General features: G+C 59.2%; 43 protein-coding genes and 1 tRNA gene (1 of these 44 running past the window's edge). 26 read left to right on the top strand and 18 right to left on the bottom strand.

The features are described from left to right. From BGIM_RS0118720 to BGIM_RS0118710, 3 genes are all read right to left on the bottom strand, one after another. On the bottom strand, window positions 1-2,871 hold the 5' portion of the coding sequence (locus tag BGIM_RS0118720) for an Ig-like domain repeat protein (protein WP_020471264.1). It extends 4,626 nt beyond the left edge of the window; only the first 2,871 of its 7,497 coding nucleotides appear in the window; the start codon lies at window positions 2,869-2,871; the stop codon falls past the left edge of the window. Window positions 2,872-3,323: 452 nt separating this feature from the next. Then, a complete protein-coding gene (locus BGIM_RS0118715) occupies window positions 3,324-4,229 on the bottom strand; it encodes a sugar phosphate isomerase/epimerase family protein (protein ID WP_029630171.1) in 906 nt (301 codons plus the stop codon). A gap of 21 nt (window positions 4,230-4,250) precedes the next feature. Beyond that, window positions 4,251-5,024: a hypothetical protein gene (locus tag BGIM_RS0118710; protein ID WP_020471262.1), complete on the bottom strand. Its 774-nt coding sequence runs from the start codon at window positions 5,022-5,024 to the stop codon at window positions 4,251-4,253. Between the two features lie 97 nt (window positions 5,025-5,121). On the opposite strand from BGIM_RS0118710, the gene trpS reads away from it, so the two are divergent. Continuing rightward, on the top strand, window positions 5,122-6,162 hold the full coding sequence (gene trpS, locus BGIM_RS0118705; protein WP_020471261.1) for a tryptophan--tRNA ligase: 1,041 nt from the start codon (window positions 5,122-5,124) through the stop codon (window positions 6,160-6,162). 7 nt (window positions 6,163-6,169) lie between these two features. On the opposite strand, the gene BGIM_RS0118700 is transcribed toward trpS, so the two are convergent. The 4 genes from BGIM_RS0118700 to BGIM_RS0118685 all read right to left on the bottom strand — a co-directional run bounded on the left by BGIM_RS0118700 (window position 6,170) and on the right by BGIM_RS0118685 (window position 10,982). Beyond that, the gene (locus tag BGIM_RS0118700) at window positions 6,170-7,639 is read right to left on the bottom strand and encodes a M81 family metallopeptidase (protein WP_020471260.1); all 1,470 of its coding nucleotides are present in this window, start codon (window positions 7,637-7,639) and stop codon (window positions 6,170-6,172) included. Window positions 7,640-7,783: 144 nt separating this feature from the next. Beyond that, a complete protein-coding gene (locus tag BGIM_RS0118695) occupies window positions 7,784-8,410 on the bottom strand; it encodes a hypothetical protein (protein ID WP_020471259.1) in 627 nt (208 codons plus the stop codon). A 41-nt stretch (window positions 8,411-8,451) separates the two neighbouring features. Beyond that, a complete protein-coding gene (locus tag BGIM_RS0118690) occupies window positions 8,452-10,110 on the bottom strand; it encodes a hypothetical protein (protein ID WP_020471258.1) in 1,659 nt (552 codons plus the stop codon). Next, the gene (locus BGIM_RS0118685) at window positions 10,107-10,982 is read right to left on the bottom strand and encodes a DUF1559 family PulG-like putative transporter (RefSeq protein ID WP_157369206.1); all 876 of its coding nucleotides are present in this window, start codon (window positions 10,980-10,982) and stop codon (window positions 10,107-10,109) included. Before BGIM_RS0118685 ends, BGIM_RS0118690 begins: the two co-directional genes overlap by 4 nt. A 103-nt stretch (window positions 10,983-11,085) precedes the next feature. Here BGIM_RS0118685 and BGIM_RS0118680 point away from each other — a divergent pair, with 103 nt between their 5' ends. Next, entirely contained in the window at window positions 11,086-12,063 is a 978-nt protein-coding gene (locus BGIM_RS0118680; protein ID WP_162136266.1) for a M28 family peptidase, read from the top strand. A gap of 187 nt (window positions 12,064-12,250) precedes the next feature. Further along, window positions 12,251-12,757: a hypothetical protein gene (locus BGIM_RS0118675; RefSeq protein WP_020471255.1), complete on the top strand. Its 507-nt coding sequence runs from the start codon at window positions 12,251-12,253 to the stop codon at window positions 12,755-12,757. On the opposite strand, the gene BGIM_RS0118670 is transcribed toward BGIM_RS0118675, so the two are convergent. The 3 genes from BGIM_RS0118670 to BGIM_RS0118660 all read right to left on the bottom strand — a co-directional run bounded on the left by BGIM_RS0118670 (window position 12,720) and on the right by BGIM_RS0118660 (window position 15,802). Next, window positions 12,720-13,478, bottom strand: a complete 759-nt coding sequence (locus tag BGIM_RS0118670) for a CDP-alcohol phosphatidyltransferase family protein (protein ID WP_020471254.1) — start codon at window positions 13,476-13,478, stop codon at window positions 12,720-12,722. The two genes, BGIM_RS0118675 and BGIM_RS0118670, sit on opposite strands and share 38 nt — an antisense overlap. Further along, on the bottom strand, window positions 13,475-14,917 hold the full coding sequence (locus BGIM_RS51170) for an APC family permease (protein ID WP_020471253.1): 1,443 nt from the start codon (window positions 14,915-14,917) through the stop codon (window positions 13,475-13,477). The genes BGIM_RS0118670 and BGIM_RS51170 overlap by 4 nt, the downstream gene beginning before the upstream one ends. A 105-nt stretch (window positions 14,918-15,022) precedes the next feature. Beyond that, entirely contained in the window at window positions 15,023-15,802 is a 780-nt protein-coding gene (locus BGIM_RS0118660) for a dienelactone hydrolase family protein (protein WP_020471252.1), read from the bottom strand. A gap of 353 nt (window positions 15,803-16,155) precedes the next feature. On the opposite strand from BGIM_RS0118660, the gene BGIM_RS0118655 reads away from it, so the two are divergent. The 7 genes from BGIM_RS0118655 to BGIM_RS0118620 all read left to right on the top strand — a co-directional run bounded on the left by BGIM_RS0118655 (window position 16,156) and on the right by BGIM_RS0118620 (window position 25,765). Then, window positions 16,156-17,364 carry a PQQ-binding-like beta-propeller repeat protein gene (locus BGIM_RS0118655; RefSeq protein ID WP_020471251.1) on the top strand — a complete coding sequence of 403 codons (1,209 nt, stop codon included), beginning with the start codon at window positions 16,156-16,158 and terminating at the stop codon, window positions 17,362-17,364. 91 nt (window positions 17,365-17,455) lie between these two features. Next, window positions 17,456-18,394, top strand: coding sequence for a UDP-glucuronic acid decarboxylase family protein (locus BGIM_RS0118650; RefSeq protein WP_020471250.1), 939 nt, complete (start codon window positions 17,456-17,458; stop codon window positions 18,392-18,394). A 63-nt stretch (window positions 18,395-18,457) separates the two neighbouring features. Next, entirely contained in the window at window positions 18,458-19,702 is a 1,245-nt protein-coding gene (gene glgC, locus BGIM_RS0118645; protein ID WP_020471249.1) for a glucose-1-phosphate adenylyltransferase, read from the top strand. Window positions 19,703-19,741: 39 nt separating this feature from the next. Beyond that, complete coding sequence (locus BGIM_RS0118640; RefSeq protein WP_020471248.1) at window positions 19,742-20,794, top strand: hypothetical protein; 1,053 nt, start codon at window positions 19,742-19,744, stop codon at window positions 20,792-20,794. A 295-nt stretch (window positions 20,795-21,089) separates the two neighbouring features. Further along, window positions 21,090-22,031 carry a TIM44-like domain-containing protein gene (locus tag BGIM_RS0118635; RefSeq protein WP_020471247.1) on the top strand — a complete coding sequence of 314 codons (942 nt, stop codon included), beginning with the start codon at window positions 21,090-21,092 and terminating at the stop codon, window positions 22,029-22,031. A gap of 10 nt (window positions 22,032-22,041) precedes the next feature. Further along, a complete protein-coding gene (locus tag BGIM_RS51165) occupies window positions 22,042-23,238 on the top strand; it encodes an acyltransferase family protein (protein ID WP_157369204.1) in 1,197 nt (398 codons plus the stop codon). A 169-nt stretch (window positions 23,239-23,407) separates the two neighbouring features. Continuing rightward, the gene (locus tag BGIM_RS0118620) at window positions 23,408-25,765 is read left to right on the top strand and encodes a beta strand repeat-containing protein (RefSeq protein WP_020471244.1); all 2,358 of its coding nucleotides are present in this window, start codon (window positions 23,408-23,410) and stop codon (window positions 25,763-25,765) included. 40 nt (window positions 25,766-25,805) lie between these two features. Here the strand turns inward: BGIM_RS0118620 and BGIM_RS51160 are convergent, their stop codons facing one another. Then, a complete protein-coding gene (locus tag BGIM_RS51160; protein ID WP_020471243.1) occupies window positions 25,806-26,033 on the bottom strand; it encodes a BON domain-containing protein in 228 nt (75 codons plus the stop codon). Window positions 26,034-26,223: 190 nt separating this feature from the next. Here BGIM_RS51160 and BGIM_RS0118610 point away from each other — a divergent pair. From BGIM_RS0118610 to BGIM_RS57800, 4 genes are all read left to right on the top strand, one after another. Then, a tRNA-Phe gene (locus tag BGIM_RS0118610) sits at window positions 26,224-26,296 on the top strand. 176 nt (window positions 26,297-26,472) lie between these two features. After that, the gene (locus tag BGIM_RS0118605) at window positions 26,473-31,299 is read left to right on the top strand and encodes a hypothetical protein (RefSeq protein WP_020471242.1); all 4,827 of its coding nucleotides are present in this window, start codon (window positions 26,473-26,475) and stop codon (window positions 31,297-31,299) included. Window positions 31,300-31,507: 208 nt separating this feature from the next. Next, window positions 31,508-32,290 carry a phytanoyl-CoA dioxygenase family protein gene (locus tag BGIM_RS57805; RefSeq protein ID WP_020471241.1) on the top strand — a complete coding sequence of 261 codons (783 nt, stop codon included), beginning with the start codon at window positions 31,508-31,510 and terminating at the stop codon, window positions 32,288-32,290. A 26-nt stretch (window positions 32,291-32,316) separates the two neighbouring features. After that, window positions 32,317-33,357, top strand: coding sequence for an ArsI/CadI family heavy metal resistance metalloenzyme (locus BGIM_RS57800; protein ID WP_020471240.1), 1,041 nt, complete (start codon window positions 32,317-32,319; stop codon window positions 33,355-33,357). Between the two features lie 12 nt (window positions 33,358-33,369). On the opposite strand, the gene BGIM_RS0118590 is transcribed toward BGIM_RS57800, so the two are convergent. The 4 genes from BGIM_RS0118590 to fae all read right to left on the bottom strand — a co-directional run bounded on the left by BGIM_RS0118590 (window position 33,370) and on the right by fae (window position 36,134). Further along, window positions 33,370-33,792 carry a protein-tyrosine phosphatase family protein gene (locus BGIM_RS0118590; RefSeq protein ID WP_020471239.1) on the bottom strand — a complete coding sequence of 141 codons (423 nt, stop codon included), beginning with the start codon at window positions 33,790-33,792 and terminating at the stop codon, window positions 33,370-33,372. 27 nt (window positions 33,793-33,819) lie between these two features. Then, window positions 33,820-34,578: a hypothetical protein gene (locus BGIM_RS67170; RefSeq protein WP_020471238.1), complete on the bottom strand. Its 759-nt coding sequence runs from the start codon at window positions 34,576-34,578 to the stop codon at window positions 33,820-33,822. Between the two features lie 89 nt (window positions 34,579-34,667). Continuing rightward, entirely contained in the window at window positions 34,668-35,540 is an 873-nt protein-coding gene (locus tag BGIM_RS0118580; protein ID WP_020471237.1) for a bifunctional NADP-dependent methylenetetrahydromethanopterin dehydrogenase/methylenetetrahydrofolate dehydrogenase, read from the bottom strand. A gap of 96 nt (window positions 35,541-35,636) precedes the next feature. Then, on the bottom strand, window positions 35,637-36,134 hold the full coding sequence (gene fae / locus BGIM_RS0118570; RefSeq protein ID WP_029630167.1) for a formaldehyde-activating enzyme: 498 nt from the start codon (window positions 36,132-36,134) through the stop codon (window positions 35,637-35,639). A 216-nt stretch (window positions 36,135-36,350) separates the two neighbouring features. On the opposite strand from fae, the gene BGIM_RS51145 reads away from it, so the two are divergent. The 6 genes from BGIM_RS51145 to BGIM_RS0118530 all read left to right on the top strand — a co-directional run bounded on the left by BGIM_RS51145 (window position 36,351) and on the right by BGIM_RS0118530 (window position 46,077). Beyond that, window positions 36,351-37,193 carry a prephenate dehydrogenase gene (locus BGIM_RS51145; protein ID WP_020471234.1) on the top strand — a complete coding sequence of 281 codons (843 nt, stop codon included), beginning with the start codon at window positions 36,351-36,353 and terminating at the stop codon, window positions 37,191-37,193. After that, window positions 37,177-40,068 carry a phosphoribosylformylglycinamidine synthase subunit PurL gene (purL, locus tag BGIM_RS0118560; RefSeq protein ID WP_020471233.1) on the top strand — a complete coding sequence of 964 codons (2,892 nt, stop codon included), beginning with the start codon at window positions 37,177-37,179 and terminating at the stop codon, window positions 40,066-40,068. The genes BGIM_RS51145 and purL overlap by 17 nt, the downstream gene beginning before the upstream one ends. A gap of 572 nt (window positions 40,069-40,640) precedes the next feature. Beyond that, the gene (locus tag BGIM_RS0118545) at window positions 40,641-42,872 is read left to right on the top strand and encodes an HlyD family secretion protein (protein ID WP_020471231.1); all 2,232 of its coding nucleotides are present in this window, start codon (window positions 40,641-40,643) and stop codon (window positions 42,870-42,872) included. 17 nt (window positions 42,873-42,889) lie between these two features. Further along, complete coding sequence (locus BGIM_RS0118540) at window positions 42,890-44,014, top strand: radical SAM protein (RefSeq protein ID WP_020471230.1); 1,125 nt, start codon at window positions 42,890-42,892, stop codon at window positions 44,012-44,014. A gap of 115 nt (window positions 44,015-44,129) precedes the next feature. After that, complete coding sequence (purM, locus tag BGIM_RS0118535) at window positions 44,130-45,200, top strand: phosphoribosylformylglycinamidine cyclo-ligase (protein WP_020471229.1); 1,071 nt, start codon at window positions 44,130-44,132, stop codon at window positions 45,198-45,200. Between the two features lie 10 nt (window positions 45,201-45,210). Then, the gene (locus BGIM_RS0118530; RefSeq protein ID WP_020471228.1) at window positions 45,211-46,077 is read left to right on the top strand and encodes an RpnC/YadD family protein; all 867 of its coding nucleotides are present in this window, start codon (window positions 45,211-45,213) and stop codon (window positions 46,075-46,077) included. A gap of 6 nt (window positions 46,078-46,083) precedes the next feature. On the opposite strand, the gene BGIM_RS51140 is transcribed toward BGIM_RS0118530, so the two are convergent. Continuing rightward, a complete protein-coding gene (locus BGIM_RS51140) occupies window positions 46,084-47,142 on the bottom strand; it encodes a type I phosphomannose isomerase catalytic subunit (protein WP_020471227.1) in 1,059 nt (352 codons plus the stop codon). A 135-nt stretch (window positions 47,143-47,277) separates the two neighbouring features. Between BGIM_RS51140 and BGIM_RS0118520 the strand changes: the two genes are divergently transcribed. Then, complete coding sequence (locus BGIM_RS0118520) at window positions 47,278-47,583, top strand: hypothetical protein (protein WP_020471226.1); 306 nt, start codon at window positions 47,278-47,280, stop codon at window positions 47,581-47,583. 1 nt (window position 47,584) lies between these two features. On the opposite strand, the gene BGIM_RS51135 is transcribed toward BGIM_RS0118520, so the two are convergent. Beyond that, on the bottom strand, window positions 47,585-48,160 hold the full coding sequence (locus BGIM_RS51135) for a DUF2760 domain-containing protein (RefSeq protein WP_020471225.1): 576 nt from the start codon (window positions 48,158-48,160) through the stop codon (window positions 47,585-47,587). A gap of 211 nt (window positions 48,161-48,371) precedes the next feature. On the opposite strand from BGIM_RS51135, the gene BGIM_RS0118510 reads away from it, so the two are divergent. The 5 genes from BGIM_RS0118510 to BGIM_RS0118485 all read left to right on the top strand — a co-directional run bounded on the left by BGIM_RS0118510 (window position 48,372) and on the right by BGIM_RS0118485 (window position 57,207). Further along, window positions 48,372-49,679, top strand: coding sequence for a PQQ-binding-like beta-propeller repeat protein (locus tag BGIM_RS0118510; protein ID WP_020471224.1), 1,308 nt, complete (start codon window positions 48,372-48,374; stop codon window positions 49,677-49,679). A 106-nt stretch (window positions 49,680-49,785) separates the two neighbouring features. Then, window positions 49,786-51,006, top strand: a complete 1,221-nt coding sequence (locus tag BGIM_RS0118505) for a phenylacetate--CoA ligase family protein (protein ID WP_020471223.1) — start codon at window positions 49,786-49,788, stop codon at window positions 51,004-51,006. Between the two features lie 50 nt (window positions 51,007-51,056). Next, window positions 51,057-53,501: a PQQ-binding-like beta-propeller repeat protein gene (locus BGIM_RS0118500; RefSeq protein WP_020471222.1), complete on the top strand. Its 2,445-nt coding sequence runs from the start codon at window positions 51,057-51,059 to the stop codon at window positions 53,499-53,501. Between the two features lie 94 nt (window positions 53,502-53,595). Beyond that, window positions 53,596-55,419, top strand: coding sequence for an outer membrane protein assembly factor BamB family protein (locus BGIM_RS0118495; RefSeq protein WP_020471221.1), 1,824 nt, complete (start codon window positions 53,596-53,598; stop codon window positions 55,417-55,419). Between the two features lie 366 nt (window positions 55,420-55,785). Beyond that, the gene (locus BGIM_RS0118485) at window positions 55,786-57,207 is read left to right on the top strand and encodes a hypothetical protein (RefSeq protein ID WP_020471219.1); all 1,422 of its coding nucleotides are present in this window, start codon (window positions 55,786-55,788) and stop codon (window positions 57,205-57,207) included. Between the two features lie 106 nt (window positions 57,208-57,313). Here the strand turns inward: BGIM_RS0118485 and BGIM_RS0118480 are convergent. Then, window positions 57,314-57,671 (bottom strand): hypothetical protein (locus tag BGIM_RS0118480; protein ID WP_020471218.1); only part of this gene is annotated, 358 nt, incomplete at its 5' end.

Raw genomic sequence — 57,671 nt, 5'->3', positions numbered from 1 at the left:
GGCGCCGCTCTGGATGGTGACGGTTGACGACGAGGCGGTATCGCCGAGCGAACCGGCATTCGTGGCCCGGAGAAAGCCCGAGTGGACGGTCACATTCCCGTCAAACAAATTGTTGCCGCCGAGGATCGTCAGGCCGTTGACGCCGTTGACCACGTCAATGCCGAAAGGATCACCGTCGTTGTCAATCTCGCTGTTGATGATCAGGGTCGATGCATCGGCGGCGCCGATGCTGATCGAGCCGGTCATGTTGATGCCGCCCGTCAGGGTGGCGTCGCCCGAGATGACTTGGAAGAGGCTGCCGCCGCCGTCGCCGACACCGGCGCCGGTCACGTTGGTGAAGTTCTCGGCGACGTTCAGGCCCAGGCCGCTGAAGTAAACCCCCGCCCCGTTGGCGATGGTGGTGGGGCCGGCCGTCGTGCCCAAGGCCCCGCTGTTCTCAACCAAGATGGCCCCGGCGTTGACGGCCGTGGTCCCCGCATAGTCATTCGTGTTCGAGAGGGCCAGCGTGCCCGCGCCGGTCTTGGTGATCCCGCCGTTCGTGACCTTCGAACTGATGGCGAGGTCTTCGGGGACCAAGGAGTTGTCCGCGACATTGATGGGGAAGTTCGCGGAGCCGTTGAGGTTGAGCGTGCCGCCCGAAATGGAGGAGGAGACGTTGTTTGACGGCGAGTTCGAGGTCAGGCTGTTGACAACGGTGAGCGCCGCCGCCGTGCCGATGTTCACGCTGCCTCCCTGAAGAGTCAGAGAGTTGACCGATTCGTTGGAAGCGCCGAGGTCGAACAAGCCGCCTTCATTGACGGTCACGTCCGAGCTGTCGGGGATTTGGTTCGGGGCCAAAAGCTTGACAGAGTCCGCCGTGCCCGAATGATCGCCAATGACAAGATCGCCCGCGAAGGCGTTGAGACCATCAGGCTTGTCAAGTTCGAGAACGCCGTCGTTGACCGTGGTGAGGCCGGTGTATGTGTTGGCGCCGGGCCCGCTGTAACGCAGGGTGCCGCCACCGGTCTTGGTCACACCGAATCCGGCGCCGGCGATGCTGGAGGTCATGTCGAGAGTGCCGCCTTCGGCAATGTCGAATGTTTGATTCGCCGTCAGCGTCGTCGTGTCCACTCCAAACGACGCAGTGCCACTCGTGTAGGTAGTCGTTATTCCGTTCTGAAGTTTCAGCGATTGAGCATAGATGTCGTAACCGGGACTGTCGATGGTCACCGAGTAGAAGCTGGTACCGGGGGCGAAATCGTTGAGGCTCTCATTCCGAACAGCACCGGCCGGGAAGTCCAATGCCGAACCGGGAGTCGGCGCGACGCCGCCGACCCAGTTGTCTGGATCGCTCCATCCGCGGCTGTTGTCATCGGCTCCGGACCAAGTGTATGTCGGGATGTTGACGGCGGTGACGGTCAGAATAATTCCCGAATTGAAGTAGCCGACCGAAAACGTCACCGGGCCGGACGTGAAGCTGGCGAACTGGCTGATGCCGTTGAATCGCCCGGTAATCGGGCTGCCATATGCCTGGGAGACGATCTGGAAACTGGTGTTCACCTGCGGTATGTATCCGAGGCTGACGTCCAGGGTCGCGCCGTTCGGGTTGAAAAGGGCGGATGCGTTGGTGAGCCTCAGTTGATCGTAGCCTGTGCCGACGGTTGACCCGTTGAGGTCAACATGGAAGGTCGAGCTAGAGGGGAGGGTCAGTCCCGTCCCGTTCGCATAGGTCAAGATTCCGGTTCCGGCTTGGCCCACCGTCCCCGGATCAATGGTCGAGGCGGCGGTCGAAACGATCCCCTCTCCGTTGATCGTGCCCGACCCGCTTAAGGTGCCGCCCGCGAGAACCACCGCGCTCGTGATCGAGCCATCCACTTGCAGCACACCCGCATTGATCGTGGTGGCGCCGGCGTAAGAACTCTCGCCGGAGAAAACCGCGGTTCCCTGGCCGCTCTTGGTGACACTTCCATCCACGATGCCCGCGTTCACGCGGAAATCGACGGCCAGATCGGTATCGTCGGCGATGTCGAAGGTCACGTTGTCAGAGGCGAGGTCGAGCGAGCCGGGGCCGTTGATCGTCGAGGTGATGTTGTTATTCGTCGCATTGACGGTGATGCTTGTGAGAACGCTGATCGTGCCGCCGGCGCCTGTTTGAACTGTCGCCCCTTGCATCACCAAGTTGCTGAACTGGTCACTAGCCCCGTTAAAATCGAGGGTGGCTCCCTCGTTCAGGGTCACCGTGGCCGTGTCGGCGATTTCGTTGCTCGCGTAATACTGCACGAGCTTGCCGGCGCCGACGACCAAATCTCCGGGAACGACAATGTGCGCGCTGGCGAACAGGAGCGCGCCGTCATTGACCGTGGTGGCGCCGGTGTAGGTGTTGTCGAGGTAATTGTTCAGCAGCGCGAGCCTTCCCCCGCCGGTCTTGGTGAGGCCGAAACTGCCAGAGATGGCCCCGTAGTAGTCCAGTTCTCCCCCCGTGGCGACATCAAAGTTCTGTGTCCCCGTCAGGTTGACATTGATGTTCATGTTCACGTTGTTGCCGGCCGTGACCACGAAGCCATTCGAGAGGTCGATGTCGTTGCCGTTCAGGTCATATCCGGCCCCGCTGACAGTGATGGAGTCAAAGCTCGTCGAGGGCAGCAGGTTGTTGTTGTTGGTCAACCGGGCGGCCCCGGCGGGAAACACCAAGTCATCATTCGGGACGGGCGCTGTCCCGCCGTCCCAATTCGCCCCGGTGGTCCAATTGTTGTCGCCGCCGAGGCCGCTCCACGTCAAGGTTGCTGGAACCTCGCGGGCTTCCAGTTGTGAAACCTGAAGTTGAGTCAATTTGACACGGCGAGAAACGGAAGGCTTCGGAGAGGTGCGGAGCAGGGCGTTGAACCAGTTCATGGTAACTTTCGTTTGGGCGTGTCGGGCCACGCCTAGGGGGGAGCAACGAGGTAAATAATCGTGTCGCAATGGCACGCTCACGGCGCTCATCACGAGTTCAGTGGGACAAACCTAGCTTGTGTGCGTTTTTCAAACGGGCATGAAATCAGGCAAGATTGGGTAATCTGGGAGAGTTTCTACCGTCAGACATGAAATTTTCTGAGACTTGATGCGGTGATGTTTCCAGCAGATGCGCGAGAAAGGCGTATTTTTTGAGGATCGGCGTTGACGGGCCATCAATACGTCACCCTTGAATCAATTTTTGCCGATAAAATCGCTTATTAAAATGAATATCAAACAAATGAGACTGGCGGTTGTCTGAATGGTAGAACCATTGCCTCCGGTTTGTCGAAGTCGGCGGGCGGTCACGGTTTCACCGGGAGTCGCCAGCCTGACAAGCGATTAAGAGATGCTCACATGAACTGTTCCAAATATCTCTTGCTCTGGGTCAATGCCCGTTTGCGGTTGCTGATGTCCCCTTCGTAAGCCCGGTCTTCCACTTCGATGCAGACGGCGCCGGTGTAGCCGGTATCACTGAGAGCGCTGAAAAACTGGCCCCAGTGAACATCGCCGAGGCCGGGGAGTTTCGGCGTGTGCCAGCCGAGTCCGAGGTTGCCGGTTTCGTACAAGCGGTCCATGTCCACGCGGGTGTCCTTGGCGTGGACATGGACGAAGTGCTTGCCGAATTCGCGGATGGCCTTCACGTAGTCGATCTGTTGGAAGATCAGGTGTGAGGGATCGAAGTTCAGGCCGAGCGTGCCATCGGGGAATTCGTTGAAGAGTTTTCGCCACACCGCCGGGCTGACAGCCAGGTTTTTGCCCCCCGGCCATTCGTCCTTGCTGAAGAGCATCGGGCAGTTTTCGATGCCGATCTTTACCCCGGCCTTTTTGGCTTCCGCGATGATCTCCGGCCACACTTCTTGAACCAGCGGCCAGTTCTCGTCAATCGACTTGCGCCAGTCCCGGCCGATGAAGGTGTTGACGGCATGGACACCCAACAGTGGTGCCGCCCGGATGACGGCTTTCAGGTGATCGACCACCACCCGGCGGCCCTCCAAATCCGGGTCAAGCGGGTTCGGATAATAGCCCAGCCCGGAGATGGCGACGCCCTTTTTGGCCGCCAGTTCCTTGATGCCGTCAGCCTTGGCGGCATCCAGCGTGGTCACATCGACATGGGTGATCCCCGCATATCGGCGGCTCGACTGGCCGGGGGGCCAGCACATCAACTCGACACAGCCAAACCCCTCGTCGGCGGCGAAACTCAACACCTCTTCCAGCGTGAGGTCCGGCAAAATGGCGCTGACAAAACCCAGTTGCATCTTCATTTCCCCGTTTGGAAGTCATCGCGTGGCGGTGTACCACAATTTCCCCGCCTGCATCATCGCGTATTCCGGTTGCGGGATAGCCCCGCCTCCGGCGTATTCGGCGAGGCGAATCGCCTGATTGTCTGCCAGGCGTTTCAGGCCGTCGTGAAAGTCCCGGATAGTCAGCGTCGGGAACTTGTTTCGCAACGCGGCAAACAATTCCGGCAGGGGACAAGCCGCCGTCGCGCCCCCGGCTTTGCGGCGATCCAGATAGGCCAGCGCTTCCAAGCCCCACGGGATGACCGTTTGCAAGCTGGCCGCCAACTCCGGGGACACATCGGCCCGCCGCAGGGCCTCTTCGACCCGCATCGCCAGCGAATCGAGTTTCGCCATGTAAGCGGTCATTTCGGTGGTGATGTGGCTCGCCAGTTTTTCCAGCGATTTCAGCATCCCATCCTGCCACACCGGCACGCCGGAGGCTGCTTGACGCAACATGTCCCGCATTTCGCCCAGCACGGCCCGAGGCGAATCGTGATTGTAAAGGTATTCCGTTCCGGCCGGGGTGATGCGCACCCATTCGATGTCCGCGCCCCGTTCGGTTTCCGTGCGGGTATGTTCCAGCAAATTTTCCCGGAGGGCCAGCTCGGCCGCCTCGCCGGGAAGGCCGCCGCGACCGGCAAACAGGCCGTCGCGCTTGCCGACACGGAACAGCCGGTGTTCCTCGCCGTTCAGGGCGGCGCGCAGGCCGTCCAGCAGCAGGGCATCCCGTTTTTCCAGTTCCTTGTCGTCCGAGCCGGTTCGGCGATCCATGCCCGTGAACCTCTCATGCGTGGTCAGGTGTCGAATTGCGGGATACTGTATCCTGATTGTTGGTTTGAAACAACCTGAGCGGGGGTTCGGCGTCCGGATGAATGACAAGAAACCAAGACGCATCCTGAGCGGCGTCCAGCCCTCGGGCAAGCTTCACCTGGGCAACTACTTCGGCGCCATCCGGCAGCACATCGCCCTTCAAGACGAAGGGGATTGCTTCTATTTCATCGCCGATTATCACGCCCTGACGACCCTGAGAGACGCCGCCGAGCGAGAGGCCGAGGAGGCCAAGCGAAACGGCCGGGCCGCTCGATCCGTCGCGGATTTCCTGCGCGAAAACGTCTGGGACGTGGCGATCGACTACCTCGCCCTCGGGCTGGACCCGGCGAAAGCCGCGTTCTTCCGGCAAAGCGATGTTCCCGAGGTGACAGAACTGGCGTGGATTCTCTCCACCGTCACCGGCTTGGGTTTGCTGGAACGCGCCCACTCCTACAAGGACAAGACGGCCCGAGGCATTCAGGCGAGCGTGGGGTTGCTCACCTATCCGGTCCTGATGGCCGCCGACATTCTGATTTACCGTTCAAACCTCGTTCCGGTTGGCAAGGATCAGGTGCAGCACCTTGAAATGACCCGCGACATGGCCGGGTATTTCAACACCGCCTTCGGGAAGGAGATTTTCCCGCCACCGATGGAACGGCTGGACAATGTTCCCGTCGTCCCCGGCACGGACGGGCAGAAGATGAGCAAGAGCTATGGCAACACCATCGAAATCTTCGCGGAAGGCAAAGCTCTCAAGAAAGCGGTCATGGGAGTCGTGACCGATTCCGCGCCGATGGAAGCCCCGAAAAACCCGGACACTTGCAACGTGTTTAATCTGTTCAAACTGTTCGCCACCGAACAGGAACAAGCCGCGCTGGCCGAACGCTATCGGGCTGGCGGCATGGGCTATGGTGAAGCAAAGACGCAACTGCTGAACCAGATCGACGCCTATTTCGGCCCGTTCCGGGAAAAGCGAAAGCAACTCGCCGCCGACCCGGCCGGGGTGGAGGCGGTGTTGCAGGCCGGGGCCGCGAAAGCGCGAGCCGAGGCCCAAAAGACGATGGAACTGGTGCGAAAAGCGACCGGGTTGCGGAAGTAACCCCCGGTTACCCCATCGCATCCAACGGATAGATTGGCCGTGGCACCCGCTTGTAAGTGAACCGGGCCGGATTCACGGCCGTCACGCCGGGGGTGTCCACTTCGATCACCCGGCTGGCAATTGGCACATACGCGGCCTTGTAGGCGACGGCGGCTTTCACGACGATCAGATGAGCGGTTTCTGGTTTGAGTCCCAAACTGGTAAGTTGTCCGAGGCTGAACGGCGGGGTTTGCAGGGAGTCCATCACCAAAGTGCCGCCGCCATCGAGATCGACCACCACGGTCGGCCCCTGATCGTTGTGTCGTCGGCCGCCGTGGCGGGCTTCCGTTTCCACCCACAAGCCATCGTGAAGCGACCGCACGACACCGGATACTTCGACCGGGTCGCCGTGCATCTTGTCCACTTGGCCGCCGACCTTTCCGGTGAAGCGGCCGCCGATGCCGATCTTCCGACATTCCTCGACGGCCTTCGGGGCAAACAAGGCGACGATGAAACTCGGCGCCCGCTGCCGAAGCAATTCGGCCAGAATCACCGTGCCATCCCCGGCTGAGCCGCCGCCGATGTTGTCGCCGAGATCGACGAGAATCACCGGCCCCTTGGGGGTGGCCAAGCCCGCCTTCACGGCCTCTTCCGGGGTGGCGCAGGGAACATACAGTTCCCGCCGGACAGCCCACATGGCATCGGCCAGTTTCTCGGCGGCCGAACGGGCCAATTCCCGGTTCGCGTCGGCCACGGAGATAACGCTCGGCCCCATGCACGGCACATCTGAATAATAAAAGCCCCCCATCACGCTCGTGGAGAGCATCCCCAATTCCGCTTCTTCCCGCCGGGCCAGTTTCATCAATGAAATCATCGGCTCGCGGGTGGTGTCCTGCCCCAGAATGTTGGCGATCATCGGTCGCCGGGCGACGGCACACACTGGCTTGATCTCCCCGGCCAGCGTGCGGGCCATCAACCCGGCCGCCAGCAACCCGCAGGCGCGCTGGTCGATGTGCGGATAGGTTTGATAACCGATCAACGCATCCGCATACGCTGCCATTTCGGGTGTCACATTGGCATGAAAATCGAGCGTGGCGATTAGCGGTTTGTCCGGCCCCAGCGCCTCGCGGATGCGGCGAAGAACCTCTGTGTCCGGGCTGGCGAAACCGGCCGAGACCATCGCCCCGTGCAGGGCGATCAACACACCATCCGGATTCTCGGCCCGGATGTCGGCGGTGATTTTGGCGGTCACTTCTTCGACCACATCATCCGTCACCGGCCCGCACGGGACCGCCCACGCCATCACGGAGGGAACGGCCGTCAGTTTGTGCGTCTGGCACCCTTCGATAAACCCGCCAAACTCATGATGGGCCTCCCGCCACACCGGGAACATCGCCTCGCCGATGGTGAGGGAACCTTCGTCAAACCGCCGCCGATTCGCCGGCGTGGCCGCGAAGGTGTTCGACTCGTGCATGAACCCGGCTAGCAGGACGCGCATGGCATATCTCCGGTTTCGATGGCGATCTCGAAAGAGTGAAGAAAAGGCATCACCACAAAGACGCAAAGATCACACAAAGATTCACCGAGAAAACAAGTTTGACAAGCCTCCACTCATCTTCCGCCGGAAGGATTCCCTCACTGGTCAATCGCTTTTGGGCACCCTTCGTCGGCGCGGGCCGCTTTCGTCCCAGACCCACTCCACGCGGCGAGGGCCGTTCTCGTCCCAGATCCATTCTTCCGGGATTTTGTCGTCCGCCGCCACCCCGCGTTTCTCCTCCAAGGCGTTGACAAAGTCGCGGTGGACTTGGGTCAGTGTGATGAGATCGGGCGTGATGCGAATCGCCTTGATGACGGTGATATGGAAGAAGAGTACCAGTCCAAACCATGCCACCGAGGCGAACAAGGTTCCGGTGCAGAGATCCACGGAAGAATCCGGGTCATGCTTCACCTGTGGCGCGGCGAGATACCAGATAACGCCGACGAATAAAAACACGAACGTCATGGTGCTGATGGCGACCACCCGCGTCCGCGTGGCCCAGTGGGTGCGATGCCGGCGGCACACCGGGGCGTCAAGCGTCATCGCGCCAGACAGCGTCACGGCATCAACCAATGCTCCCCACACGCTCCAAAACGACAGGAAAAAGAGCCACGACGGGTAATACAGGAAGGTTTTCTCCACCGTGGTGACGGCCGGTTTGCCGCAGCGCATGCAGACAGAGGGCAGCAATTTCTTGCGACATTCCCGCGCCGTCAGAGTCACGTTGGCCATCTCGCAAGCCCTTCGTCAAAAAACGTATCGCGGCCTTTTCTTCAGTCCTTCAGAGCTTCCGGCAGCGGAAAATCGATCTCGCCCGAGGGGTTTGTGATCTCGAACACGAAGTACCGGCCGGCCCGATAGACGGGCTTTTGGTTCCACGGGTAAGTGGTGGCTCCCCACTTGGGGAACTCGGCCGGGATGCGGTCAATCGGGCCGGGGGGCGGGGACGGGGGAAAGCTTTCTTCCATGAGGTAGCCACAGGGGATCAGGTCGGCGACGACATAGCGGGCCGGGCTGGCGAATGTCTCGGCTTGGATCACCGGGAGCTTGCTGCGGAGCTTCATGGATGTGATGACGTGCATGAACCGCAATCCCGGCCGGATGTTCAGCCACAGATACAACGGATGCGTCGAATCATGCCAGCAAATCACGTCGCGGTCGCCGACGTTCTTTGATCGCAGAAATTCCTCTACTTGTTTCAAGTCGGCCCAATCCGGGGCGCAGTGGATGTCCTTGTAATAAGTAAGCTGATCTTTGAGTTCCATCGAATCGTCGGACCAGCACCGGCCCCAGAGCGCCAAACGTTTCGGGTCCAGGATCGGGTGATCCGGAACGACGATCCGATAGGTGCAGGGTTTAATCCTCTGGAATTGCTTCACCAGCGGCTCGTCCTTCGCATATTGGTTGACGGCGCTGCCGAGCAAACACCATGCGAGAAAAATCGGCCCGACGGGCACGCGATAACACGCCATCAAGGCAATCCCAAGAATCACCGGCGGGGTTTGGGAGTAATCAAATTGTTTCTGGATGATCGTGGCTTGCGCCAGCCAGCCGAGATACAAGGCGAACAACACGGTTCGCGCGGACGACTCCGGACGGCGGCGGAACAACGTCACCAGCCCCAACGGGATCGCCACATAAGTGAGCACGCTAAACGGGGCGAAGAACACCGGGGCGCTTCGCGACTGGTAATATACCTTCACCCACGACCAGTTGTAATACTCGCTGTTCCAATTGAGAAGAACATCCCACATCGGCCGCCAAGTGCCGGTGGCGACGAGCCACGTTGAACCGGCGATCCCGGCCAGCAAGCCACCCAAGACCACCCCGGCGGTGGAACGAAGCATTTGCCGGACGGGGACATATTTCCACGACACCAGCCAGACAAACAACGCCGGAACCAGCACATGCGGCTTGATCCAGACGGCCGCCCCCCAGAGGATTCCTTCGACGATGGCCCGGCCGATTCCGCCCGGATTGTTGATCTGGCGATGGCGAAACCACGCGGCCCAAGTGGCGGGCAATAACATCCAGCTATCACGCTGGACGTGGATGTATTCCGTTTCAAACAGGTAGAACAGGGCCAAGGCAAGGGCGAGCCAGAGACGTTGGGCCACCGTGCATCCGTGTTCGCGGGCAAACCGCGAGAGCAGGAAAGTGACGGAAGCAAGCATCAACAAATCGGCCAGCCGGATGGCCTCGGAACTCCAGCCGATGACGGGCCGCAAAGTGGTGTGAATCCACGGCATCCCCGGCAAATTGGTTTCAAAAATATCCCGGTAATGCGTGCCGCCGTGCAGGATGTTCCAGGCGGCGACATCGTAATAAGAGACATCCACCCAGACGGGCAGACGCACAAACAGCGGCAGCCCCAACAGGAGCAGGGCGAACAGGAACAGACCGGCGAGCCACGGGGAGCGAATGAAGGTCACGGGGCATCGAACGGTTGCTCGTTCCGGCCGCCGGCGATGGTGAACATCGCTCGAAAAACGACCGGATCGATGGATTCGCGGAGGAACGAAACCGCCCCGTCCGCGAGGGAAACATACACACCGCCGGGGTGGCAGCCGCCAAACGCCCGGCCGTTGCCGACATGCGGCAGGTCGGTTTCGTCCAACCCCCGCAGAGTGGAAGGCCCTCCCCGGAGCCACGGGCCGATATCACGGGCGGTTTCAATGAACTGGGCCGTCTGATGCAAGCCGTCCGTGAAGGCATCCAGCGGAGTCGGGGAATCATAGCGATACGCCCCGGCTTTCCAACCGGCCGCCTCCCGGCTTAGGGAAGGAGTGTCCAGCCCCAGCCCGCCGATGGCCAGATAATTCGTGGGCTGGTCGATCCCGTCTTGCAGATCGCTCACCCGCGAGGGGCAGATGGCGGTGGTCAGTCGGAATCGGGCCACCGGCGCGTTGGCCTCCGAATCCCAAGCCCCGTTCATGTCGATGACCGGGAGAATCTCCCCCAACCCGCGCGGGGCGCGATGCTTCTTGGCCCCTTCTGGTTGAGGCAGGCCCGTGGTCAGCACGTTGAGGATTGACACATACCAACTCAGGCGTTGGTCCGGCGGCAACGTGTTGGAATAGATCGTCCCGGCCGGGAGTTCGTCCGTCGGCTGTTCCGGCAATCCGCGGTTGGGCATGGAGGCATGGCGCACGCCAAGGAGGCCGATATCCTTGAGATGATTCTGGCAGTTGATCCGCTCGCTGTTCAACCTGGCCCTCGCCACGAGCGGTATGACGATCCCCGCGATCATCAGCAGACCGCCGACCGCCAACGCCACACGAATGACCCGTCCCGTCCGCGACATGAGTACCTGCCCCGTTGAACCGGCCGTTCCGGGGAGAATCACCCCTCGCACCGGCATGGCTGTCCGGGTATGATATCCGCACAGCTTCGCGACGGGGAACGCAATGAGACAAAAGACATGGATGGCTGTATCGGCCGGCATCTTCGCCACGCTGGCGGGAGTTCTCGTGTTTCTTAACTTCGGCAACGCCAAACCGCCGGCCAAGAAAGACCCGACGGAGCCAGAGGCCCGCAAAGCCGGGGACTTCGACGGCGACCGGGCCATCAAATACCTCAAGGATCTCTGCGATCTCGGCCCGCGCATCAGCGGTTCGCCGGAGATGAAAAAACAACAGGAAATCATCAAAGCCCACTTCGAGAAGTGCGGCGCGACCGTCACTTTCCAAAAGTTTGAGGGCAAACAGCCGAGCCAGCGCTTTGCCGTGCCGATGGTCAACATCATCGTGAGCTGGAACCCGGAAATCGAAAAGCGGGTGATGATCTGCGGCCACTACGACACCCGGCCAATCGCCGACCAGGAAACCAACGTCCGCGACTGGACAAAGCCCTTCGTGAGCGCCAACGACGGCACCTCCACCGTGGCCTTCATGATGGAACTCGGCACCCACGTGAAGAACCTGAAGTGCAAATACGGTGTTGACTTTGTGATCTTCGACGGCGAAGAATTCGTCCACGAACGCAACAACGACAAATACTTCCTCGGCAGCGAATACTTCGCCGCCGAATACAAGAAGAACAAAACCAGCCCGCGATATTCCGCCGGGATTCTGCTCGACCTGTTCGCCGGAGCCGGAGCCGAATTCCCCTACGAGCCGTATTCGATGCTCCATGCCGGCCAACTGGTCGAAGACATCTGGAAGATCGCCGGCGAGGTTGGCGTGAAGAGTTTCATCAACCGGCAGGGCACGCAAGTTCTGGACGATCACATCGCCCTGAACAAAGTCGGCATCCCGTGCATTGACATCATCGACTTCGACTACCCCCAATGGCACCGCCTCGATGACCTCCCCGAAAAATGCTCCCCCGTGAGCATGGCCAACATGGCGAAGGTGTTAATGGCATGGCTGACGAGAATTGAGTGACCAATGACCAATGACCAATGACCAATGACCAAACCGATTATGTTTCGGTCGATTACGGGTAGGTGAACAAATCCTGATTGGTCATTAGTCATTGGTCATTGGTCATTGGTCATTGGTCATTCCCTCATCGGGCATTCATCAGTCGGTCCCTATATGTTCGCTTTTCCCCTCTGACGGCCATTCGCGTATGCTTGTCGCACTTCTGTTGTCGCTCGGCCTTTCCCTCATCGCCATCGTGGCTTTGCGGTTTCAGTTTCGCAATCTCGCCCGGCTCAAACGGCAGGCTTTTGCCAGCGACGACCGGGCGTATCTTCGCGCGCAATGTCGGCGGCGGATTCTCACCTCGGGGTTGTTGCTCGTCCTCGCGATGTTGCTGGCCGGGGCCTATGTCAGCGGCGGGCAACAGCGATTCGAGGCCATCGGCGAATTGTCGGAGCAAGACCCGCCCGCCACGCCGACGGATGACGACCGGGAATTCGTCAAATTATGGTCAATTTATTGGATCGTCACGCTCGGGGTGTTGTTCTTCGTGGTGTTGACGGCCGTGGTCGATTATGTGGCGGTCGCCATGTATGGCCGTAGTCAACTACGGCGAATCCAGGCCGAGCAGCGGGAATTGCTGGACCGCGATTTGGCGATGTATCGACAGGCGAAACTCAACGAGCGGATGAACCGCCGAAAACAAGGCGGTTGAGGGACAAAACCCACGCGGCCAGCAGATAGAATGCCGGGTACAGTGCGGCGACCCACACATTCCAACGATCCGTATCGGACCACTCCGAAGGCGGCTTCTCCCAAGTTTTCAGAAAGACAGCGAGCAGCAAACCGATCCAAGGCACGCTGAGCGCCAGCATCACCATGTTGAGCCGGCCCGGTTGGGTCGGATACGGGTATCGGCTCGGCACAAACGTCATGAAACTGAAGAAGCCGATGAAGAGAACGGCATGCCACCCGGTGATTGGCAACAGATAGCAATAGACGGCCACGATGTTCCAATACGACGGGAAGCCGACAAAACTGCCATCCGGCGTTTTGATGTTTGTCTGGCAGAAGCCGTAAGCGCTCGCCAACAGGGCGAGCAGCAGGAGCCAGCGAAAGCCCTCGGGCAGCATGCCGAACCGGTCAATCATCCAGAGCGGCAGACAGGTGTAGGTGAGAAAGTCGGTCAGGTCATCGAGGCGTCGGCCGTCAAACGAAGGGATGGTTTCCTTGATGCGCACCAGCTTGGCCAGCGTGCCGTCGGTGGCGTCAATCAGGGTGGCCAACAGCATCAGCAGGAAACACGACCGAACATCCTCCGGCGTCAATTCCGTCCGCATGAGAATCATGGCGATCCACGCGGCGACGAGCATTCCGCAGGCCGTGTAGAAATGGACCATCCAGCCGAAAACCACGCGGATCAGGGGCGGTTTCACAGCGTGATCCTCTTCTGTCTTGCGAAAATGATCCCCAACGCCAGCAGCAACGCCGTGAACAACGGGGCGGCATATTGTTGATGCCACTCGCTCCCGTACAAGCGTTCGCGGGGCCAGCCGATGTTGACAATCAACACCGCGCTCCAGATCACCGCCAGAATGTTCACCGGCAGCCCCCACCAACCGAGGAATGGCTCGCGCCAGTCAAGCGTTCCGGCCAGCCGGCCCCGCAACATTTGCATGTTGGTCATCAGATAAGCCAGATTCGCCCACACGATGCTAACGCATACAAGGGCGGTCATCACCTTTTCAAAGTTCATGTTCACCAGCAATAGCCCGCAACCGATGACGCCGACAAACAGGGCCGCCCGGTCGGGGGTTTTCCGCTCCGGGGAAACATGAGCCAGCCACGCGGAACCGGGAAGTGATTTGTCGCGGGCCATCGCGAAGATGATCCGGGCCGTGTTGGCCTGCACTGCCAGTGTGCAAATGAACACGGCGAACACCGCGCAGGCGAGGAACACCGTACCGAGCGTTTCCCCCAACACCGCCTTGATGAGATACGGCAGGCCACCGGCATCGCCAGACAACATCGCGTCCGTGAGATCCGGCGCCGACAACACGGCGGCCAATAGCAACAACATCCCCAAGACGGCGGCCGCCACCAAGGCTTGCAAGATGGCCCTCGGCGCCCGGCGTTTCGGATCGCGGGTTTCCTCGGCCAGCGTCCCGGCCGTGTCGAACCCGTACATCACATACGCGGCCATCACCGCCGCCGCGAGGAACGGGGTGAACGCGCCGAAACCATCTTCTTCAACCGCCGGGGGAATGACGAATGTTTCCCCGAGGCCGCGATGAATCCGTAGGGCGAGCAGCCCGATCAGAATCACGGCCGCACTGAGTTCAACGATGACGCCGATGTTCATGATCGCCGCCATCCACCGGGTTCCGGCCACGTTGATAAACGTGCTGACGGCAATCAGGATTGCGCCCAAAACCACCGCGTTCGCGGATGATGTTTCCAACAATTGAAAGCCCGGCCAGATGACCGGCAATGTGATGTTCAACGCCAGGGCCACCGCCGGGAGCGTGACCAGCAGCGAGGCCAGATAGACCCACCCGGTCATCCACCCGACGACCGGCGCCCCCGCCCGGCAGGACCACGCATACACCCCGCCGCAGAAGGGGTATTGCCGGGCCAGTTCCGCCAGACACAGGGCGACAAGGAATTGCCCCGCGAAAATCACCGGCCACGTCCACACCACCGCCGGCCCCGCTTCGCGGAAGCCGAGGAAGAAGTTTTGAACAATGCCGGTGAGAATCGACAGATACGAAAACCCGGCGGCAAAAGCCGTGAACCCGCCAATGGCCCGGAGAAACTGCGGCCGATACCCGGCCCGCAACAAGTCGCCATCGTCGGCCGATCGTGGTGGTTCCATCAAAACAGTTTCGGGTTTCTGCTTTCAGGTTTCTAGCTGAAAACGAGAAACGCCACAGGTTCCCCCGAGGAAACCGTGGCGAGAAAGCAGAACCGCCCGAATCAATCACTTCGCAAACACTTCCTTGAGCAACTTCTGCATCGCGGCCCACGATTTTTCATCAGCGTCGGCATTGTAGGCCATGCCTTTGATGTCTCTCTTCTCCGCGCCTTTCACGGTGAAACTGTGGAAGGCTCCGGGATAGGACACGAATTCCATCGGGACTTTTGCCCCTTGGAGTTTGGCCTTGAAGGCATCGATGGCGGCGGCCGGGATGAAGAAGTCGTCGCCTCCGTGGTTGACGAGGATCTTGGCCTTGATCGCCTTGGCCTCGGCATCCGTCGGCCCCGGCAGCGCGGCATGGAAGGTGACGACGGCCTTCAGATCGGCCCCGGTATAGGCGAGTTGCAGAGCCGTGGAGCCGCCGAAACAGTAGCCGATGGCGGCGATTTTCGTGGAATCGACTTGCGGCAGATCGGCCAGCGTCTTCAACCCGGCGGTCGCCCGGCCCTGCCACACTTTCACGTTTTTACGGGTGGCGTCGGACATTTCCTTGGCTTCCTTCGGATGTTCCGTCATCTTGCCTTCGCCGTACATATCGGGGCAAAAGGCGACGTAGCCGAGCTTGGCGAGCATCTCGGCCCGCATTTTGGCGTAGTCGTCCAGTCCCCACCATTCGTGGATGACCAGAACGCCCGGCCGCTTTTCCTTGATCGCGTCGTCATACGCAAGGAAACCCTTCAGCGTGGTCTCGGCGTACTTGTATTCAACCACTTGTGTCTTCACGGCGGCGAAAGCCGGGGTGACGGCAAACAGGGCCGCAAGCATCAATCCCGTGCGAAGCATGATGACAACCTCTCGTTGGCTGGGCGATGCGGGTAGGGTATGCTTCTGCCTGTGGAGTGGTTAGGGTTTAGGGTTTAGGGTTTGGGAGATAGGGTTTAGGGTTTAGGGTTTAGGGTTTGGCAGACAGGGCTTGGGTTTGGGGTTTGGAGTTAAGGTTTGGGATTATGGCAAAACGAGAATGACACGCTCAAATGCTTGTTTTCTAAATCCTAAACCCTAAACTCCAAACCCTATCTAACGAGAATGACACGTCCAAACGCTTATTTTCTAAACCCTAAACCCTAAACCCTAAACCCTATCTCCTGACTACAATCTTCCTAAAGCGATACGTCCCGTCTCTTGGAGATTTTCGCATGAAGCCCCTCTTGGTGTTGCTGCTTGGCGCTTCCGTGGCTGTGGCCGGGGATTGGCCGCAATGGCTTGGGCCGAACCGCGATGGCGTTTCCACCGAATCGGTCACCCCGTGGAAGGAACCGCTCAAGCCGCTTTGGAAGGTCAAAGTCGGCGAGGGGAATAGTTCCCCAGTCGTCGTCGGCAACCTAGTCTTCCTGCACACCAAGGTGGCCGGAAAGGACATGGAGAAGATCCAAGCCTTCGACGTGAAGACCGGCGACATGAAGTGGGCGCAAGTTTACGAGAAATTCCCGTTCGCCCCGAAGTTCGGCGAAGGCCCCCGCGCCACGCCGGTAGTCGCGGATGGCAAGGTGTACACTTTCGGCAACACCGGTACTCTTGCCTGTTGGGAGGCCGCGGACGGCAAGCCGGTTTGGAAGATCGAAACCCTCAAGGACGCGAAGAAGGACAACTTGTTCTTCGGCCTATCAGCTTCGCCGCTGGTCACGGACAAATTGGTGATCGTGCAAGGGGGCGGGAAAACCAGCAAGGGCGTGAAAGCCTATGACCGCCTCACGGGGAAGGAAGCGTGGACAGCCGGGGAAGATGCCGCCAGCTATGCGGCCCCCGTGTTTATCGACGGCGAAATCGTCGCCCTCACCGGGGCCAATCTCGTCGGTATTTCCCTGGACGGGAAGGTAAAGTGGAAGGTTCCCTTCATGGACGCGCTGAACGAAAGCTCGACCACCCCGATCAAGTCGGGCGATCTGTATGTCGCCGGGTCCGTGACGGCCGGGTCCATCGGCATCAAGGTGGAAAAGGGTTCGGCGGAATCGAAGGTCGAGCAAGCTTGGAAGAATCCGAAGCTCACCTGCTATTTCTCCACGCCCGTGCCGGTGAGCAAGGAACACCTGTACGTCGTGACCGGGAGCATCGCCAATCCGTCGGTCACCCTTCGGTGCGTGGAGACGGCCACCGGCAAAGAAGTGTGGAACAAGACAAAGGTCGGCAAGTATCACGCGGCCCTGCTGAAAATGGCCGACGGCAATCTGCTGATGCACGCGGACAACGGCCAGTTGACCCTGCTGAAGCCGAACGCCAAGGAATACGAAGAGGTGTGCACGTCCCCCGTGTGCGGGCCGACGTGGGCGCATCCCGCGCTCGCCAACGGGGTTCTGTTCGTGCGGGACGACAAGGAACTCATCGCGATATCGCTGCCGGGAAAGTAAAAGGGTCGTAAGACAGGCTGTGAGCCATGAGCGAAACTCGACCGACCGGCATCTTACTTATTTCGGCTCATCGCCAAAACAGGGGAATTGTGTGCGAACGTTAATCAGCGGCGGGGCGGGGTTCATTGGCTCGCATTTGTGCGAACGGTTCTTGAAGGACGGGCACGAAGTCATCGCGGTTGATAACTTCATCACCGGAAGCCTGGAGAACCTCGACCTTCTTCGGCAGAACCCGAAGTTCTCCTTCATTGGTCACGATATCTCGCAACCGTTGCAGGTTTCCGGCCCCATCGACAACGTGTTGCACTTCGCCAGCCCGGCCAGCCCGGTTGATTATCTGAACTATCCGATCCAAACGCTGAAGGTCGGCTCGCTCGGCACACACGTCACCCTCGGGATTGCCAAGGAAAAGAACGCCCGCTATCTGCTCGCCAGCACCAGCGAAGTGTACGGCGACCCGCTGGAACACCCGCAAAAGGAAGAATATTGGGGCAACGTGAACCCCATCGGCCTGCGCGGCGTGTACGACGAGGCCAAGCGTTTCGCCGAGGCGATGACGATGGGCTATTGCCGCTACCACGGCGTGAACACCCACATCATCCGCATCTTCAACACCTACGGCGAACGGATGCGGCTGGACGACGGCCGCGTGCTGCCAAACTTCATGGGGCAGGCCCTCCGGGGCGAACCGCTGACCATCTACGGCGATGGCTCCCAGACCCGCAGTTTCTGCTATGTCTCCGACCTCGTGGAAGGCATCTGCCGGCTGTTGAAGACCGATTTCCATGAGCCGGTCAACCTCGGCAACCCGGCCGAAATCACCATCAAACAATTCGCGGACGAGATTTTGAAGCTTTCCGGCCGTTCCAATGATATCGTTTACAAGCCGCTTCCGCAGGACGATCCGAAGGTCCGCAAGCCGGACATCACACGGGCCAAGAATCTGCTGGGATGGGAACCGAAGATTGACCGCGACGCGGGTTTGCGACAGACGATGGAGTTCTTTAAAAAGAAACTGGGCAAGAGTTGAGCGGCCGGTCAAAGGTTGTCTGACCTCTCAACAACTTTCTGACCGTGCCTGTTGAGGAATGCAGTGCAAGACGTTCTGACCATCATCCTCGCCGGGGGGCGAGGCTCCCGCCTTGATCCATTGACCCGCCACCGCGCCAAGCCGGCCGTCCCCTTCGGCGGGTTGTATCGAATCATCGACTTCGCCCTATCCAACTGCCTCAACAGCGGCCTTCGCCGGGTGGTGCTGCTCACGCAGTACAAGGCCCGCAGCCTGGACCGGCACATCCGGCAGGGGTGGTCGTTTCTCAGCACCGAACTCGGCGAATATGTGGAAGTGCTGCCGCCGCAACAGCGGGCGACGGATCAGTGGTATCGCGGCACGGCCGACGCGATTTACCACAACATTTATTCGCTGGAAACCGAGAAGAAAGATCTGACGATCATCCTCGCCGGGGACCACATCTACAAGATGGACTACGGCGAGATGATCGCCGCCCACAAGAAGAACAACGCGGACATGACCGTGGGGTGCATCCCCATTCCCATTTCCGAAAGCGATCAATTCGGCGTGATGGAAGTGGACGCCAATTACCGCATCCAGTCGTTCCTTGAAAAGCCCGCCACTGCGAAGCCGATGCCCGGACGGACGGACCAGTGCCTCGGATCAATGGGCATTTATGTGTTCAACACGGAATGGTTGTTTGACCTGTTGATCGACGACCAGAACCGCGAAGGCTCCAGCCACGATTTCGGCAAGGACATCATCCCGTCCGTGATTTCCTCCCACCGGGTGATGGCCTTCCCCTTCCGCGACCGCAATCAGGCGGCGGTGGCTTACTGGCGGGATGTCGGCACCCTCGAAGCCTACTACCAGGCCAACATGGACCTGATCGAAGTGGTCCCCACGCTCAACCTATACGACCGAAGCTGGCCGATCCGCACGTTGCTGACGCAGGGGCCGCCCCCCAAGTTCGTCTTTAACGGGCCGGGCGAGCCGGGATTGGCCCGGCGCGGGGAAGCCATCGACAGTATGGTATGCCCCGGCACCATCATCTCCGGCGGACACGTCCGCCACAGCATCCTCTCCCCCAACGTGCGGGTGAACAGTTACGCCGTGGTGGAAGACTCGATTATCTTCGAGGGGGTGCGGGTCGGCCGTAACAGCCGGATTCGCAACGCGATCATCGACAAAGAAGTGGACATCCCCGAAGGCACCCGCATCGGCTACGATCTGGAACTGGACCGCCGTCGCGGCTTCATGGTCACCGACAGCGGTTTGGTGGTGATCGCCAAGGGCGAACCGACCAGCACGTTTTTGCGGGGATGATGCGGTTCTGATGAAGCATGGATGTCAAACCGGTGAAGCATGAAACCCCTGAAACCGAACGGCCAAATCGACTTGGAACATCGGGTGGAATTTCTGCGGGGATCATTGGGAAATTCCGTCATCCTAGCCTCAGCCGACAACGGACATGTTTCGTTGATTGATCTCGATTTGAACTCTGTTCGACACTCCCGCCCAACAACGGAACTGAGGGGAATTGCCCTGCATCCCTTCGAACCGCTGATCGCCTTCGCGGATGACACGACCGGCTCGTTGATCGTTCAGAGATTTGACGGAACGAGTGTCGCTCAAATCGAATCGCCTGATCTTGCGGAGGATGCCCCCGAATGGATGTTGGAAGGCTTTATCGACTGCCACTTCGACCCTGACGGAGACTTTCTCTGGCTTTTGGCCAGCCTTGGCGATGATGCTTGCGAGGTGTTGTTGGTCGAAACGAAAGGCTGGTCCGTGGTCCAACGAGAGACAATTACCGATGACTTTGGCAGTTGTTTTTGGTCGTTTCATTCCACGGGGAGACCTGGGTTGATTTCGCTTTGGATGGCGGCGGCACAAGACGGACAGGTTATTTATTGGCTGACTCGAAAAGGGTCGAATTTCACCGTGGCGCAAGAGAAAACGTTTGGCGATTGCACCTCTCCCGTGTTTTCATCGGACGGCTCCGAGTTCTTGGTGTTGATAACGTCCGATCTTTCGATCGGCCGCTTGTCGTTTCCGAGCATGGAGGAATTGAACCCGCCATTGTCATCGCCGGACGAAGTCAATTCATTCGATTCGTTCATGTGTTACCTGGATCATGAGAACGCGTTGATCCGCGCGGGTGAAGGGCGGATATTTTTGATTGACACAACGACGATGACGATCAAAGACGAACTTGCCATTCAGGGACATGAACCCGGGCCGTTTGGAAAATACTTTCCAACTCTTTCCGAAGTGCGGGGTTTGGCGACCGACATTACCATGTTCGAGAGGTTGGGCAATTTGGTCGTCTTCGTTTTCCGGCGTGACCGAGGTACCGAAGTGGCTGGGTGGAAAGACTCGCTGTTGTGGTGTTCGGTGAGCGAACTTACAAACTGACTTGCCGCTCTCCCGGTCATGCTTTCCAAATTGTCGCTGAGATTTTAAGTCGCCTCTTGGTCAGTCCAAATAATAATCTTGATGCTGCTTAATCGTGACACTCGCGAGATAACTTTGAGGAACAAATCGCGGGACAAAATATTTGAAAGAGCCATCATCTTGAATGCGATTGGATGGAAAGCCTGACGGTTGGACTGGTGGAAGGCAATCGCCAAAGCCCGCCGGAAGGTTCGTCAGGCTCGAAAGTCTGGCCTGCTTTTTTCGTCGCCATGAACCACCATTGCCGGGTGCCCTCATGTGGTCATCACTCGTTCTTTACATCCAAGAGTTTCTGGCCGAGGTGGCCTACTACGCCGGCCGGCTGATGTTGCTCCTTTTCCCGCTGGTCATGCTGGGGCTTGGCGCGTTGAATTTCTTCCGGCCGGAAGACCGGTATCAATGGGTTCCCAATGCCTTGCTGGCCGGCCCTTTTGTTTTTATCGCCCTCATGCTTCTATGGATGGCCATTGTGACGGCCAACGGCGGCAAATCTCTCACCAGTGTTTTCCATCGCGGCCGAAGCATCGCCCTTGAAGAACAAATGCGCGAGGATCGAAAACGTCGCGGAGAGAAGAAACCCGATCCGGTTCGCGCCGTCGGCGACACCATCCCCGATTGGAAGATCGTCAAGAAAGCCGAAGCCGCCCTGGCCGTGATGAAATTTCTCGACAAAGAAGATCCGCAATTTGATGTCCGGCGCCTGCCCAAACGAGTGGAGGCGACGATCATCGTCATGCGAAAATCGTTTGAAGAGGAAAAACTGATGGGTTTGAGAAAGAACCTGACACCAGCCTTTTTCAAGGCGACCAAGAAACGGCTTGACGAGCTTCGAGAACGCGGAGAACGGCAAATTTACGGTGATCTCGATGTGCGAAAAATCACCGTCCTGCATGTCGAATCACCGGAAAATGACGGCCCGGCGAGGGTGACCGCCCTCGTCAGTGTGAAATCTCGTGATTACGTTCGGCTGAAAAAAACTAAAAAGGTCATTCGGGGCGAGGAAAACGAATGGGTGGTGGTCCGCGAAATTTGGGTCTTCCAATGGGACGGCGAACGCTGGCGCGCCGACGACATCCTCTCTCCCGAGATCATCGACGACATTCTTGCCAGGCCGCATATTATTCCGGCGGATCGTTTCGAGGATTTCCGCAGCCAGCATCCTCCCTCGATTTATTCTCAAGTCACTAATGCCGGTTGAACCCTGCGATATGAACTTACCCGCCCACACCGACCACACCGAAACGCAATCCGGGGGGTCGACACCCCCGCAGGCTCGTTACGGCGCTTTTCTCGAAGGGATGCGGGGAGCCGCCGCCCTCTATGTCGTCCTCCATCACATTCATTTACATGTCGATTGGGTGGACGGTTTGGGGCGGTTTGTCGAACTCCGCAGGCCCCTGAACTTCGGGCATTATGCCGTGGCGGTTTTCATTGTGCTATCCGGGTACTGCCTGATGATCCCCGTGGCGGCCGCCCCGGACGGGCGGCCTCGCGGGGGCTTCGTGGCGTACATCTATCGGCGGGCCAAACGCATTTTGCCGCCGTACTTTGCGGTTCTGGCCTTGGTCTTGGCGGCCATCTCCCTCGTGCCTCGCTGGCAGGAATCGACGGGAACCCACTGGGATACATCCCTTCCCGCCCTGACGCCGGACGTGATTACCTCGCATGTCTTTCTTGTGCAAAATCTGCGGAAAGAGTGGATATTCAAGATCGACTCTCCCCTCTGGAGCGTCGCCACCGAATGGCAAATCTATTTCGCCTTCCCGGCCTTGTTGTGGTTGTGGCGACGGTGCGGAATGGGAATCGCCGTCGGGATCGCCTTTCTGGTTGGTTATGGCCTGTTTCTGGTCGGGTTTGTCATGCGGCAACCGGCGGCTTTGGAGGCGTGTCCGTGGTACTTGGGGTTATTCGCCATCGGGATGGCGGCCGCATTGAAAACCACCCGGTGGCCGACCGCCCCACGGCGACGGTGGATACCCCTGATGTTTGGTTGCCTCGTCATCGGGGCGGCGCTTTTCGCCATTGAGGGCAAGTTTGGACTTTTGGAAAGCCGGGGGGTGCCGAGACGGGTGATCTTGGATTCTATCTTCGGGGCGGCGACGGCCTGCCTGATTATCCATTGTGCCCAGTCATCCGGCCGGCCGGGGGAAAACCATTCGTGGATTGTCCGGATACTGGAGAGCGGACCGGCCCGCTGGCTTGGTTCGTTTTCTTACAGTCTCTATCTAATCCACGATCCTTTGCTGGCTTGGCTGAACCTTGGCCTGATTGATGCGAACCTGAGCGACCAGCAACGGATGGCCGTGATGTTCGGAGCGGGCCTGCCCGGTGTCATCCTGGCTGCTTATCTCTTCTATCTTGTCTTTGAACGTCCCTTTCTCAACCGGGTTCGTCGGGCGCGGTAATCCCCCCTTTTGCCCATTCTCACTTCCTTGGAATTTGCTTGCTATTCCGGGCCGTCGCGGGTATCCCCCCACCCGCTCATGATGGCCGGATTGTTTCGGGTGGCGGGGGAAAATGCCATTCGCTTCATGAAGGCTCGCAACAGTACCTTTCCAAATGAAGGGGGAACGTATGCGCCGCTCAACATCGTTGACGGTCACTGCCTTGGAAAACCGCGAGGTAATGACGGGTGACTTGGTTTACGCCTTGCAACTGACTGGTTTGCCCGCCGATTCTTTTGTTCGCATCGCGGCCGACCCGGCCGGGAACAGCTACGTCACCGGGACATTCACCGGCACGGTGGACCTGAACCCGAGTTCGACGGCCGCTTTTAACGTGACCAGCAAAGGCGGCACGGATGTCTTCGTCGCCAAGTACGGTTACTCGGGGCAGTTGCTCTGGGCCGACACGCTGGGCGGCACGGGCAACGACACTGTTTCGGACATCACCTTTGACGGAGCCGGAAACAGCTATATCACCGGATCATTCAACGGGACCGTGGATTTCAACCCGGCCGCCGCGACGGCCGGCAACCTGACCGCCTCTTCGGGTGGTTCCGCGTATTTGTGGAAACTCGGATACAACGGCGGGTTGGTATATGCGAACATGGTTGGCGGTAAGAGCACGGCCAGCAGCGTGACCGTCGATCCGTTGGGCAACGCGGTGGTCACGGGGCAGTTCTTCGGAACCGCCGATTTCAACCCCTCGGCGACCGTGACCAACAACCTCACGACGACGAACGTCGCCGGGGCGGGTTTCATTTGGAAAACCTACAACACCGGCCTTTATGCGTGGGCCAGAGACATTCAATCGGCCGGGGGAATTAGCCTCACCTCCGTCGCCATCGACGGGGCCGGGAACGTCATCGCCGGCGGGCAATTCAACGGCTTGGCGGACTTTGACCCGAGCGCCACGACCAAATTCAACATCAACGGCGGCAGTTTCTGGACCCCGGCCGTGGTCAAACTCAATTCGGCCGGGAACTTCCTCTGGGCAAAATCGGCCGCCGTGGTCACCGGGTCGGTGAGCGCGGTCAACAACATCGTCGGTGTGCAACTCGATTCCCAAGGGAACGTCTACGCGGCCGGAAACTTCGGCGGGGCCGTGGACTTTGATCCCGGAACGGCCGTTTCCAAGCTGACCAGCATTGGCGGCACCGACGGTTTCGTCTGGAAATTGAGTTCGGCCGGCAACCTTCTCTTTGGCGATCGGTTTGGAACCGCGGCCGACGATAAAGTGACCGACTTGGGGATGGACAAGGCGGGGAACACCTACACCATCGGCCAATTCACCGGCGCCGGGGATTTTGATCCCGGAACCACTGTCGCCAACCTGTTCGCAGGATCGGGGACCAACACTTTTATCTTGAAACTATCCACAACCGGGGCATTGCGCACGGCCCGCACACTCGGGAACGGCAACGGCACGACAAACGCCACCGGTATCTGGGCCGACGGGGCCGGGAACGTTTACGCCGCGGGAACATTTGCGGGAACCGTGGACTTTGATCCCTCGGCCGGGACCAGCACGCAAACGACCGCCACGTCGGCCGGTTTCGTGGCGAAAATCTACACCCCGGCGACCGCCGCCGCCAAGCCGCCGAATAACACTCCCATCAACGTCAGCGCCGGGGGGCCGTACACGATCAACGAAGGGGCCGCGTTCAGCCCAAAGGCGACGGCCGTGGACCCGGATGCCAATGCGCTCACCTATTCTTGGGACTTGAACGGAGACGGCATTTACGGTGACGCCACCGGCGCCGCCCCGGTGGTCACTGCCGCCAAGATGGCCTCGCTCGGACTCGGGGATAGTCGCGGAACTCCTTGGAATGTCCGGGTGCAAGTGTCCGACGGGGTCAACATTCCCGTGGTGGCCTCCACAACATTGACGATCAACAACGTCGCCCCCACGGCCAAGTTCGCCCCGCTGTTGGGAACGGCTTTTGAAGGAATCGGAACCTCGGTCAGTTTCACGAGTCCCGCCGATCCGTCGGTGGGCGACACCAAAGCCGGTTTTCGGTACAGTTTCGATTTGAACGGGGATGGCAAGTTTGACATCGGCAACGGCGCCTCTTTCGCAGGTTCAGTGACGACCGCGACCGCCGCCTTAAAAGGCGCATTTGCCGAAAGCGGTTCGGTGTTGGTGCTGGGCCGGATCTTTGACCGCGATGGCGGGTACCGTGATTACACGGTTCGCGTCAACTTTTTGAATCTCCCGCCGACGGCCACATTCACATCCGTGGGGGTGCAAACAGTCGGAACCCCGATCACGTTCCGGTTCACGAATGTGAAAGATATTTCACCGGGGGACACCGCCGCCGGGTTCCGGTATTCGTTCGATTGGAACAACGATGGAGTATTTGACCAAACAGGCACGGCAGCCACCGCCACCCATGTGTTCCAAGGACCGGGAACATACAAGGTGCGCGGCCGGGTGATTGATCGAGACGGCGGATTTTCGGATGGATTGTTGACGCTCGTCATCAAATGACGAACGGCCCGGCCGGTTAAATGACCGGCCGGGAAGTCACTTACTTGGGGGGCAGCACCAGCAGTCGGTTCTTCAACCGGCGACCGGCCAGCACGGGCCGGATCGTTTCTTGGGCCATCTGCTTGAGGTAATACGAGGTGACAATCCCGCTCAGAACAATTTCCTGTTCGGATTCGGCGATGTCGATTCGGCGCAGGTCCGCGACGGGATTTTCCCGGAGCAATACGCCCGCAGAAACAGGTTCATGAATCGTCGTCGTTGTCATCATTCCGCTCTCCTTGAGGTCAAGCCCGTTGTCACTTCCATGTGGCGATCAGAATAATCGCTGCCTATGTGGCACCCGGCAGAATTGATACTGAAATGCTAACCAGACTGTTGGCGAAACGCAAGAAAAATTTCCCCGGATGCGAACCTTGGGCGGACATTCCGCTTCCTGAATCCTAAAAGAAGTGGTGTGAGGGTAGATAGCTCAGCTGGTAGAGCATGCGATTGAAAATCGCAGGGTCGCCGGTTCAATCCCGGCTCTGCCCACTTTGAAAACCCCGCCTTGTTTACAAGGCGGGGTTTTTTCATGGAATGTTGGATTCTTGAAACACACATTCCATAATCCCGTTGCCTTCCCGCTTGCCCGCCATGCTTGATGGCAGGTACAATCAAACCATCTCCCGCATGATCGTCACGGCCATCCGCTTACACGGGGCGTCCGCATGTCTGCCGTCAAATTGCCGAAGAAACTCACCGGCCGCCTCGACGAACTTGCCAGCCGGGTTCGGCACATCACCGTTTATCGGGCCGTTGCCCGCGCGTTGTTCCTGTTGCCGGCGACGGCGTTGGTGTTGATTCTCGCCGATGCCTACCTTGGGTTTTCAAGTTCGATGCGATTGGGACTGCTGGGGTGCTGGTGCTTGTTGGTCGTCCGTGAAGTGATGAATCTGCGCTGGGCGATGAAGGTGCCGATTGATGCCGAGACCATCGCCCATGCGATTGAAACCGAATATCCCCGGATGGGCGAACGGCTCACGACCGCCGTGGAACTCAGCCGGCACGCGGACGAAAGCAACGGCTCCCCGGAACTCATCCGGGAAGTGATCCGGGACGCCCAGACACGGGCCGAACGCCTGGACTTCGAGCGGGTGTTCCCAAAAACGGCCGCCGTTCGCGGATTGTGGACCGCCCTGCTGGCGTTTATCGTCATCGCCCTGCCGCTGGCGCTGGTCTCGTCGGCCCGCGAATACGCCGGCCGGTTCTTTGCCCCGTGGCATGTTCCCACCGTCGCCGTTGATTACCGGGTGATCGTCACCTCCAAAGACCCGGCCGTGAAACGCGGCGATGCCGTCACCCTGTCGGGCTATGTGGAGGCAACCAAAGCCGGGACAGCACTGCCCGGCTCGGCCACCCTCGTCATCGATCCTTCGGGACACGGGCCGAAGGACGATTCAAGAGGGACAACGCTGCCCGACTCGGCCACCCTCGTCATCACCGCGAACGGCCGGGAAGACCGCATCCCGATGACGGCCGATGAATCAAACATTTACCGGGTGAAACGCCCTTCGGTGGAAGGAGACTTCGATTATCGCATCGAGTCCGGGTTGGCCGTGAGCGAGACCCACCACGTCACGATGGTGGAACCCGTCACGCTTTCCAAGGCCCGCCTCACCATCACTCCCCCGGCTTATGCCCGAACGGCCAACGACACGCCGACGGTGATCGAGGGACTTGGGGAACTCACCGCCCTGGAGCATGGGACGATTCAGTTCGACTTGCAATTCTCCCCGCATCCGAAAGCCGTGACCTTGGAATTCTCCCCGGAAATGGGGGACAAAACCGCGAAGAAAAAACAAACCATCGTCACGAACGACCAAGGACGCGCCAGCATCATCTGGCCCGCCCGGCAATCGGGAATGTTTCAACTGATCGCCGAGGGGGAACGGGGCGTGAAAAGCGAACTCCCCGCCCAACCGCTCCGGGTGATTGCGGACGAAAGCCCGAAGTTCCCCCGCGTCGTCGGCCTGCACGAGCGACGCCGAAACATCCGGCCGACGGAACTCCTCAAGATCGACTGCACCGCCACGGATGACATCGCCGTGAGCAAACTGGCGTTGGAATACCGCATCAACGATGGGCCGGTCCAAACGAAAGTCATCGACTCGCCGACGCTGAACACCACCCAAGCCGACGGCAAAATCTCGTGGAACATTTCCGAAATCGCCAAGAGCGGCGACATCTTGGAAGTTCGCCTCGTGGCGACGGACAACCGCCGGGTGCCGGAAGTGATGCTGGAACCGCAGACAACTCGTTACCCGGCGAAAGATTGGTCCGAATTTCTTCTCCGCGAAGATGCCGCCCCGCTGGCCGAACAGGACATCACCCAGCGCAAGGCCGAGATTGACGCCAAGCTGACGGCGATCCGCGACGAGTTAAAGGCCGAATCCCGCACAACGTATTCGCTTCGCAAAGAACTTGCCAACAAGAAAAATGTGTCGCCGGACGAAAACAAAAAACTGAACAATGTGCGGGACGACCTCGAAAGGACGGCCAACAAATTGCGGGATCTCGCCGAGGACACCGGCGTCACGCCCGAACTCCGCAAACTCGCGGAAGCGATGCGAAATTTGGAGGAAAACGAACTCCGCACCGGGACGCAATCCCTCTCAAGCGCCAAGGAAGCCACGGCATCGCCGGAGCGGAACAAGAACCTGAGCACCGCCGACGAGGCCTTGGAAAACGCCCTCAAGAAAGTGGATGAACTGCTTGCGGAGAACGAGCGGATTGCCAAGGAACGTCTCGACAAGATGAAATTGAAAGATCTCGCCGCCGAACAGCAGGAACTCGCGGACAAGGCCAAGGCCGCCGATGCGAAACAAGCCGACGAATTGAAGAAGAAACAAGAGGAAGTTCAATCAAAACTGAAGCAACTCCAAGACCAATCGGAAGCGATCAAGAAGGCCATCGAGGCCGCCAAGGCCGATGAAGCAAACAAACTGGCGAGGGAGGCCGAACGGCTGGCGAAGGAAATTCAAGAACTCAACAAGGCAATGGAAAAGACGGACAACAACGCGACAGCCGGCAAACTCGAAGACTTGAAGAAGAAACAGGAAGAACTGACAAAGAAGGCCCAAGAATTCGGCAACCAGACGGACAACGCCAGCCGGGCCGCCCAGGCCGCCCCGCTCAAGGCCGACGATGCGGCCAAGAAGGCTCTCGACAAGGGTGACCTCGACGAAGCCGCCAAGCAGCAGGAGAAAGCGGCCCAAGAACTCGACCGCCTTGCCCGCGAACTGGAGAACGCCGCCGCCAAAACCCGGAACCCGCGGGAGGCCGCGAAGCAACTCGCCCAACTGCAGGAAAATCTTCGACAGAAGTTGGCTCAAGAAACCCAAGTGATTCCCTTCGCCCAGATTCCGAAAACGGAGCAGGAAGCGATCACAAAGCAACAGGATGCCATCGAAAAGGCAACGGCCAAACTCAAGACCCCCGAGGGGGACACCGGAGCGGAAGTCGCCAAACAGCGAGCCGCCTCTGACGCGAAGAAAGCCGGGGAAGCGTTGAAGCAACAATCAGCCGAGATGGCTGACCGCCGGATGCAGGACGCCAAGAAATCGCTGGAACAACTCGCCGCCAAGCTCCCGACGGACGAGCAACGCCTGGCGAAAGCCAAGGAAGAAATCAACAAACTGAAGGAAGAACAGGAAAAGCTTCGCAAGGAAACCGAACAAGCGGCGAAGAACAACGCCGACAAGCCGGACGAACTGCGGAAGAAACTCGCGGAAGCGGCCAAGAAAGAAGCCGAGCTCACCGAAAAACTCAAGAAAACCGACACCCCCGGCCAGGAACGTCGGCAGGAGAAGACCGCCGAGGCGATGGAGAAAGCCGCCAGCGATCTGACGCACGGGAAGCCGGAAGACATCGCCAAATCCCAACAGGCCGCGAAGCAAGAACTGGAACGCCTCGAACAAGCCCTCAACGGCAAGCCCCAACCGGAACCCAAGACCGACACGCCGCCGAAAACACCCGGCGAAAACGCGGATAATGCCGATCAACTGGCGAGGAAACAACGCGAACTGGCCGATACCACCAACAAGGCCGAGGAAAACTTGAAGGGCAAAACCGGCGACGAGGCCGAGAAGGCCAAGAAAGAAGCCAAGGCCGACTTGAACCGCCAGCAAGAGGAACTGACCAAACAACTCGGTCAACTCGGCGGCACCGACGCCCCCAAGGATCGCCAGCAAGCCGAGCAGTCGATGGCTGACGCGAAAATGGAACTTGACCGCGAAAACTTCGAGGGGGCCGTTAAGAAGCAGAGGGAAGCCGCCGAGGCCCTTGACCGCCTGAGCCGTGAGGCCCGCCAGGAGGAAGCCCGGCAACAATCCGAGCGAAACGCCGACCTTCCGAACCAAGAACAGGCCAACGCCGCGAAACGTCTCGCCCAAGAACAACGCCAACTCCGCGACGAGGCCATGAAGGCCCAAGACGAATTGAACAAGCAAAACGCCAGAAAAGACAACCCGGCCGGGGAACTCGCCAAAGAGCAGGAACGGATTGCCAAGGAAGCCCAAGACCTCGCCCGCAAATCGGCCGACCGGCAGGGAGAACAAGCCGAGGCGACCAAACAAGCGAACGAAGCCGCGAAGGCCGCCGAACAGGGGGCGAAGAAATTGCAAAACGGCGAACTGCCCGACGCCCAAAAATCCGGCGAACAAGCCAAGGAGTCGATGGACAAACTGGCGAAAGACAATCCTGGCACGGAGAGCGGCCAAAAAGCCAAAGAACTGGCGCAACGTCAGGATGATGTGAACAAAAAACTTGGCGAACTGACCAAGGATGCCGGAGCCGCCAAAGCCCAGCAACAAGCCCGTGAAAAGGATCTGGCCGAGCAAGCCGGGAAACTCGGCGAGCAACTCGACCAGATGGCCCGCGAAGGAATGCAACCGAACGGATCGGCGAAGCAAGCCGGACAGGACGCCAAAAAGGCCGGCGAACAGATGAAAGCCGCGCAACAAGCCGATCAGAAGAATCAAGCCGGGCAGGCGAAAGACTCCCGCGACAAGGCGGCCAAATCTCTTGAACAGGCCGCCAAGGGCGCCCGCGAAGGTGCGAAGCCCGGCGACATGAAACCCGATGGCTCGCCACAGGCCGGGGATGCCGTGCAAAAAGCCGACCAGCAGATGAACCAAGCCGGGCAACAACTCGGCAAGGGCAAGCCGGGCGAAGCCAGCGCCCGGATGCAAGACGCCGCCCGCTCGCTGGATCAGGCCGCCAACCAACTCGGCCAGCCCCAACCCGGAGACGCCAACAAACCCGGCGAGGCTCAACGGGGCGACGGCCCAATCCCCGTCGGCGCTCCCGGCGGCCCCGGCGGCACGCCGGACCTGCGAAACTTCGCACCGGACATCGCCAAACACAACGGCAAACCGTGGGGCGAACTGCCGGGCGAAATCCGAACAAAGATTATCCAGCAAATGTCCGCCCGTTACGGCGAGGACTACGCCCGCAACATCAAACTGTATTTTGAGCAACTCGCCGAACGAAAGTGATCCGGTCCAAGGATTCCGCAATTTGATCGATTGCGGTTTTCATTGCGTCGGCCAATTTCAACAAAAAATGTTTATTAGGTGGCATCAGACAACCTGCTTGCTAATTTCTTGATTAGCGGGCAGATGTCAGCATGAACCTGGCCTCGCCGAATTGCCCTCCGCCAGAATGAAATCACAACCTTTGCCATCATGGAAAGGATTGGTCTCGATGACTGCGACCAGCCCAAAAACGACCACGGATTACCGTGCCGCCTTCGAGCGGGACGGTTTCTTTGTTGTGCGATCCCTCTTTGATCCCGCCCTCATGCGGAAAGCGTTGGCCGAGGCCGATCAATTGATGAGCGACCACGCCCGTCTGAAAAACGTGAAGAACATCCGTTGCCGATGGCAGGACAACGTGTTCACCGGCGAATGCACGTTTGAGACGTTCGACCCGGTGATCGACCTTGGCCCCGTGTGCGATCAACTGGCCCACCATCCCCGGTTGCTCAGCCTGCTGGCGACCGTTTACGGCGAACCAGCCCACCTTTTCAAGGACAAACTGATCTACAAGCCGCCGGGCGTCAAAGGTTACGGGCTTCATCAGGATTGGATTTCGTGGGAGGGCTTCCCCAAAAGTTTCCTCACCGTGCTGATTCCATTCGACCCGGCCGACCGGGACAACGGTTGCACGGTGGTCTACCCCGGCTATCACACCGCCGGATCGCTCACCCCGCAAGACGGACAATATCACGAATTGCCGGCCGACACGGTGGACGAGTCGTTGGCCGAGCCGTTGATCCTTGAACCCGGCGACGTGGCGGTGTTCGGCGGCTTCACCCCGCACCGCTCCGACCCCAACATTTCGGACCGATGGCGGCGGCAACTCTATCTGAGCTACAATGCCCACTCCGACGGCGGGGACCAGCGGGAGAAACACTACCGCGAGTTTCACGCCTGGCTCAAAATAAAATATGCCGAGTACGGCAAGACCGAGACCTACTTCGAGTAACCAATGCCTTTCGCTTCGAGGACAACATGAGCGACCCGGTCCGCTTTCATCTGTCACTAAATGTCGCCGACTTGGACAAATCAGTCAAATATTTTCGGACGCTGTTCGGAATCGAACCGGCCAAGGTCCGGGCCGACTACGCCAAATTCGAGCCGGATGAGCCGCCGCTGGTGCTTTCGCTGGAACCGGCCCGCGAGATTGCCAGCGGAGGTGCCCTGAATCATCTCGGATTCCGACTGCCAGACGCGAAGGCGCTGGTGGCCATGCAAGAGCGTCTGGAACGGGCCGGATTACGGACGAAACGGGAAGACGGCGTCGAATGCTGTTACGCCAAGCAAACCAAGTTTTGGGCCAACGATCCCGACGGAAATCTGTGGGAAGTGTACACGTTCGAGGGCGACCTTGAACATCGCGGCGGCGGGCAGTCGCAAGAAGTCGTTCTCGGAACTTCCCCGGCGCCCAAACGGGTGTCTTGGGAACACCGGATGAACGAACCGGTCCCCGCCCGCATCCCGCTGTCCGATGGCGAGGTCAACGAAGTATTGCTTCGCGGCACGCTCAACCTGCCGCTTTCGACCGCCGAACAAAAGGCGATCATCGCGGAGGCGGTGCGGGTGCTGAAGCCGGGCGGGCGGGTGTTTGTCCACGTCCTGACCGGGGAAACGCCGGTTGATTCGCCGGACCTGCCGGGTCCGGCCGGAGCGGTTCGGGCGGTCCCGTTTGAATCCCAACCGGCCAATCTGTTGGCGGAAGCCGGATTGGTCGGGGTGCGGATGTTGAAGTTCGATTCCAAACCTTGTTTCGTTCGGGGCGGGGTCGGGATGCGGGAATTGCAACTGGAAGGTTTCCGACCGGTTAAATCGTCCGGCACATCTGTCGAAGTCATGTACAAGGGACCGTTTCGAGAACTGCGGGACGACGAGGGCCGAATCTATCCGAGAGGCCACCGGGTGTCGGTCCCCGGCGAGGTGGCCGACCGCTTTCGGTCAAGCGAATTTTCCGGGCAATTCACCGTGTTTGAATCACAAACCAACCGGCCCAAGGCGATGACGGCTTGCGGAAGCTGATACGATCAACCCCTAAACGGCCGCACCCAGCGCCTGTTGAAATTGCATCAACAGACGAGGCGACACGTCGGCCGGCCCCGTGCCAATAACTTCCGTCAATGACTTGGCAAACGGCCGCCCCTCCGCCAGTGACATCCCTCCGGCCGCGACACAAACGGACCGGCTCATCCCGGCGGAACAGCAGACCAAAACAGGAACACCCGCCCGCAAAAAGACGGCAACCGATTCAACCGCCAGTCGCAACAACCAAGCCGGATTCTCCCCGCCGTCTGACAACGGGAAGCGACAACGGATTAAATCACGCGGAAGAGTGACCGCCGGTTCATTGTCGGCCAGTTCGACGACGGCTTCGATCCCGGCGGCAATCACATTGCTTGGGTTCCAAAGATCCCCGGCATTTCCCAACCAAAGCAACCGGCCGGGAACTTGCCGCATCAGGATACTCCGAGTTCAGAATGGCGATCAACTTTTGCCGAGGATCATGTCCACCAACCAACAACCACGGACATGTGGCGTGTCTTGGCGGCAATGGGAGAGAATCCGCTCGTCGTCGCAACCGGCATCCATCAACGCATCGGCCAAAATGGGCATTCGGGCAAATGCCCGGTCGTCATAGATGCCCTCGGCCAAGCCGAAGACATCAGAAGTACGCCATCGCGAGTCGAAATGGATCGAACAAAAAGGATTTCCAAAAATGTCTCGCATGAGATCAGAGGCAAATGAAAAGTGATGATGTGCTTTGTCATTACTCAGAGAATTTGTGCACCAAGTCGCCACAAATGCCAGCCAGACCTTCTCGTACATCTCACACTCTTCCAGCACCATTTGGTAAGGAGGAGATTCAAGTGTTCGACGTAAATTCCACGTTTCACACCTCCGAATGTAATCGGCCACAGAACTGGACTTCAATCGATATGTGTGCTGAGAAGTTTCGTTGTTTATTTCTTCGCGGTGAAAACTTAAATTGATCCCTTCGGAAACATAATTGGCCTTTTCCAACAAATCATTGTTTGCGTTACCATCAGCATATGCTTCTGCGATTTCAATTGCAATTTGGGAGGGCAGCGGAAGATCGTCCCAGAATGCATATGCGCAGGCGATTTGATAAAGCCGCCACTTCCGTGAAAGAGGTTTATGTGCGAGTGATTTCATCCCATTCAAATGCCGAATCATCGCTCGGGCATTAGATGTGGTCAGCCACTTTTGTTCGGACATGGCCATGAAGTGATCCTTGGCCTGCTCGCTCCGCTGCGAAGACTCCGCGTCGCGGCTTCACGAGGTTTCTTCAAGCCAGTTGCGTCGATTGATTTTCACAACCCCTCGCCCAAGTCGTAAATCTCCTCGGCGTCCAAGACGAGGTCATTTCGTTGGAACAATTTGGCAATCGCGGCTTTGTGAATTCGCATTTTCGTGCCGCCGACGCCCAACGCTCCGTAACAGATCACGCCGTCTTTGGTGACGCCCTTGTCGCCGAGTTCCACGCCTTCGATGCCGACCGGGGGGACGGCGTTCAAATCAATCGCCACTCGCAAAGCTTTCGCTTGTGCACGTAGTTTGGCGGGCAACAGCACCGCCCCGGCGGCGCCGGCGGCGATCACCAGATCACGGCCTTCGAGAGCCTTCGGGCCGTCCGTCGAACTGCCGGTGGCGATGGCTTCCACTTGGGCATTGGCGTGTCGGGCCTTGATGGTGGCGCAAACGGCTTGCGCCCGATCCAGACCGCGCGAGCCGATCCGCACATGCGCTCCCTGCCGGGCCAGCAAGCGGGCGACTCGTTGCCCCACCGGGCCGGTTCCGCCCAACACAAGGGCTTTTGATTTCGACAAATCCATATGCTTGGCGGCCGCCCGGACGGCGGCGGCGGCGGTGGTGTTTGATCCATTGGAGTCGAGCATCACGGAGACGCTCAGGCCGTATTGCGGAATCAGGCTCTTGCGAACCTCGGCAAGAATCGCCTCCCCGGCCGAGACATCGCTGCCGCCGACGAACACGGCGGTGGACATCAAATCTTTCGGCCCTCGCGTGAAGATCGCCCCGTGAACGAGTGCCTGCACCTGCACGGGAGTCACACCCGCGTGGGTGAACAAAAATTCAGTACCGGCATCGACGGCGACGACGCGGTCGAACACGGACGCTTGGTTGTCGGTGTCCAGTTGGATGAGGATTTTCTTTTTGTCAGACATGGGAGAATCCGGAATGCGGAAGGGAAGAGATGACCGGCAGGACAGACGGGAAACGGAACCGGAAGTCGGCTTTCAATTCCGTTTCCCCAAACTCACTCACTCGAACGGGTGCTTGGTTTCTTTCTTGGCGATGATCTCTTCGATTTTCGGTTCGCCGGTCATGGCTCGCTTGATGGAGAGCTTCACGGCTTCGTAGTTGTTCTTGTAGATCTTGGCGTGGCTGTCGGACTTCGGGTCGATGTAGACGCCGCAAACGATCACGAGATCGTCGGCGAGGTGCTTGGGGATGACCCCTTCGACGACCGAATCAACGACGCCACGAGCGACGGCGGCCTGAACGGCGCCGAACATGTCGATGACTTGCTTGCTGCCCTTGATGGTCACCTTGGTGATCATCACGGTGGCGGGCTTGCACACGATGTTCGGGCTGACAACCGCCAGCAGATTCGTGTGGCCGGCCGATTGGTTGGCCAGGGCGTTGGCAAACGCCACGCCGACCGGGCCGTCCTTCGACCCGATCAACAGGTCGATGTGGGACACGTTCGCAAGATCGGAACCTTCGATGACGAGCGCTTCGCCAATGAACATGGACATGAAGAGTCTCTCCGGGAGAAAAACGGGTGACACGGTTGGGGAAACAATATCGGCCACTTTGAAGATGACAAGGTGACCGGGAGACAAGGTGACAAGGTGACAAAACCGGCCCATCCCGTGTCCTTGGTTTCTCACCTTGTCTCCCGGTCACCTTGTCTCCTTGTCGCAGACATTGATCGAAGCCCAATTGAAGAGACAGTTTGTACAATTCCCCTCATGCTGTTTGACACGCTTGCCATCGTTGGCGTGGGGTTGCTTGGCGGGTCCGTGGGGCTGGCGGCGAAGGCTCGCGGGCTGTCCCGGCATGTCGTCGGGATTGGCCGCACGCCCGCGAATCTGAACCGGGCCAAAGAACTCGGCATCCTCGATTCCTTCACGACCAATCTCGCCGAGGGGGTTTCCTCGGCCGACATCATCGTTGTCTGTTCCCCGGTCGATCTGATTGCCGCCCATGTGTTGGAGGCCGCGAAGGCCGCGAAGCCTGGCGCGTTGCTCACGGATGTCGGCAGCACCAAGGGGAACATTGTCCGGGATGTCGAAGCAAAACTCCCGCCGGGCGTCGATTTTGTCGGGGCGCATCCGCTGGCCGGGTCGGAGAAACAGGGGGCCGAGTTTGCTCGCGTCGATCTCTTTGACGGTCGCATGTGCGTGCTGACGCCAACGGCGAACACCAAGCCAGCCGCCAAAGAACGGGCGACGCTGTTTTGGCAAACCATCGGCTCCCAAGTGCGAACCCTGTCGCCGGAAGAACACGATCTGGCGCTGGCCACCACCAGCCATCTGCCGCACTACATTGCCGCGTTGCTGGCGCGGCAGCTTCCCGAAGCATGGCGGCCGTTTGCGGCCACCGGCTTTCGGGACACCACCCGCATTGCCGCCGGAGACCCGCATTTGTGGACGGCCATCGCCAGCGAAAACACACTAGCCATCTCGCACGCCTTGGATGTCTTTGCCGGGCAACTGGAGACATTGCGCGAGGCCGTGCTGAACCAAAACACTGCTGAACTAGGCCGACTGTTGACCGAAGCGAAAAGGGTGCGAGATGCTCTGGGAAGTTGAAATCCGTCCGCTGGGCTTGGATGGCGAACGGGAACGGGTGTGCGACGAGTTCGACCTGCTGACGCACTCCCAACGCGGGGCGGACTGGGTTTCGTCCAGTTCGCGGGGTTTCCTCTTGGAAGGGGAAATCGACCGGGCGGCCGCCGAACAACTGATGAAGGATCTCCTCGCGGACTTGGTCGTCGAGGAAGCGTCTGTGTTCGAGGTCGGCCACACCAGCGGCACCTACAGTTTCACCGTGTTGCTCAAGCCCGGCGTGATGGACCCGGTCGCGGAAAGCGTTCTCGGGGCCGCTGCCGATTTGGGAGTGCCGCTCAAGGCCGTGCGGACCTTTCGCCGTTACTTCGGGCCGGAGAACATCCCCTCGGCAGATCAGAATTTGCTCTTCCGCAAAGTGCTGGCCAACGACGCCATCGAGCAAGTGATCCTCGGCCCGCTGAAGCCGGAACACCTCGCCTTGGGCAAGCCATATGCCTTCAAGAAGACCATCGTTCCCCTGCGAAATCTGGGGGATGATGAGTTGGTGAAACTCAGCAAGGAAGGGCAACTAGCCCTCAACCTTGACGAGATGAAGACGGTTCAAGCCCACTTCAAAGAACAAGACCGCGACCCCACGGACGTGGAACTGGAAACCGTCGCCCAAACCTGGAGCGAACACTGTTCCCACAAAACGCTCAAGGGAACCATCGATTACACCGAGATCAACGGCGGCCAGCGCAAAACGATCCGCTACGGCAATCTGTTGAAGGAAACCATCTTCGGGGCCACGCAAGAACTGCGGAAACGCTTTGGGGCCGACGACTGGTGTGTCAGCGTCTTTGCGGACAACGCCGGGGTCGTGACCTTTGACGAAAATTTCCACGCTTGTATTAAGGTGGAAACGCACAACCACCCATCGGCCATCGAACCCTACGGCGGCGCCAACACCGGCCTCGGCGGCGTGATCCGCGACCCGCTCGGCACCGGGCTTGGGGCGAAACCGATCTGCAACACAGACGTGTTTTGCTTCGCCAACCCGGACTTCCCGCCGGATGACCTTCCCACGGGCGTCATCCATCCCCGCCGAACGATGATCGGCGTCGTCTCCGGCGTGCGCGATTACGGCAACCGCATGGGCATCCCCACAGTCAACGGAGCCATCGTCTTTGACGAACGGTATCTGGCCAACCCGCTGGTGTTCTGCGGCACCCTCGGCATCATCCCAGTGGACAAAGTTGAAAAGGCTTCCAAACCGGGCGATTACATCGTCGCCGTCGGCGGTCGCACCGGGCGGGACGGCATCCACGGCGCTACCTTCTCCTCTTTGGAACTGACCGACGAATCGGAAACCGTCAGCGGCGGGGCCGTGCAGATTGGCAACGCCATCGCCGAAAAGAAAGTGCTGGATGTTATCCTGCAAGCCCGTGATTTGGGCCTCTACTCGGCCATCACCGATTGCGGGGCGGGCGGTTTTTCCTCGGCTGTCGGCGAAATGGGGGCCGACCTCGGGGCCAGCGTGCAACTCGAAAAATGTCCGCTGAAATACGCGGGCCTGAGCTACACCGAAATCTGGATTTCCGAATCACAAGAGCGGATGGTTCTGGCGGTCCCGCCGAAGAATTGGCCCGAATTGCAAGCTCTATGCGCGGGCGAAGGGGTCGAGGCGGCGATCATCGGAACCTTCGAGAACACCGGCCGATTGAAGCTCTCCTATCAAGGCGAACCGGTCGGCGACGTGGCGATGCACTTCCTGCACGACGGCCGGCCGACGACGGCCAAGGTCGCCGAATACGAAGTGAAATCGGCCACCCCGGCCACCGGCGGGACGGCGATGCCACCGGCCGATGCCCTGCTCAAAATTCTCGGCAGTTACTCCGTCTGTTCCAAGGAATGGGTAATCCGGCAGTATGACCACGAAGTGCAAGGGGGCAGCGTCATCAAGCCGTTGACCGGCGTGATGAACGACGGGCCTTCTGATGCCTCCGTTGTCATGCCCGTTTTGGGTTCGATGAAAGGTCTGGCCGTCGCCTGCGGGCTAAATCCGCGTTACGGCGATCTCGACACCTATCACATGGCGGCCACCGCGATTGACGAGGCGGTGCGAAACGTCGTCGCCGTCGGCGGCAATCCGGCCCGCACGGCCATCCTCGACAACTTCTGCTGGGGCAACGTGAACGACCCGGCCATCCTCGGTTCGCTCGTCCGCACATCGGAAGCCTGCCGGGACGTGGCCCTCGCTTTTGGCACCCCGTTCGTCAGCGGCAAGGATTCGCTGAACAACCAATACACCAGTGCCAACCGCAAAATCTCCATCCCCGGCACGCTGCTGGTGACCGCGATGGCCCATGTGGACGACGTTCGCCAGTGCGTGACGATGGATTTGAAAGAAACGGGCAACGAACTTTATCTGGTGGGAACCACCAAGGACGAACTCGGCGGCTCCCACTACCACCTGATCACCGGCCAAACCGGCGGCCAGGTTCCCACGGTCGATGTCTCCACCGCTCCAAAGATCTTCAAGGCAATGCACTCGGCCATCACCGGAGGCTTGATCCGGTCCTGCCATGACCTAAGCGAAGGGGGCTTCGCCGTCTCCATCGCCGAAATGGCTTTCGCCGGCAAAATCGGGGCCGACATCACCGAGTTGACGACCGCCGCCCCCGGCATCGACGATACTGCACGCCTGTTCAGCGAATCCGCAACACGCTTTGTGATTGAAGTAAAACCCGCCAACGGGGCCGCGTTGAAAAAAATGTTTGATGGCCTCCCCTTGGCCAAGGTGGGAACAACGGTGAAGGAACCCCGCCTGCGGATTGCCGGAGCCGACGGCGAATGGCTGGTGTGGGCGAAACTCGATTCGTTGAAAGAAGCGTGGCAAAAACCGTTGCGATGGTGATGGGGAAGAAAGACATTTTTTAGCCACGGATCGAACACGGATGAAACACGGATTCGGACAAGACAAAAACATGATGAAAGCATGATCAGAAGAACAGACACTGATCCTGTAAATGCTTATCCGGCCTTTTATCAAGTTTTGATCTGATTTGGTTTTTGTCCGAATCCGTGTTTCATCCGTGTTCCATCCGTGGCTAAAAAGGTTTTGGTTTTCACAGCCATCCAACGTGCGTTTATGCCCGGCCCTTCCAATTCATGCGGCTCACACGTTAAAATCGTTAAAATCCTCAAATTAGTTGCTTGACTTCTTCGGAATCATCGAAAAATTCCGCAAAGTCAAATTGACCGGCCAATTTGCCCCTGTTAGCATGTTCAACACAATCGGTTGATTTAGAACAATCAATTTGATTGATGAAACCTGACCCCCGGACTCGCAACCAACTGCCTCCCCCCTCCGCGCCCCTGCGATTCCGGCGACTGCGTTCCTCCATCGGTCGATGAACACGATCTCAGCGGCTGTTCCGTCAAACGGCCTTCTGCCTGTGTTTCTTCAGCCAACCTGCGAGCGTGACCATGTGGGCCGACACCCCGATTATTCGTCTCATTGCCTTTAGCTGCCTCATTGGCTTCGTCGTTTTCTGCCTGTCGTATAGCACGCTTGTCTGGAGACGCCGCAATCGTTCCACCGGGGCGGCCGACGCCGGTTTTCTCCAGCGTTATCGGGGATGGTTCGTCACGTCCGGCGTTCTCGGCATATTGCTGCTGGCCGTCTCGGCCGCCGTGCGGGAAGCCGTGTCGTCCGAAGCGGTGGTGACCACGGAAAGCTTCTTCATCCCCCGTGCCTCCGAAGACATGCACGCCTTGGAGGTCGCCAAAGAAGGGCCGATCAACAAGGGGGATTTGCTGGTGAAATTCACCTCCCCCAAAGTGTCGGCCGAACTGGACGAAGCCAGACTCAAACTCAAACGATTGGAAGCCGAGCAAAAGGCCCTGCCGCTCCAGCCGTTGCCGCTTGATTCGGAATTGATCCGGCGACACCAAAACGCGGAGTCGGCCAAGCGAACGCTGCAAGATTCCCAGAACGTGGTGCTGTCCTCTTTGGAAACGGCCGTGCGGGAACTCCGTCAGCAGATCGACACCAAGCATGAAACGCTGACAAAGACCGACGGCGAACTGGAGGTGAACACCAAGGAATTGCGTCAGGCCGAGGACCGGCTCCGCATCACCCGCGTTCAACTGGACCGCGAACAGGCGTTGGAGAATCGCGGGGCCATCCCCGCCACGGAGTTGGACGAACGCCGCAAGGAAGTGTCCGCGTTGGTGTCCGAAGTGGCCAAGCAGCAGTCCCGCCAGACGACACTAACGGGCCAAAAGAAACAAACAGAGGAAATGCTCGCCACCCTGAAGAAACTGGAAAAATCCCAAACGGATATTCTTCAGGCCGAGCATGCCCGCATCCGCATTGAACTGGTCAAGGCCGCGACCGAAAGTGGAGAATTCCACGGCAAACTGGTGGCCGACACCGAACGGGCCACGAAATTGCGGGCCAGCGAAATCGAGCAAATGAGCCTGCGAGTCGGCGAGACGCGGGCGATGATGAACGGTTTGCAGGAACGTCTCGAACGCCGTGCCCCGTTTTCCGGCCGCGTGTTCTACGCCCACCCCTCCGGGGCGGCGGCCCCGGCCAATGCCCCCATCGTCGTTCTCGGGCCGGAGGATGGTTTCCGTACCCGTGTCCGCATCCCGGCCACGCAACTCGAAGCGTTGAAGACCGCCAAGGATGTCACGTTGGATGTCGGCGAGGGACAACTCGCCCGCGTGTTCCCCGCAACATTCCGACAATCATTCGACTTGCCCTCCGAGCCGAATTATGTCATTGCGGAACTGGACACCAATCCGTCGGCCGAGGCGGTGAAGGTGATGGCCGAGGACTCCCGCATGAAGGCCCGCCTGACCTGGCGCTTCCCGATCTGGACATTCTGGCCCTTCAAGATCAGCCTGTTTCTCATTGGCTTCGGGTTGATCGGTTATTTCCTCGGCATGTCTTCGCAAGCGATGTCGTCGGCCGTCGCCGCCCCGCAAAAAGTCCCCGCGACCACGCAACGAGTCGAAGCCCCAAAGATCGTCGAGGCACCCAAGCCAACGACGATCACCGTGGAACAACCCCGCGTTGTTGTTCCGGTGGTGGCGCCTCCCGTGACAGCCAATGTTGTGAAGACTTCGCCTCCAAGCAAAGCATCCGCGCCGGCCACTCCAACAGCGACTGTGCCGACAACAGCCAAGCCATCGACGGAAGAGGGCATTTTCGTCGGAACGGCGCCAGTCGTCCGACCCAACGCATCAACCGCCGTGACGCCCATCGTCGGTGTTTCACCGGAACGTGAGCGAGTCACGATGGTGGCGGTGAAGCCGGACGGGGACACGAAAATGGTGCCCTTCATCCGCGACTTGGTGAAACAAGAACCCATTGTGGTCGGGCCATCCGAATCGAGCAAACTGCTGGAAGTGCTGGCTGTTCGCCTTCGAGACTCGATCAACCAGGAAAAACTTGAGATCGATCTGGTGGAATCGGCCGAGTGGGCTTTCCAGCAACACGGCCAACGGGCGGTTCGCATCTTCCGGCAGGTCTTCCGCGAAGACACTGGTTATGTGCCGCACATGCGATCGCTGTACACCAAACTCGACACCCCGCTGGCGTCCGGTCCCACCGCCGCCGTGCAGGAACAGCGTGAGCTTGTGAAGCGCACCGGCAAAATTCTGGAAGCCATCGGCGCCCGCTTTCTTTCACCCGCCTCGGTCGCCTGATTCAAGGAAGGTAACGAATGACTCGGGCCGCCATGAACCGACTTGCCGCCACTTGGGTTCGGCGCCCGTCCGGTTGTTCGGACGTTTATTACCACCGGCCCACCGGGAGAATCGTGAAGGGATCGCTCCCCGCCGAGGCAACAAGCGTTTACTCGTCGCTCGCATTCTGGGACAAAGCCCCCCTGCGGGCCTACTTCGATTACACCAACCTGTGCAATCTGGAATGCTCCCACTGCATCACGAATTCTTCCCCTCATGCGGACACTGCGATTGAGTTGTCCACAAGCCGGGTGCTGGAACTGATTCAAGAATTCGAGGCGATGGGCGTCCTCGAAGTGCAAATCTCCGGCGGGGAACCGCTTGTCCACCCAGACTGGCGGAACATTCTTTCTTGCGTGACGATGTCCGGGATGAATCTCATCCTGACGACCAACGGCACCCGGCTGACGGACAAAGTGGTCGCCGATCTGACGGCCGTTCGGCCCTTGGAAGTGCGGGTGAGCTTCGACGGCGGGCCGAATTTGCACGATCAAATTCGCGGCAAAGGTGTTTATGCCAAAGCGATGGCCGGTGCCGCCCGGCTGGCCGCCAGCGGCATCCAGACGACCGCCCGCTTCACGTTGGTGAAAGATGGCGAACGCGAAATTCCGAAACTCTGCGAAGACTTGAAAAAGATCGGCATCAACCGCCTCAAGGTGGCCGTCGTGAAAGAAGCCGGCCGGGCCGCGATTGGCGATGGTCGCCATCATTTGCGAGAACTCCCAACCCTTGTGGTGGCTTCCCGGTTAAAAGCTCTCGGCGAATCGTGCGGCATGGACGTGCAATTATCCTTGGATGATTTCCCGGTGACGGTCGAGGAATCGCACGACCCGAAACTCCGCGATTCCGAACGGGCCAACTGCGGCGCCGGGTTCGACACCTGCTACATCTCCCCTCAAGGGGATGTGCTGGGCTGCGTCACCATTCCCGGCATGGGTTTTGGCAACCTGAAAAAGCTTTCCTTCCGCGATGTCTGGGAAAGCCGGGTCGCCGCCGACTACCGCCACAAAGCCGAATCCAGCGGCGCCCGTCGAATCTGCGACGCTCTGAACAAACCCGCCGCCGACCGCGAAGAGGGCCGTATCGGGTTGATGTTGGTTTGAAATCAATTTCTCGTTTTCAGTTTTCAGTAAATCCATCGGAATTTCCATTCCGTACAAAAGCTTATGGCGGGCTTGTTGAAAACTGAAAACCGGAAACTGAAAACTCCTCGAAAAAATGTCCACTCCCTCCCTTGATTACAAGTCGGCCGGTCTCGATCTGGACACCTACGAGGACACCATCGGCCGCATCGGCAAATTGGTGAAACGGACGCACGGCCCCGGCGTGATGGACGGCTTCGGCGGTTTCGCCAGCCTCTTCTCGCTCGACATCAACCGCTGGCTGTTCTCCGGGGGATATCGAAACCCCGTCTTGGTCACCTGCACGGACGGCGTCGGCACCAAGCTGAAAATCGCCGCCCTGATGAACAAGTTCGACACGGTGGGCATCGACCTCGTCGCCATGTCTGTGAACGATTGCCTTTGTTCCGGCGCCCAACCGCTGGTGTTCCTCGATTACCTGGCGATGCCGACGGACGACCCGCCTTTGGCCGAGCAATTGGTTCGCGGGATGGTCACCGGCTGCGAACAGGCCGGTTGCGCCCTCACCGGCGGGGAAACGGCCATTCTGCCGGACTTTTACGCCCCCGGCGACTTTGACATGGCTGGCTTTGTGGTCGGCATTGTCGAACGAGATGATGTCATCAACGGCAAAAGCGTTCAACCCGGCGATGTGGTGCTGGGGATGAGTTCCACCGGCCTGCATTCAAACGGTTACAGTCTGGCCCGGAAAATCGCCCTCGAACACGCCGGGTTGAAAGTCACGGATGTCGTGCCGGAACTTGGCAAATCGATTGGCGAAGAACTGCTGACTCCGACTCGAATTTACGTCAAGCCAATTCAAGACCTGCTCAAGCATTACCCGGTGAAGAAGAAAGTCGTCCGTGCGCTGGCCCACATCACCGGCGGCGGCATCACGGACAACCTCCCGCGCGTGTTGCCGGAGAACCGCCGGGCGTTCATTAAGCGGGGAAGCTGGCCGGTGCCGCCGATTTTCACCTGGCTCCAAAAAGCCGGAAACGTGGCCGAGGCCGAGATGGACCGCGTCTTCAACGGCGGCATCGGCTTCACGTTGATCGTCGCCCCGTATTACGCCGACAGCATTGCCGAGCGATTGACGGCCGAAGGCTACCCGACTCACCGCATCGGCGAGATCCGCGAGGGCGAACCGGGCGTGGAGTGGACTTGAAGGCAACGCGATGAGCAAGCCATTTGACGCAACGCTGAACGGGATGATCGACACGGGGCCGGATCAATGGGCCAACCGTTTCGCCCGAATTGCCGGCATTCCACCAGGTCCAAGTGTTCCCGTTGACACCGATCTGGCCACGACATTGCAGGCCGACAAAGTTTTTCGCTTCAATGGACCAAGTCCAAATCTGTTGCATTTGGAACTGGAAGCCAATCCCCGGACAGGTATCCCGTCCGAGTTATTGCGTTACAATACCATCATCGCCCACCAGAATGATCTTCCGGTGGAAACCGTTCTGATTTTGCTGCGCCGCAAAGCCGTGGCCAGCGACATGACCGGCTTGTATCAGCGGATCGGTGTCAACGGAAACATCATCACGGCATTCCGTTATCATGTGGAACGGGTATGGGAACGACCCGCAAACTTCTGGCTCGACGCCGGTCCCGCTTTGGCCCCGCTTTCGTTACTGACCGATGAGGCAGACGCCAATTTGGAGACAGCCCTCGGCCGATTTCAAGAATCATTGCGGGATCAGCGGATCAATGAAACGCTCACCAAAGCTCTGATTGGCTCGTCCTTCGTGTTATGCGGATTGCGATATAATCAGGATCGGATCGCGGACACTTACCGGAGAATGGTCATGTTGATGGAAGATTCGACAACATATCAATGGATTCTTGAAAAAGGTGTTAACCAAGGCATCAGCCTTGGGCAAAAAAACATGCTCTTGCGTTTGGGCGCCAAACGATTCGGCCAGCCGAGTCCGTCGATTGCATCGACGCTGAATGCCATCACGGATTCGGTCCGGTTTGAACGACTCGGGGAACGAATCCTTGACGTCAACACTTGGGAAGAATTGTTGGCGGAAGAGTAACCCGGTTCAGTTATCCGGGTTTTGCCCGCAACCGCATTCCAACAACGTAACCGGTCCACGCGGGATAACTTCGCACACGCCGGTTTCGGCGGGAATCAGCCACACATCTCCGGGCCGGACGGCAAAGGTCCGGTCGTCCCAAGCCATCTCCGCAAGCCCTTCCAAGCCGACAATCATGCGACATTCGCCGACCCGGCCGACGCGGAACAGTTGATCCGTGTTCCAGCGGTCGAGGGAAAAGTATTCGCCGTCGATCAGGGTTTCGCGGGCCGGATGGGGCAGGGGGAACACGGGAACACACGGCCCGAGCGTGTCATCCACGCAGGCCAGTCCCTTTTCCACATGCAAATCGCGGGCTTTGCCGGTTTTTGGGTCGACGCGGTTCCAGTCAAAGAGGCGATAGGTGATGTCGCTTGATTGCTGAATTTCAAAAAGCATCGTCCCGGCGCCGATGGCGTGGACCGTACCGGCCTTGAGGAACAGGCAGTCGCCGGGTTTCGGCGTCATCACATGGAGCAGCGGTTCCAAGTGGCCGACGGCGATGGCCTCGCGCAGTTGGGCCGTTGTCGCCCCCGGAACCAGACCGGCGTACAACCGGGCGTCCGGCTCGGCGGCCAGCATTACCCAAGCCTCGGTCTTGCCGATGCCGGGGCCGTGCGGTTCATGGTGCTTGGCCCGCGAATCGTCCGGGTGGACCTGCACGGAAAGAGGCAGGCGGGCGTCGATGAATTTCAGCAGCAGCGGAAATCGTTTGGTCGTCGCAAATGATTGGCCTAGCAGGCGTTCCGGCATCCGCTCCATAAGTTGCCGCAGGGTTTTGCCGGCGGCGGAGCCTTCGATGATCTCGCTGTGACTATCCCCGTGATCGCTGAGAACCCAAGCTTCGCCGGTCGGTTCGTTCGAAGGGGTTTCCCCGAGCCAGGGCCGCAGGCGCGTGCCTCCCCAGATCGCCGGTTTGAACAACGGGCGAAGGCGAAGCGGCGTCAACAAATCCACGGCCATTCGTTCCAATTCCCGGCGGCTCTCGGCCGTCCGATGGGATTGTCTGGCAACCGTTCCTGACATCGTACCTCCGAGCGTTCCGGCTGGCACGTCTTTCGCCATTTTGACGCATCGCGTCCGCGCCTACCGACATCCAATTCGGATGGGAAAAAAGGTAAACTTTACCTAATTCTTCACCAGCTTAGAACGGGAGTAATCATGGTTGCCAAATTCCTTCCCAAATTACCCTTCGTCGCCACCCTGCCAGGCCCGGACCGGAAGCGGAAACCATGTTTGTACTGTTACCGGGTGACATATCGCAACCCCCGTCCGCTGGAGCCGGGTTGCGTGATGACTTGGGATGTGAAAGGAGGGCGAACCGAATACCAGATCGCCCTCGAACGATTAAGCGAACATGAAATTCGCTGGCATTGTTCGTGTGCGGATGCCGTCTACCGGGGAGATCGTAATCCGTTTTACGTTTGCAAACACGTTCATGCGTTGCAATGTGGCCGGTGGAACTGAGTCAGATTTCCACCTCGGCGGGCATGAGAACAAATTCATCCTGCCCATCCGGGGTTTTCGGGATGTTCATGTTTTTCACCTTCCAACCGGCGTGTTGAAGCGTTCCCTTGAACGGCGGTTGTCCGGTCACATTTCCCACCAAGCGAACCGCCGACGGATCAAACCCGGCCGGAACAGTCACGCTGGCCCCCTCTGGCTGACTCATCACGGATTCTAGCGTCAGGTGTTTCTTCAACACGGTCTGGCTCTTGGCGTGAATGTCCCGCACGGAGGCCCCGATCTGGTCGTCCGTGTAAGGCCCGATGTTTTCCATCAAGAAATCCAGCAACCGGGCATCCCGTTGCAACAACCCCAACAGCCGAATAGGTTCGCCGGAGGGCTTGGGCACCGGCGGGTTGAAGAGATGTTCCAGCTTCTTCGCAAACTCCGCGTCCCCGGCGGCCTTGAGGGCGACTTTTTTGCCAAGGGCCAGTCCGGCCGCGTTGCCGAAAGGCTTGGTCGCCATCGACTTGGCGACGAGAAATCCAATGGCCAATCCGATCACCAAACCAATCCCGATTCCGATTCCGTATTCCATGATGCGATCTCCGCAGGGGTGTTTCTGGAATGAGTGGCTTATGCTACGAACGGGTCGCCCCGGCGCGAACTTGGAACTTGCCGGGGCGGACCTATAATTTCCACGCCGAATGGCAAACCGTGCGAAGCCGTCTAATAATCCGGACGGCGACTCTCCGGCCGGGCGATTTCCGCAGGCCCGTTCGACCCTTGTTACCCCCCGGTGAGGTCTCATGTCTTCGATTCAACTGGCCGCCTTGCTGTTGTCCCTGTCGGCTCCGGCTCCCAAGGACGGCGGCAACGCCGGAGACTGGCCGCAGTGGCGCGGCCCCAACCGCGACGATGTCTCCAAGGAAACCGGACTTTTGAAGGAATGGCCGTCCGAAGGTCCGAAACTCCTTTGGAAAACAGAGAAATGCGGCGTGGGGTACGGCAGCCCGGTCACCTCGGCCGGCAAGATTTTCCTGATGGGCGGGGAAGATTCCGTCAAAGGGGCCAACGAATTCCTGTTGTGTCTGGACGCAAAAGAGGGCCAGGAAGTCTGGCGAAAACCCCTCAACACGGCCGAGGGAAATTACAACCACGGATGGGGCAGCGGGCCGCGAGGCACCCCCACCGTGGATGGCGACAAGGTTTATGTCCTCGGCGCCAAGGGAGACCTCCAGTGCTATGAGACCAAGGACGGCACGCTGGTTTGGGCCAAAAACTTGGTGAAGGATTTCCTCGGGGAAATCCCCGTGTGGGGTTACAGCGAATCCATTCTGATTGACGGGGACAAATTGCTGGTCACGCCCGGCGGCAAAGCCGCGACCAACAAGGGAGCGGTCGCGTGCCTGAACAAAACCAATGGCACAGTCGTCTGGCGAAGCACGGAATATATGGAACCGGCCGGTTATTCGTCCATCGTCATTACAGAAGTGGACGGGATCAAGCAATACGTTCAGCAATCAGCCCAGAGCGTTGTCGGCTTGAGTGTGGAGGGCAAAGTTCTCTGGCGACGGGCTGACATTGGCTACAAGGTGGCCGTGATCCCGACACCAGTCGTTTACAAGAATTATGTGTTTGTCACGGCCGGCTATGGCGCCGGTTGTTCGCTTATCCGTCTGGCGAAAGACGGAGCGGGCATCAAGGCCGAGATGGTGTACAAGAACAAGTCCATTGTCAATCATCACGGCGGCGTGATCCGCGTCGGCGAGTTTGTGTACGGCCATAGCGACAGCGGCGGGTGGGTGTGTCTGGATTTCCTGAAATCCACCACAGCCGATGGCCCGGAGCCGACTTGGACAAGCAAAAAGTTGGACAAAGGAACCGTGACTTATGCGGATGGAAGTTTCTATTTATTTGGCGAAGGCAAAGGGACGGTCGTGAAGATCGCCGCCACGCCGACAGAATGGAAAGAAGAGGGCCGGTTTGAACTTCCCGCCAAGAGCCAGATCCCCCGCCGAGACGGCAAACTCTGGGCGCATCCGGTGGTTTCCAACGGCAAACTGTATATCCGCGACCACGAAGTGTTGATGTGCTTTGACATTGCCGCTAAATGAGGTCGTTTCCAGTTTCCCGTCGGCAATCGTTGAAACGGGCCGCCGTTCTCACTGGCATCTTCGGTTTCAACCAGAAACCAGAAACTAGAAACCAGAAACGAAGAAGATGACATCCCCTTCCTCCCAAGAGCGGCTCGATCATCTTCTCCGGGACATCGTTCCGAAAAACGCCTTTTATTCACGCAAGTTCGCCGGTTGCGATCTCGGCCGGTTCGATCAACTCCCGTTCACCGCGAAGGTTGATCTGGTCCGCGATCAGTTGGAGAACCCTCCCTACGGCAGCACGCTGACGTTTTCCCGCGATCACTATTCCCGGTTGCACCAATCCTCCGGCACGTCCACAGGGCGGCCCCTGCGATGGCTAGACACGCCTGATTCATGGAACTGGCTGTTGGGTTGTTGGAGCGAGATGTTCGCTCATCTCGGACTGACACGCTCGGATGTGTTTTTCTTTCCGTTCTCGTTTGGCCCGTTCCTCGGTTTCTGGACGGCGTTTGAAGCGGCCGCGAAGGATGGCTATCTCTGTCTGCCCGGCGGGGGGCTTTCCAGCACGGCCCGGTTGCGGTTCCTGCTCGATCACCGGGCCACAGTCATTTGCTGCACGCCCACCTATGCCCTGCATCTTGCCGAGTTGGCCGCCGCCGAGGGATTGGACCTTGCCGGTTCGGCCGTGCGGATGCTGATTGTCGCCGGGGAACCGGGGGGCGGAATCCCGGCCACCCGAAAACGGATTGAAGAAGTTTGGGGCGCCCGCGTCTATGACCATTATGGATTGACCGAGGTTGGGCCGTCCGCCATCGAGGCGACGGACACCCCCGGCAGCCTGATTGTGCTGGAAAGCCAGTACGTCGCCGAAGTGATCGATCCGGCGGGAACGTCTCCCGTGGCCGATGGTCAACCGGGCGAGTTGGTCCTGACCAACCTCGGTCGGCACGGATCGCCCCTGATTCGCTACCGCACCGGGGATGTGGTAAAAGCCCGGCGAACGCCGGATGGGAAATTGCTGTTGGATGGTGGCATTCTCGGGCGAACCGACGACATGATCCACCTCCGCGGCAACAACGTCTATCCGGCGGCCATCGAGGCGGTGATTCGTCGATTCCCGGCGGTGGTGGAGTTTCGGATCACGGTGGATCGAACCGGCCCGTTGACCGATTTGGGCATCGAAATCGAGCCGATCGTTGGTCATTCCACCGGTGATTTACGGGAAGCCGTGAGCCGGGCGATCCGGGACGAACTGCTCTTCCGGGCCGACGTGATCGTCGTCTCGGCCGGAAGTTTGCCCCGATATGAGATGAAAGCGAAGCGAGTGGTGGTAAAACAATGAGCGAATCGGCTCATTGCCTGTTTTCAAAAACCTCCGGAGGAGCGCTCTCCATGACACGACGACGGATCTCGGGCTTGTTCGGGGCGTTGGTCGCCCTTTTGGGGCTGGCCCCGACGACATACGCCACCGATTGGATTCACTGGCGTGGGCCGGGCGAAAGTGGGTTTTCCCGTGAGTTGGATCTTCCCGCCACTTGGGACCCCGCCACGCCCGGCCGGGAGAACCTGATTTGGAAGGTTCCGTTCGGCTGCCGGTCCACCCCGCTGGTGATGGGCGGCCATGTGTATTTCGTCACCTCCTTCGGGGACGTGCCCCGCACGCAGACGGCCGCCGAACGACTCGTCACTGGCGAGCGGGTGGTGTGCCTGAATGCGAAAACGGGCGAGAAAATTTGGGAACAAAAATTCAATGTGTTCCTCACGGACATTGTGACCAACCGGCTCGGCTGGGCCAACCTCACGGCCGACCCCGTTGGCAAGAAAATCTACTGTCATTCGTCGGCCGGCTTCCTCGCCTGCATGGACGGCGAGACCGGCAAAGTGGTCTGGCAACACCAACTCACGGAAGAGTACGGCCGGGTGACCGGTTACGGTGGCCGGGTGGCCACGCCGGTCTGCGACAGCGGCTTGGTGATTATCGGCATGGTGCAGGCTTCTTGGGGCAACTATGCCCGCGGGTTGCACCGCTTTGTGGCTTTTGAACAAGAAACCGGCAAGGTGGCTTGGTGGTCCGAAGTGGCCGGCGACTACAAACTGGCGACTTATTACAGCAATCCCATCGTGGCCAACATCAACGGGCAACGCTTGATGATTTCCGGGGGGGTGGATGGCAGCCTGCACGCCTTCCAAGTCCGCACCGGCAAATTGGTTTGGAGTTACAAGTATTGTGCCACCGCCGTGAATCCTTCCCCGGTGATTGTCGGCAATTATGTGCTTTGTTCCCACGGAGAAGAAAACCCCGATGGCGGCGACATCGGCCGCGTGATTTGTGTGGATGCCTCCAAGGTGAAAGACGGCAAGCCAACCTTGGTGTGGCAATACCGCGACGGAACTCGCTTCGGCCTCGCCTCCCCGGCCGCCGACGACAAATACCTCTATGTGCCGGATGATGCCGCGAAGCTCTACTGTTTCGACATTTTCAAGGAACCCACCGGCACCCAAAAGATCAACAAGTTCCTCTGGAAATTCAACTACGGAACGCTGTCCCGTGGTTCGCCGGTGATCGCGGACAACAAGGTCTTCATCAGCGGCGTGGACGCCCGATATGCCATCATCCCCCTGAACGGGAAGAAGGTTCCGGAAGGCTCCCACGAAATCCGGTTCAAGGCTCCTGTCGGCGGCGTGGGCTTGGTGGAAGTGCATTGCACCACCGCCATCGCCGACGGGAAGGTTTATTTCTCCACTCGGGACGAGTTCTTCTGCATTGGTAAAAACGGAGCGGACTCCGTGGCCAAGTTTGGGAAGATCCCCGAACCTGCCCCCGAAACCCCGGCCAAGGAAGATGACGCCATCGCGAGCATCCAAGTCTTCCCGGCCGATGTCGTGCTGGCCGCCGGCGGCACCACCGAGTTCAAAGTGAAGGCGTTCAACGCCAACGGGGTGGAACTCAAGAATGCGAAACTCGACGGAGTGACGTGGTCCCTGCCGGCGCCGCCCGCCCCGAAGGTTCCCGGCAAGGAACCCGCGAAAGAAGCGCCGAAGGAAGCTCCCAAAGGGAAGGAAGCACCGAAGACGGCCGGACCGCCGCCGCTTGACGGGACGATTGACGAAAAGGGCGTGCTGACGCTTTCCAAGCGACCGGCCCAGCAGGGTTATGTTCTCGCCAAACTTGGCGACAAGACCTTCATGGCCCGCGTGCGGGTCGCCCCCGGATTGCCGTACAAGCAGGACTTTGTCCAAGTTCCGGTCGGCGGGATTCCCGGCGGTTGGATTAACACCCAAGCCAAATATGTGGTGGTCGAAAAAGACGGTGTGAAAGTTCTCTCGAAAACGAACACCAACCCGTCCCCCCCAGTGGCTCGCGCCTATGCCTACATCACTCCCCCGGAAACGACCGGATACACGATTGAATCCGACATCATGGGCGTAGAACAGAAAGACAAGCTGCCGGACGGCGGCATTCTGGCGAACCGATATACGTTCTACCTTGACGGCAAGACCGATGAAAAGGGTGAACGCACGGTTCGCCTGATCTCTTGGGAAGCCCTTCCCCGGATCGACGTGGCCGCTCCGTTCACATGGAAATCCGGTCAATGGTATCGCCTCAAGCTGAGCGTGGAAGTCGGCGAGAAAGAGGCGGTTGTGAAGGCCAAAGTCTGGGCGAGAGGCGAAGCCGAACCGGAGAAGTGGACGCTGGAGTTCACCGACCCGCTGCCGAACCGCGAAGGGGCCGCCGCCCTGTATGGCTACGTGACCAACGCGGACAAGGATGCCCCCGGCTCCGAGATCTATTACGCAAACATTTCCATCACCAAAAACGGCGCAGCGAAGAAATAGTGGCTGGTTGTCGAAAACGGCAATTGAAAAGACTTGGCGGGCGGGGATGATCAGCCCCCGCCCGCCGGGATGACTTCACCAAGGAACTCAAAACATGAACAAACTTTCCCGATGGGGATTGGCCGGACTGGCCGGGGCGACACTGGGTGTCGGCGCGGCCGTCTATTTCGGAGGCGCCAAGCCGAATCTGATCGGTGAGGTTCGGGCCGACGAACCGAAGACCGCCGCCCAGACGACCACCCCGGCCGCCAAAAAGGGCGACCACACGATGTTCGGCGGCACGCCGGACCACAACTTCGTGAACCTCGTGGCCACCGACATTTCGGCCACGTTTGACAAGAGCGAGGAAGACGAAAAAGTCTCCGTGCTCGGCAAGCGCATCAAGTGGAAACAACCCTTGGGTTCGCGAGCCTACGGCGGGCCGACGATCGCAGGGGGCAAAATCTTCGTCGGCACGAACAACGAAAATCCCCGCAACAAGCGTGATCGCGGCAAGCCCACGGACGACGATCCCAATGGCCCGCCCATCGACAAGGGCGTCATCATGTGCTTTGAGGAAGCCACCGGCAATTTTCTCTGGCAATTTGTCAACGACAAGCTGGAATCCGGTCAGGTGAACGACTGGCCCCGGGAAGGCATTTGCTCCACGCCGACCGTCGAGGGGAACCGGGTCTACTTCGCCACCAACCGCTGCGAAATTGTTTGCGCGGACGTGGACGGAATGGCCAACGGCAACGACGGCGTCACCAACGAAAAACACAAGGAAAAGACGGACGCGGACATTATCTGGTCTTTGGACATGATCAAAGACCTGAAGGTTTTCCCGCACAACATGACGGCCTCATCGCCGTTGATTATCGGGGATCTTCTTCTGATCGTGACGGCCAACGGGGTGGACGAGAACCACATCAACATCCCGTTCCCGGAGGCCCCGAGTTTCCTCGCGTTGAACAAGAACACCGGCAAGGTGGTCTGGAAGAGCAACCTGCCCGGCAAGGCGATCATGCACGGCCAATGGTCGAACTGCTCGGTCGGCACGATCAAGGGCAAGCCGCAGGCTATTTTCCCCGGCGGCGACGGCTGGCTCTATTCGCTTGAATTGGAAACCGGCAAGGTTCTCTGGAAGTTCGACGCGAATCCGAAGGACTCCAAGTACGAGCTTGGCGGCAAGGGAACCCGCAGCGACTTCATCGGCTCGCCGGTGATTCATGAGGACAAGGTCTACATCGGCACCGGCCAGGATCCCGAGCACTTCGAGGGCATCGGGCACTTCTATTGCATCGACGCCTCAAAGCAGGGCGATGTCTCCCCGGATCTGGTGACCGACGCCGCCAAAGATCCGCCGGAAACCAAGCCGAACCCCAATTCGGCGGTCGTCTGGCACTACGGCGGCGAAGAAAAGCGGCCGTTTGCCAAGCGGGACTATGCCTATGGCCGGACGATGAGCACCGCCTGCATCATCGACGGCGTGTTGTACATCTCCGAACTCGCCGGATACCTCCACTGCCTGGACGCCAAGACCGGCAAGAAGTTCTGGCAGTTCGACACCAAGTCCGCCATTTGGGGCTCGCCGTACTACGTCGATGGCAAAATCCTTTTGGCGAACGAAGACGGCGACGTTTACTTCTTCAAACACGAGAAGGAGCAAACCGTTCTTGACGAGGTGGCCGAAGGCTCCGCCGCCGGGGTGGCCGCCGAGAAGAAAGCCGGCATCGACGGAAAGGACTCGGCCGATGCCAAGAAAGCCGGACGGGACGCGAACGACGAAGCCATCAAAGCGATGAAGGACAAGGTGAAGGCCAAGTTCCTGCTCACCAAGGTGGAAATCGGCGAAGCCGTCCGCAGCACCCCGGTCGTGGCCAACGGCCAACTGTACATCATGTCCGAAAAGACTCTGTTCGCCGTTAATCCGAAGTGATGCTGAATTGATTGAGCGACATTCGCAAGGGGCGGGCCAATTGGCCCGCCCCTTGTTCGTTCTGATCGGAAACACCGTTGTTCTTTAAGAGTGGGTGTGCGAAAATTATCACACCTGCGGACAATCGGATCGACAAATGGACATCAAAGAAACATCTCCAGAACCGCACCAAGACACAGCGATTTTTAAGCCCGAAGACTTTGCGGAATTTCGGCGGCGACTTGCCGAACATTGTGAAAACCCCGACTCGGGAGTGCCTTGGTCTGAGATACAAAGACCTGTTCGCGAAAGGCATCTGCCACATTCTTCAGAATGAGTTTTTCGACTAAACAGATTTAATCCATCGTCCTCCTCGGGCTCTCCCTCATGACCACCAAAATCACCCCCGACACCTACCGTTCTTACCGGAATTTGCCGCCGCTGGCGGGTCTTTGCACGCTGGCGCAGGCCGCCAAGCCGGGGTTGTCCATTGAGGCTTGCACCACCCGGTTGAAGGAGATTCATTATGCCCTCAAGCGATTGCAAGAGATCCTCACGGCCCGCATCACGTCTGAGCCGATCTATGAGTTGAAGACGGGTTTCGCCCACCATGCCCACCTGTGTGCGGAACATGCGGACGCCCTGAGAACCCGCGTGGGGGAAATGCGGGAACCACCGCTGGGGTTGGAAGCCGTCCCGCATCCGGCGTGGGAGATCTTCTTTGATGAAATCCTCGCGGCGAGGACGACCGAGGAACTCCTCGTCGGCCTGTACGACCACGCAATGCCCGAACTTCACTCCCTGATGTTCCATTACTCCGAGGACACCAACCCGCTGACTGACGCCCCCTCCCGGCGAGTGTTGCGGTTTGCGATGCTCGAAGTAGAGGACATGATCGACTTTGGCGAAGCCAGCGTCGATGCCCTCGTGACCCCGGACTTCCGCACAGGGTTTCATGAATGGGAAGAGTTGCTGCAAAACTGCCTCAAGGCTGTTGACGGGAAAATCCCGGTCGAATCACTGGAACGGCAGTATTCCGCGACGCCCTATGTTTATGATCCGCTGCCGAAACGAGATGAACGCTGGAAGGATCAATGGAACCAAGGGGTGAACGCCGAGGCCTTCCTCTACGACGAGAACATGCCCGCGAAAGCCAAGGCCCTGATGATGCTTTTCAAGCGCATCCGCGAAGTGGATGTGCCGGAGATGATGTCAAGCATCCTGACCCAGACCAAGGGCAAACCGTCGAAGTATTACCGGGACATGACCCGACAAATGTGGGACGAAGCCCGGCACGCGATGATGGGGGAAGTCGGCTTTGTCGCCCTCGGCGTGGACTGGACGGCCGCCCGCATCACCTTCAACTGGTCGATGCGGCTCAACACTGAATGCACACCGATGGAACGCCATGCCGTGCTTTATTTCATCGAGCAAGGGTTGATGCCCCGCACCGGCAAACGCTACGAGTGGGAAGTGGCCCAGGAGTCCGGCATCCCGCTGATGGCAACCATCCAAGATTTCGACTGGGCCGATGAAGTTTTGCACGCGGCCATTGGCCGACAGTGGTACATCCCCGAATTCGGGCACATCAACAAAGCCTTGGAATATGGGGATAAATGCTGGAGCAAAATCACCAGCAACTGGCAGGAAGTGCGGGAAAAAGGACTGACCAGCCATGAAAACTGGTGGCCCGCCCTGTATTCGCAAGCATGCAAGGCATGGGGAGCAACCGCCGATGCGAAAGCACTGGCCTTCGCGACCACCTATGATGGCAAACGAGCGGATTTGAAGGAAATTCACGCGGATTGATGGCGGCCCGTTCTGCAAACAGCCTGTGCAGGTAACCGGCGAGGGATATTACTTTCTACTGCAATCAAGAGCCCCACTGCGTGAGCGGCAGTCGTGTGAAGATCTTTCAAGGAGTTCTCCGCAAGACCCGGAAGACAGAATCGTGAGGTTTTTCCTGCCGGAGTTTCTTGGTTTTTGGCTTCGGGGGACCGGAGGGCCGGGGGCGGGCGGACTTGGTCCATTTGCGATGCCACGTTCCCTGAAGCAACTTCAGTAACCACGCCTGAAGTTGCTCCGGCCCGAGAGGGACCAGCAGGAGTTCCAGATGGGCGGGGGTGAGCAACCTCGCCACGGTCGTCAGTTCGGACCGCACGTCGCGGAACAACATCTCCCCCGAGACCTTCTCCGGCGGCCTGTCGTTGGCGACGGCCGCATATTGATGAACCATCCGGATCAGATTGTAAACCACCAGGCACAGCGACATT

Origin of the sequence: Zavarzinella formosa DSM 19928 (genome assembly GCF_000255705.1) — a bacterium.
In the GTDB taxonomy this organism is placed as follows: domain Bacteria; phylum Planctomycetota; class Planctomycetia; order Gemmatales; family Gemmataceae; genus Zavarzinella; species Zavarzinella formosa.
The sequence above is the reverse complement of the archived record's forward strand: the minus strand, read 5'-3'. Positions and strand labels throughout refer to the sequence as shown.

Coding starts and splice junctions, on each gene's coding strand:
- BGIM_RS0118715 (WP_029630171.1), bottom strand. CDS start 4,229: ATGCAACTGGGTTTTGTCAGCGCCATTTTGCCGGACCTCACGCTGGAA.
- BGIM_RS0118710 (WP_020471262.1), bottom strand. CDS start 5,024: ATGGATCGCCGAACCGGCTCGGACGACAAGGAACTGGAAAAACGGGAT.
- trpS (WP_020471261.1), top strand. CDS start 5,122: ATGAATGACAAGAAACCAAGACGCATCCTGAGCGGCGTCCAGCCCTCG.
- BGIM_RS0118700 (WP_020471260.1), bottom strand. CDS start 7,639: ATGCGCGTCCTGCTAGCCGGGTTCATGCACGAGTCGAACACCTTCGCG.
- BGIM_RS0118695 (WP_020471259.1), bottom strand. CDS start 8,410: ATGGCCAACGTGACTCTGACGGCGCGGGAATGTCGCAAGAAATTGCTG.
- BGIM_RS0118685 (WP_157369206.1), bottom strand. CDS start 10,982: ATGTCGCGGACGGGACGGGTCATTCGTGTGGCGTTGGCGGTCGGCGGT.
- BGIM_RS0118680 (WP_162136266.1), top strand. CDS start 11,086: ATGAGACAAAAGACATGGATGGCTGTATCGGCCGGCATCTTCGCCACG.
- BGIM_RS0118675 (WP_020471255.1), top strand. CDS start 12,251: ATGCTTGTCGCACTTCTGTTGTCGCTCGGCCTTTCCCTCATCGCCATC.
- BGIM_RS51170 (WP_020471253.1), bottom strand. CDS start 14,917: ATGGAACCACCACGATCGGCCGACGATGGCGACTTGTTGCGGGCCGGG.
- BGIM_RS0118660 (WP_020471252.1), bottom strand. CDS start 15,802: ATGCTTCGCACGGGATTGATGCTTGCGGCCCTGTTTGCCGTCACCCCG.
- BGIM_RS0118655 (WP_020471251.1), top strand. CDS start 16,156: ATGAAGCCCCTCTTGGTGTTGCTGCTTGGCGCTTCCGTGGCTGTGGCC.
- BGIM_RS0118640 (WP_020471248.1), top strand. CDS start 19,742: ATGAAACCCCTGAAACCGAACGGCCAAATCGACTTGGAACATCGGGTG.
- BGIM_RS0118635 (WP_020471247.1), top strand. CDS start 21,090: ATGTGGTCATCACTCGTTCTTTACATCCAAGAGTTTCTGGCCGAGGTG.
- BGIM_RS51165 (WP_157369204.1), top strand. CDS start 22,042: ATGAACTTACCCGCCCACACCGACCACACCGAAACGCAATCCGGGGGG.
- BGIM_RS0118620 (WP_020471244.1), top strand. CDS start 23,408: ATGCGCCGCTCAACATCGTTGACGGTCACTGCCTTGGAAAACCGCGAG.
- BGIM_RS51160 (WP_020471243.1), bottom strand. CDS start 26,033: ATGATGACAACGACGACGATTCATGAACCTGTTTCTGCGGGCGTATTG.
- BGIM_RS0118605 (WP_020471242.1), top strand. CDS start 26,473: ATGTCTGCCGTCAAATTGCCGAAGAAACTCACCGGCCGCCTCGACGAA.
- BGIM_RS57805 (WP_020471241.1), top strand. CDS start 31,508: ATGACTGCGACCAGCCCAAAAACGACCACGGATTACCGTGCCGCCTTC.
- BGIM_RS57800 (WP_020471240.1), top strand. CDS start 32,317: ATGAGCGACCCGGTCCGCTTTCATCTGTCACTAAATGTCGCCGACTTG.
- BGIM_RS0118590 (WP_020471239.1), bottom strand. CDS start 33,792: ATGCGGCAAGTTCCCGGCCGGTTGCTTTGGTTGGGAAATGCCGGGGAT.
- BGIM_RS67170 (WP_020471238.1), bottom strand. CDS start 34,578: ATGGCCATGTCCGAACAAAAGTGGCTGACCACATCTAATGCCCGAGCG.
- BGIM_RS0118580 (WP_020471237.1), bottom strand. CDS start 35,540: ATGTCTGACAAAAAGAAAATCCTCATCCAACTGGACACCGACAACCAA.
- fae (WP_029630167.1), bottom strand. CDS start 36,134: ATGTCCATGTTCATTGGCGAAGCGCTCGTCATCGAAGGTTCCGATCTT.
- BGIM_RS51145 (WP_020471234.1), top strand. CDS start 36,351: ATGCTGTTTGACACGCTTGCCATCGTTGGCGTGGGGTTGCTTGGCGGG.
- purL (WP_020471233.1), top strand. CDS start 37,177: ATGCTCTGGGAAGTTGAAATCCGTCCGCTGGGCTTGGATGGCGAACGG.
- BGIM_RS0118545 (WP_020471231.1), top strand. CDS start 40,641: ATGTGGGCCGACACCCCGATTATTCGTCTCATTGCCTTTAGCTGCCTC.
- BGIM_RS0118540 (WP_020471230.1), top strand. CDS start 42,890: ATGACTCGGGCCGCCATGAACCGACTTGCCGCCACTTGGGTTCGGCGC.
- purM (WP_020471229.1), top strand. CDS start 44,130: ATGTCCACTCCCTCCCTTGATTACAAGTCGGCCGGTCTCGATCTGGAC.
- BGIM_RS0118530 (WP_020471228.1), top strand. CDS start 45,211: ATGAGCAAGCCATTTGACGCAACGCTGAACGGGATGATCGACACGGGG.
- BGIM_RS51140 (WP_020471227.1), bottom strand. CDS start 47,142: ATGTCAGGAACGGTTGCCAGACAATCCCATCGGACGGCCGAGAGCCGC.
- BGIM_RS0118520 (WP_020471226.1), top strand. CDS start 47,278: ATGGTTGCCAAATTCCTTCCCAAATTACCCTTCGTCGCCACCCTGCCA.
- BGIM_RS51135 (WP_020471225.1), bottom strand. CDS start 48,160: ATGGAATACGGAATCGGAATCGGGATTGGTTTGGTGATCGGATTGGCC.
- BGIM_RS0118510 (WP_020471224.1), top strand. CDS start 48,372: ATGTCTTCGATTCAACTGGCCGCCTTGCTGTTGTCCCTGTCGGCTCCG.
- BGIM_RS0118505 (WP_020471223.1), top strand. CDS start 49,786: ATGACATCCCCTTCCTCCCAAGAGCGGCTCGATCATCTTCTCCGGGAC.
- BGIM_RS0118500 (WP_020471222.1), top strand. CDS start 51,057: ATGACACGACGACGGATCTCGGGCTTGTTCGGGGCGTTGGTCGCCCTT.
- BGIM_RS0118495 (WP_020471221.1), top strand. CDS start 53,596: ATGAACAAACTTTCCCGATGGGGATTGGCCGGACTGGCCGGGGCGACA.
- BGIM_RS0118485 (WP_020471219.1), top strand. CDS start 55,786: ATGACCACCAAAATCACCCCCGACACCTACCGTTCTTACCGGAATTTG.